We start from the raw sequence: 57,671 nt of genomic DNA on the forward strand, positions 1-57,671 counted from the left end.
CAGTTATTTCAGAATCGATGAATGAGACGTTACCAATCAAGGTTAATGCTTCAGTTACGTTTGCGACAGCTTCTAACTCAAGGCCGCGGTTACGAACTTCGCCAATTTGTGTTAGCTGACCTGCAACCTGACGCGCTAAGTTTTCTTTCGAGACTTCAAACGCTGCAATGTTGAAATAACCGTCGAAGCTACGCGGTTGGTATTTCAAGCCCACTTCGTATTGCTCGCCACGTTCTGGTTTCGCCGGGTCACCATTTTGATCAAGTTGAATGATTGGGTTAAACGACTGAGCATAGCTCGCATAAGGTGTAAAGCCACTATCCATCAGGTAAGCAACACCGAAGTTGGTTGTCCACTCTTCGTTATTGACCTTAGTTTTAGCGCCAGTAGTTGTGTTATGTGTCTTGTTTTGGGAATCATCGTAACGAACACCGATTTGTACCGCCCACTTATCCGCAATCATCATTTGGTCTTGTAAATAAAGGCCTAATTGATTATTTTTCGTTTTAGTGGTTTGACGATCTGATTCATCAAGTGGCGCAAACGTTGTTGGATTCAACAAAGCTACATTTGTGCTGTATGACGGGTCAAACACGTTAAAGATTGGGTTCGGTATATTTCCTACACCCGGCACAGGCAAAAGACTGTTTCCGTCACCAATGATTGGATCAGCAGCGTAATCTTTACTATCAATATCGATGCTCTGGTAATCAATACCAGTCAGCAAGGTGTGCTCGACTGAACCTGTCGTAAATTTATGGATCAAACGATTATCGATGTTAAATGCGTCGGATGTTCCTTCTTCAGTCGATGCTTGGCGGATAATAGAAGAACGTGTTGGATCGTAAGGTGCTAGAGCCGTATCACCAACATACTGCGAGTAATACATTTGACGTAAGTTAATGTCCATTTGGCTGTAGCGTGCGTTTTGCATGAAATAAGTACGATCATTGAAATGATGTTCAAATTCGTAGCCTAATGAGATTTGTTCACGCTCAAACGTTTCCCAATCCGTATTACCTAACGCAGTGCTGTCACTAATAGTGCCATTTGGATTCGACGTTAACGTTCCTTCCATTGGTAGGAACTGCAGGTACGGGTCGGAATCATCTTTCTGGTAGCTAGTTAGCAGTGTGATTTTTGTGTCGTCTGTGAATTTATAAGCCAGAGAAGGAGCGATAAAAATGCGTTCAGCCTCTACACCATCGACACGGCTGCCATTTTTACGACCAAGTGCTTGCAAGCGAAACGCCATTTTATCGTTAACTTCAGAGTTCACATCTAAACTAATTTGCTTGCGATCATCAGTACCGTATTCGATAGCAAACTGACCCGAGCCACCATCAAACTGTGGACGCTTACTGATTACGTTAATAACACCACCCGGAGGGGTTTGACCGTATAGCGCTGATCCTGGACCACGCAAGATTTCTACTCGTTCCAAGCCAAACGGGTCGATTTGCCAGCTGTAAAAACCCGATGAATACAAACGCGTACCATCTTGATACAAACCACTGTTAGCTTGCTTAAAGCCACGGATAACAAACCAATCTTGCTTATTATCTTCACCGAAGTAGTTCGCTTGAATACTCGGCGTGTACTGTAATGCATCTGCAATACTGATTGACGCTCGGTCGTCCATCTGTTCACGAGTCACAATCGAGATCGCACGTGGTGTCTCGCCTATCCCAACATCAGTTTTTGTAGCAGTACGACTACTTAATCCAACGTAACTAAAATCTGGACCTATTGAGCTGTCTTCAAGCTGCTGTCCAATAACAACAACGGTTTCATCTTCGTTGGCCTGAACCATTCCTGACGATACAACTAAAGCGACCGCAAGTGCTGTTGGGGTACGCATAAAGTGCCGATTCATATATTTCTCCTTCTATACGGCTATGAACCTATTGCAATAAAACACAAACAATCACTGTGATTTTTATTAATCAATTGTTTGTATTTGAGCCTGACTCGGCTCTAAAAAACTCAAGCGACAACACTTTCTAGTGCTTGGTGCGCTTGAGCTAAATTTCCTTTACTCAGCTCAATGAGATTGCCGGTATCCATTTTAAAAATTCGGTCTGCGGCATCAAAATAGACGTCATCATGAGTAATCGCGATAACAGTCACACCACGCTGTTTAAGTAGCGGAAGTAACTGGCGGTAAAAGAGTTTTCTGAATCTTGGGTCCTGATCAGCAGCCCATTCATCAAGTAGAATGCATCCACGCTTTTCGAGCACTGACATCATCAATGCCAGTCGTTTCCGCTGACCTTGCGAATATCTCACGTCGCTCAACTTACCTTGCTGATGTTCGACCTTGTGTGCCATTTCGAGTCGTATCATCCATTCATCAACATCTTGGTTTTCGATGTCTTGGCCTTCACCATCGACGATTTGATGAAACAGATGAAAATCGCTGAATACCGCCGAGAATTGATGGCGATAGTCTTGCCAACGCTCTTGAGTTACCTTATTGCCATCGACATAAACTTGGCCAGAATGCGGTCGGTAAAGCCCTGTTAGAAGGCGAGCAAAGGTCGATTTCCCGCTACCATTCCCACCAATAATAAAGATGTGTTCACCACGTTCGATCTTGAAGTCAATCGGACCAACACCAAATGAGTCGCCATCAGAATCTGAACGATATCGATAGCTGGCACCTACGAGTTCTAGTGAATTGAAGACTTTGGTTTGCGCTAACTTCGGATTGAGGCTTAGTTCGGTGCTCAAGTCTAACGACGACAATTTCTTCATCGATATGTTGGCGGTGATCAATGTTGGAATTGAACCGACTGCCGACATCAATGGCATTCTCATGAACAGCACAACTAGGGCGAACGCAGAAGCGACTTCCAGTGACGCCCACCCCAAACCCGTCGCAAGGTAAAAATTCAAACCGATTAACGCCAATACAACAGTGTTCGCCATGTTGGCTGCAAAACCATTTAAGATGTCTGCTTGTGTCACTTCTTTTCGATAGCCTTCCGCATTCGCCGAAAAAGTTTCATCAAAGTAACGTTTGGCCCTGAATGGATTTAACGAAAGCTCTTTACGACCATCAATCAAAGACTGGTAATCGTGATACAGCTTGTCGTCATATTCACGAACCTGTTTAACGTGTTTGGTGATGCGTGTAACGAGCATATAGCCAACAACACCCGTTAGAGAGAGCATTAACAAGCTGATGCCAAACAGTGGCATAGACAAAAAAGCCAAGTAAGCCAAAGCCACCGCTGTTAGCACTAAGCCATAAATCAACTCTGGTAAATGTACGAATGCGATAGTGATATTTCGAATATCGGTATTAAGTGAAGCAAGCACCCCTGCACTTCCTACTTTTTCAACTTGTTCGATATCGGTATTCAAGAGTTGAGAAACCAATTCACAACGCTTGTTGTAAACGAACTTATGACCCAATTTATGAAGTGCGACCTGTGCGAAAGTGGCAGTCACCAACAGACCAATTAACAACAAGGTGAACTGGAGTAAGGTGTTAGAAAGTGGATCACTACTCTCAAGTAACTTGTGTTGAATAAACGCAATTACCCCAACACTAAGAAATGCGCTCGCAATACTTAACAAGATCACAAGGGACAATGACTTTTTCTGTTTTTCAGCCAGTAATAGGATTAATCCCATCTCACATACCATTTAATTAATTATTATTGTGATTATCATTATCAATAAAGAAAAAGATAATCCCGTACAAACCAAGTTCGATAATATTGTTGTTTAGTCCTGGCCTCTAGAAGCTCACCCGTTCATTCAACAGACACCCGTCTCCAAGCGTTCAGTAGCCGCTATGAGTAACTACAGTGGCAACAGCGTCTGAGCTATAGCCTTCTTAAGCCCCACATCAGATACATGCCACCGATAATCGAAGCCACCAACCCTGCCGGGATCTCTTGTGGGTAAAGCCACTGTCTACCAAGCCAATCCGAGAACAACATCAGCGCCATACCAATTAACGAGGAACAGATCAGATGCTCTTTAGCACGGCTATAACCAAATAGTCTCGCCACATGTGGAGCCATCAAACCAATAAAGCTTAACGGGCCTACCACCAGTGTGGCGCTCACGGTTAAACATGCCACCAGCACCAACAATAGGATTCGAGATCGAGACACGTTCACGCCAAGTGACTGCGCGCTCGCCTGCCCTAGTGGTAAAACATCTAACCAACGAGCGCACACAAAACCGAGCGAGATAAATACAACCGAAGACAAAAGCAATGGCATTAACGTTACTTCAGTCACGTAATAAGTAGAGCCAGCTAACCACGCCAACACTTGATAGCTTCTCGGATCCCCCCCTGCCAACACGAAGCTTTGTACCGCATTCATCAGAGCCGTTATCGCGACGCCGGTAAGCAACACTCTTTCAGGTTGAAAGCCCGACTTCTGGTTAAGCACGACAATGATGCCCAAAGTGCAGACCGCGCCAATAAGGCCACCGATATAAAGCCCAACCACACTGCTTCCAAAGCCCGCAAAGATCGCAATAATCAAACCTAGTGCCGTACCAGAACTGATACCAATCACTTCTGGGCTCGCCATTGGGTTGCCACTCAAACGTTGAACGATCGTACCAGCGACTGCCAACATGCCGCCCGCCAGTGCCGCTGCCGTTAATCGAGGTAAACGCCATTCAAGCATTGCCCAGTCTTGAGTTTGAAATAACCAACGCCAACCTTCAGTTTGAACAGAGAACAAACTGAACACGACCAGCGACAGAACAATAAACAAGCTGGCCAATACCACTGAATGCTTGTTTAAGCGAGAAGCGACTTCCTTATGACGCGTTAATACCGTTTGTGTTTGTGATTGGCTTCTCATTGATAACTTTGGCAATAACCACAACAACAATGGAGCACCCAATGCAGCCGTTGCAGCCCCTGTCGGGACAAACATAGACATGATGCCCGGCAACTGTTGAATAAGCAGATCGGTAAGGCTTAACAACAAGCCACCTAACACCATTGATACCAATAATTTAGGAACTAAACGGTGAACACCCATCAAGCGAGCTAACGCAGGAGCCGCTAAACCGACAAACCCGATAACACCGACAGCACTAACAACCCAAGCCGTTAGCAATACTGCTAATCCGAGACAAACGACTCTTAACTTAGGTAATGAAACACCTAAGCTCTTAGCACCCTGCTCTGATAATTGGAGCAAACTCAAAGGTTGTACGAACAGAAACGCAGCAAGAGTTGCGATAACCAAACGCGGCGCTAAGTACTGAACATCTTCCCATCCGGTTTGAACCAATGAACCTGCGCCCCAAATAATTAAGCCATTCAGTTTGTCTTGGTTCATCATCAACAAGACAGTACTGACAGCACCAAAATAGAGGTTCACGACCAAGCCAGACACAATCACGACGGTTGGAGACAACGCGCGTCGCCAAGACAATACGAACACCAAACCAATCGTAGTTACGCCACCAACAAGTGCTACTAGCGAATAAGACCACTCTAAAAGCCAAGGGGCGTATAGCGTCGCCAACATAAGTGCAAAGCTCGAACCGCTCGCGACACCTAACGTAGACGGCGAAGCTAAAGGGTTTCTGAGCACCTGTTGCATCAAGACCCCCGCCACTGCGAGCGCTGCGCCAGATAACAATGTAGTGAATAACCTTGGCCACCAAGCCAAATGCAGTTTCACTGAGTCTGGAGAGGTAAAATCAACGCTCCACAAACTAGAAAATCGGCTCAGTCCGAACTGAGACACAGATAAGTGTTGGCCAATTAGAGCCAATGTAGAAAGCATTAACAGTGTCAAAACACCAAACGAGAGCGCTCTCATAACACGTCTCCTTGGTTCAACTCAGAAACAATGAACCTTGCAAAACGTGTTGCGGAAGGTATCGCCCCGAAGCTCCACACCGCTGGAACCTGTAACGCGGGGTAGCCCGACTCTTTCACTATGTATTGCCAAAACTGATTAGCTTTTAGGCTCTCTTCAGTCCCCGCTGGCATTGGAGAAATAATCACGATTTGACCTTTAACGCCAATAAGCTGATCGACACCAACCAAGCTGTAACCCCAAGCGTTGGTTTGCCCTTTCCATGCTGATTCAAGGCCAATCTTGTTTACTGAAGCTTTGTATAGGCTGTTATCCCCAAAGACACGAACGTGATTGGTGTCCATGAATTGCACCATCAACATTGCAGGAGCATTGTTTGGGAGCTGTAATCCTAAACGATCCATTTCAGCGTTCGCTTTCTGAATCAAAACTTCAGCTTGAGGTTGTTTTTCAGAGACCTCAGCTAACTTTCGAGTAACCGTTTCTAACGCTGACCAATCGACATCACCGCTTCGGTACAAACCAATGGTCGTGACAGGGGCAATTTTGCTTAGTTGAGTCTCCAACATTGAAAACATTGGAGAGAGTAATATTTTGTCGGGTTTGAGCTCATGAATACGTTCAAGGTTTGGTTGCGTTCGTAAGCCAACATCAGCAACGGTTGGGGGGATTTTCGGAGACTTTACCCAAGAGTTGTAATCGGGGATTTGAGCGGCGGCAACTGGGTTTACACCAAGTGCCAAAAGCGTTTCAGTATGAGTCCAATCAATCGAGACTAAGCGCGGACTTGGATCAGAACTAACATCAAGCATGTCCTTTTGAGCAACGGAAACAGGAGTAACTGCCAGTAAGCTCGAAATAACTACACTTGAGATAAGAGTACGAGTAACGTGCGAGCGATGTAATATTGATTGGAAAGAATGTTTAAGCATCATGCTGGCTCCAAATCACCAGGCATCGCGACTGGGTAACCCGCAGAATGTTGAGTAATGTGCATTGGCACACCATAGATATCTTTCAATATCGACTCTTTGAACACCTCATCAACCTCGCCTTCGACTAATAGCTCACCGCTATGAAGGGCAATAATGTGGTCGCAAAAACGCGCAGCCATGTTGATGTCGTGAATGACGATGATCACACCGATCTCTAACGTTTCACTCAGGCGCTTAATCAGTGTCAGCATTTCAATCTGATGCCCAATATCGAGCGCTGCTAAAGGCTCATCAAGCAACAGGTATTTGGTGCGTTGAGCTAACAACATCGCAAGCCACACACGTTGGCGTTCACCACCCGATAACGTATCCACCAGACGATCAGCGTATTGCGTTGTGTCGGTCAGTTGCATCGCCTCTTCAACATACTGCTTATCTTTACTTGAAAGTCGACCTAACAAGCCATGCCAAGGGTAGCGACCAAAGCTCACGAGATCTTTGCCAGATAGACTGTCGGTTGCCGGTAAATGTTGAGGTAAGTAAGCAATTTGCTGTGCGAAGTCCTTATCTGACCATTTAGCGACCGCTTTATCTTTCAGGAAAATATCGCCTGACGTAGCGCGTTGCTGCTTCGCTAACAGCTTTAATAAGGTCGATTTCCCCGAGCCGTTATGCCCAACCAAAGCGTAGATTTTCCCTTGCTCGAACGACACATTAAATGTCTTGAGCAATTGCTTATCTCCTACGCTAAAACCGAGTCCCTTTGCTTCGAGCATATCTTCAACCTTAAAACACATCATTCACTAAAAAATTAATGAAATACGAACATATTCATAAAATCATTAACAGACACGCTTTTATACACTTGCAAAAATTTAAATGCAAACGATTTTCATTTAGATTAAACTATATTCCATACGACCTTTTTCCCTATTTTTTAGAGGGTTAGAGACCACACTATGAATAATGGATGCTTATTGTTGATTATTCACCTTGTTGCAAAATGGTTAAGCCAATAAAGAACAGCACCTTTCACCCATTAACACTGGATCATCCGTTTATGGTCGATGAATTCAGTTTTAAAACAGACTTGGGCTTCAAAGATAAAGAGATTGATATCCCTATCGCGCAGTTTGATAAGCGGCACTTCAACGACAAGCTATTTGGTGTTACTAACATGCATTGCCCTATTGCGATCACTCACTCGGTCAGCAAAAGGAAAGCCGAATACTTTGCCGGGCGTTATTTGGTCGCAAGGCAGTTACAACAACTGGGCTTTGCACATCAAATGCTTGAGCCAAACATAGATCGAAGCCCAAGGTTGCCTTCAGGCGTTATGGGTTCGATCTCCCACAGTCAAGACTTGGCTTGTATTGCCGTTTTGCCCTCTCCTAATTCAAACAGAGAAAGCATTGGGGTTGATATTCAACACTTAATAACGAATGACGTTTGCCGTGACATCAAAGACATCGTGGCGAACGTCAATGAGATAGAGCTTATGGAGATGTTTGGAATGACTCGTTCAGAAGCTGTGACATTGTTATTTTCGGCTAAGGAAGCCATCTATAAAACATTGGCTCGATTTATGACTAACGGCTTGGATTTTGGCTCAGCGACACTAAGTGCGATAGATAAAGACACTGTTAAGTTTGAGATATCACCACAAGTCATTTTGCAAAATCGCGACATCATACGTGACAGTGTGATAGGAAGTTATTTGAGGACAGTAACCTGCCAATACAGGTACTTAGAACAAAAGCAATCGTACTTAACCGTGTGTTATTACCAACTCGATAACTAGCGGTTTTTCTGAATAATTCACTTAAATAGAAATACTCATCACATGATGATCGGGGTCAGTTTCTATATCGACGATTGACCAACCAAGAGAAAGGTACAAAGCTGGAATGTTGGTATAAGCGTAAAGATTAGACGTCGAATCCTTCGAGGATTGAGATTGAGATTGAGATTGAGATTGAGACCGATAATGATCTGGCATTTGCGCGACTGCACGCTTGATCAATTCACTCGCAATACCTTGACCACGCCACTGGGAATCCACATAAACAGCATTGATCCAAACCACATCTCTTACTTGATGAGGTTCTTGAAAATAGGAATACGCCAAACCGCCAATCACGACATTATCACGAAGCACTACGAGTACCGGTGGTAATTGAATATTGTCTGGGTTTGATTGCTCTGGATAGGCCAACTTCAACTTGAAATCAGACCATTCGCTTTGAAATAAGCCTTCTAACTCACTCCAATAAGGTGAGCTTTCATCGCAATTTCTAAAGATTACTTTCTGCATTTTTTCGTCCTTTGAAAGGGAGTCGTTCGACCATCCTAGTCTTACTTAATCTAATGTAGATAAAGCTACTCTTCGTCGTCGTAGTCGTCTGCTAGGTCTTGATTAATTTCTTCGCCACATCCTAGGCATTCACCTTGTAGCTCCGTAGGCATCACAATAATCAAACCACAATGCGGACATAAATCACCTTGTTGATACATCCTGTTATTCCTTCTAGTTCAACGACTATTGTTTAGGATACTTTTGCTTACCCGCTTCTAACCAGTCGTGAATCACTCGCCGAGCAGATTCTGATGGCGGTGCATTTCGTTTTCCACAGATTTGGTCGATCTCAAACGGAAATGCTTTGCTCGGAACACGGCGTAAACCTATGGTTAAACGTTGAGGTTTGAGCATGCGAAACACCACATAACGGTCGCTCATAATTCGGTTGTGATACACACCAATGCAATGCTTCTGCTCTATGCCTTCGTGTTCAAGATCGTAATAATCAGTGAGAGGATGAATGTCGTCATTGCCTAGCAAAGGAACTGGATAAGGGATGTCTTTATCCATTGGGCGATTCCCCTCTAAACGACGTAATTGGCGTTGCTCCGTCCAACGGTCATGCAGTTGCTCAAACATCGCGAATGAGTTCTGACTGGTAATAGCGCGCAGCGGATCATCCATCTCCAAATCTTGCCCTAGTAATATCGCATCTTGGAACATCGCCATCTTAGACGGTGCATTAAGCCGGCCTTCTTCCACCATTGCAATCCCGAGTCGGCTACCAGTTAGAAATGGATGAACTTGATCCAAACGCAGCGCTGTGTATCCGACTTTTGAGTAGTGCTTAAACTTAAGAACGCGCCTTTGTAATGGCTCGAGAATACGAACAATGTGGTCTAGCTCATCACCAACGTTGTAATGTAATTCTAACTTGTCGATGAATTTTAGTGTTGCTTTACTGCTGTCTAAGCCCAGTTGGGCGAGGATCTTCTTTTGCCCTAAGCGACTTAGTTCCAATGCTTTCTGATTATCGACACTGTATTTCATGCAAATCAGCGCCAAAATAACGGGCCTTAATTCAAGCAGTTGCGCCGCTTCATAAGTGTTCGCTGCAAGCCATAACATTTGATATTGATATTCTGGAAAGTCATCGGTGATTTCACGATAACGAGCAGGCAACGATTCTAACCAACGACCATTAACATCAAACTGTTCAACAAGATTGAGACTTAACCCAATACCACCATCGAGCTGGCGTCTGCCATCTTCAAACACATGAAAGCCCACGAGCTTTTGCGACCAATCTCGGATCTCAATATCGTAGTCGAATCCTAGTGTTCGAGTGGGAATAGTTAGTAGTGCTGTCATTGATGCCTCTTAGTTATTGGCGCATTGAACTGTCAAGCCTATCCAATAGCATAAGCGAGCGCTTCAACCACTATATCAACCTTTTGTAAATTTCTTATCAATCAAAGCGATATAAATACGATAGTGCTTAGAAGAACATTGAATGACGATTTTACGTAATATGAGACCTCTTCGATATCATTTGCGCCAACAAAAACTATGCTTGATACAGAACCCACAACAAAAGGCTTAAATTATGGAATACCGACATATTCTAGTCGCCGTCGAACTGTCTGACGACACCAAAGTACTTATTAATAGAGCGGCTTTCTTCGCCGATAAACTCGATGCGGGTATTTCGTTTGTTTATATCGACGGTACGCATGGAGAAATTTACCCGGAAATCTTTGATATTCAAGGGAATGAAGGCAATTTACCCATCAACGAAGATACAATTAACCACCTGAAAGAGTTTGAGACCTATGCCAAGCACACTATCAAGCACATTTTCGTGGGAACGGGCGATTTAAGCGATAAGCTCAAAAATGTCATTGAAGCAAATGGCGTTGACCTATTACTCTGCGGCCATCACCATGATTTTTGGCATAAGCTTATTTCCCATTCGAAACAGATCATCGACATCTCTCCTATCGATATTCTGGTCGTTCCTATGGAGTAGAGGCTTTAACGAAACTCCTAGAAACATTCTGTCGTGCCAACCTCTATCGGTATTATTGGTTGGCTTGGTACCCTCTTCAACATCTTCATCCTGACCGAAATCTGCTTTTACCCATTCAGAGTAGTCATTTGTGATCTTGTCAGCTTATCAACTCGTAAGCGTCTAATAATTAACAAATCGCCGAGTGTAGGTAATGAAAAATACTGGTCTCTATCTTTTTACAAACGACTTAAGAATCAACGACAACACGCTACTTTATCAAGCAAGCCAATTCGTCGATGAGCTCGTTTGTGTCGTTGTCGAACCGAATCTATCTCACTACTCTTCACTGTTCGCTCAAGAACAGAATTATGGCGCTCACCGCATAGCTTTCATTTCACAATCGATTAGCGATCTTAAGGCTAACCTGCGCGACCTAGAACAACCACTCATCGTCCTTACACAAGACCAAGATAAAGGCGATGGCGTTAAAAACTCGCTCAAAGAAATTATCTCTACTCTTAACGTCACTCACTTTTTTGCAAATGATCATTGTGGCTACGACGAGCAACAACTAGTGCAATCAACGCTGACTGACTGCCCGAACATAACTGCGATTCAATCTCATAACTCGACGCTGTTTCAGCTCGATGACTTCCCTTTTACGCTAGACAAGTTACCCCGCTCGTTTACCCAATTCAGAAAACTCATTGAACACTTGGCTGTAGATACACAAAGTTTGACCATAACGACGTTAGCACCAACACCAGTAGCAGTACCAGACCTCACAACAACGTCACACTATCACTCAAAGGCCGACCTTTTTAAGATTGGAAATTTGGCGAACGAGCAAATCTTCAAAGGCGGTGAAAGCTCGGGATTAGCCCATCTCGAACACTACTTTTCACACGATTACGCGGGCCACTATAAACAGACAAGAAATGCATTGGATGGCATTGAGAACTCGACCAAATTTTCACCGTGGTTAGCGTTAGGCTGTGTTTCACCGAAAACAATCTGCCGACACCTCAAACACTTTGAATCTGAACATGGGACAAATGACTCTACCTATTGGATCTATTTCGAGCTGTTGTGGCGAGAGTATTTTTATTGGAAAAGCATGTCGCTGAAGTCATCGCTGTTTACAAGATCATCCACAAACCCCGTTACTGCAGTAAATAACACTCAATCTGGAAGCCTTAATTTTGCCAAATGGAAGAGCGGTAACACCAACTATCCGATTGTCGATGCCTGTATGCGTCAATTAAACGCGACAGGCTACATGTCCAATCGTGGAAGGCAGTTAGCCGCAAGTTGTTTGATTTACGAGTTGGGAGTCGACTGGAGATACGGCGCAGCCTATTTCGAAAGCCAACTTGTCGACTATGACGTGGCATCTAACTGGGGTAACTGGGCGTATATTGCCGGGGCGCTCAACTCTCAAGCAAAAAGTCAGGCCAATAAGCAAGACTGTGCCAATCAAACGCAACTTAAATCACGCCATTTTGATTTAGCTAAGCAGACTGAAATGTACGACCCAAACCATGCTTTCATCGATCAATGGGCAGGCGGTCACTCAGACATAAAAAGCCTCACAAACCAGGACGCATTATGAACTTTAAAACGGTACGACTTGTATTAGGTGACCAACTCAACATTGAGCATTCATGGTTTCGACAGGTTGACGATCACGTTATTTACATCATCGCTGAGCTCAAACAAGAAACGGATTATGTTGCATCTCATATTCAAAAGGTTGCCGCGTTTTTCTGTGCTATGGGTTACTTCGCTGAAGAATTGAAACTGCAAGGCCATCAAGTCCTTCATTTGACCTTGGACGATACCATGCAATTTGAAAACCTAGATGCACTTCTAAAGCACTATGTACACGAATTCGGTGTAGAGAAATTCGAATATCAAAGGCCAGATGAATATCGCCTATTAGAACAACTGAACAAGCTCAAACTCACCAATGCCACCAAGGGTTGTTGTGATACGGAACACTTCCTCTTTCCGTTCGAGGAGATCGAACAACAGTTTCCGAAAGACAAACACATCATGATGGAACACTTCTATCGCCGAATGAGAAAGCGTTTCGACATTTTGCTAGAAGACGGAAAACCAGTTGGCGGCAAATGGAATTACGACGCGAGCAATCGAAAGAAACTCAAGAAGCAAGACATTGAAAACCTGCCCCAGCCGCTGATGTTTACTAATGACATAACAGACATTTTGCAGCGTATCGAACGCAACCAAGTGCAAACCATTGGTCAAGTTGGTAACCAGTTACTATGGCCAGTCAATCGCGCACAAGGCTTGTCTCTGCTCGCTCATTTCTGCCAAGTCTGCTTACCGTTATTTGGGCAGTTTCAAGATGCGATGACTACAGAGCACGACTCTAAATGGAGCTTGTATCATAGCCGTATTTCGTTTTCGTTGAACAGTAAACTGCTGGGTCCTAAAGAAGTGATTGATGCAGCACTGTCGGCCTACCAAGCATCCTGTCTTCGAGAGAGTTCACCAGCTAAACCAAGCATCGATATTGCACAGGTCGAAGGATTTGTACGCCAAATACTAGGGTGGCGTGAGTACATACGCGCCGTCTATTGGGCGAATATGCCTGCTTACGCCAGTAAAAACCATTATTCAGCAAGCAATAAGCTACCTCATTACTTTTGGGATGGGCAAACCAAGATGAACTGCATGAAGCATGCGATTGACCAGTCTCTTGAGTTTGCTTACGCGCACCACATCCAACGGTTAATGATCACTGGCAACTTCTGTTTAATCACAGGCATAGACCCTGACCAAGTCGACAGTTGGTACCTTGGTATATACGTCGATGCGATTGAGTGGGTTGAAATGCCAAATACGCGAGGTATGGCACTGTTTGCGGATGGCGGGATCGTCGGAACCAAACCATACTCTGCCAGCGGTTCTTACATCAATCGTATGAGTGACTACTGCAAAGGCTGTGACTACAAGATAAAGGAACGCAGCGGTGAGAGTTCTTGCCCATTCAATAGCTTGTACTGGCGCTTTATGAACCAGCACCGCGATGCGTTAAACCGCAGAACAACGAATCACAAACTTGGAGAATTTATAATGGTGGAGCAACTCAGATTACATATATTGGTGGTCGGTGGGAGTGGCGGTATCGGTTTCGCCGTGGTTAAACACCTATTATCTGAGCTCTCTCGGTTTGATTTTCTGGATGTACATGTCGACGCAACTTACCACTCTCAACAACCGGAACTAGAAAACAGTCGCTTGAGCTGGCACAAAGTCGACGCCACCGACGAAGCTGATATCAAACGCTTGAGTTCTGAGTTTGACCAACTTGATTGGTTGATAAACTGCGTGGGTATGCTCCACACTCCAGACCTTGGGCCGGAAAAGAACTTGTCGTCTATCGACCCTGAGTTTTTCCTCAAAAACATCTCTGTGAATACCCTGCCCAGCTTATTATTAGCAAAGCACTTCACGCCGATTCTTAGAACGAGTGACAATCCAAAATTTGCGGTGGTATCCGCAAAGGTAGGTAGCATTTCAGACAACCGATTAGGCGGCTGGTATAGCTATCGTGCTTCGAAAGCAGCCCTTAACATGTTCATCAAAACCATGTCGATTGAATGGCAGCGTACCCTCAAGACAGGCACCGTGTTGGCTCTGCACCCGGGCACAACAGACACAGCTCTGTCGAAGCCTTTTCAGACCAATGTCCCTGAGGGTAAGTTGTTTGAATCTAGCTATGTCGCCCATCAATTAGTCGATATCATTCGAACTGCCATACCTGACCAAAGTGGGCACTTCTACGCTTATGATGGTGAGCAACTAAGTTGGTAGTTAATACCTGTATCAGGAAATAAAAAACCCAACAGAGCCGAGGCTCTATTGGGTTGTTTCTTTTAAAAGAACGCATCAATTTTTTAAAGCGTTGTGACTGACATTTAACTAAAGATCAAAACTGATCATCACGATTACTCAGCCCAATTGAACTTGCTATCATCGACACCTTCTTTCTCTTCTTTCGCACGTTCACGTCGGTGTTGTTCTTCAACTCGCGCAGCGTCTATCTCTTGCATTATGGCTTCGATATCAGCCAAGTCGTCCGTTTCAGTAAACTCACCCGTCAGCTTGCTGTCTGGCTTTAAGTCGCCTTTCTCATACAGCGCCCACATTTCCTTGGCATACTCAGTTTTCGCCAATTCAGGAGCAAACTGAGCGTAGTAGTCACGGATGTTATTAATATCACGAGCCAACATCCACTCAGCGTTGTTGTTCGCCGAAGCGTCAACTGCTTGCGGTAAATCGATAATTACTGGGCCGTACTCATCCACCAATACGTTGAACTCAGACAAGTCACCATGGATCAAACCAACACACAGCATTTTAACCACGTAAGTCATCATTACTGCGTGATCTTCGATCGCTTGCTCTGCTGACATCACGACATCGTTCAAACGTGGCGCAACATAACCATCATCGTCTGTTACCAGCTCCATAAGCAACACGCCATCAAAGCAACCATAAGGGACAGGCACACGAACGCCCGCTTCTGCCAGTTTATATAAGGCATCCACTTCAGCACTTTGCCAAACCTTTTCTTGTTGCTCACGACCAAATCCAGAGCCTTTTTCCATTGCTCTAGCACGGCGGCTGTTTCGGACTTTTCGTCCTTCACGATACGCCGTCGCTTTTTTGAAGCTGCGTTGGCTAATTTCCTTATATACCTTGGCACAACGGATCGTATCGCCGCAGCGCACAATGTACACCGATGCTTCTTTGCCACTCATGAGTTGGCTTGTCACCTCGTCGACTAAACCATCGTCAACTAAAGGCTGTATTCTTTTAGGTATCTTCATGCCGTCTTTATACATCACTTATCTTACAGATAGAAATATTAACTTTAGAAATGAATGACGAAACGATTAAAGGATCATCAAAATGATGACAAAGGAAGGAAATATTGGAGTTAACGGGTTTAGATCATGAGGATTGACCTGATCTATTCAGATTATGGGACTAAGACTTATTACGACGACAACGTTCAGAACAGTAGATCACGTCATCCCAACAGCGCTGCCACTTTTTACGCCATGCAAAAGGCTTTTGGCAAACAGGACATGTCTTGGTCGGTAAATGTGATTTCTTGTGCATGGCAGTTTCCTTCTTGAAGAGTCCACTTCGTGCGTTTACTAGAGATTCCCTATTACGTTCGTTCCTTACGTTAAGGAGTGACGGCGTAGTGATTGATGACAACTCCCGACTCCGTCATCCTCGAGAAGGAGGAACGACTGAGTCGGGGGAGCTGCTTCATCTAGCTCTGTTTCTATTTCTGCACTGATGAATATGACTAGAACCTAAGCGACAACTTTGTACTGTTTCTCCATTTCACTCACGCCAAGTCCGGAGTGTTTCGTCACTTTAAGCTGAACGGGTACTCGCTCTTTAAGTGCTTCAACGTGACTAATGACACCGATCATCTTGCCAGACGCATTCAGGTTATCGAGCGCGTTAAGTGCAATGTCCAATGTGTCGCTATCTAACGTGCCGAAACCTTCATCCAAGAACAAAGAATCAATACTGGTTTTGTAGCTAACAAGATCAGAAAGCGCTAATGCCAACGCCAAGCTCACTAAGAAGCTTTCGCCACCGGACAAAGTCTTAGTGTCACGCATAACATCGCCCTGCCATGTGTCGAGCACTTGCAGTTCCAGGCCATCATCAGCTTTACGTTTTAGCTCATAACGCCCATGTAAACGCTGTAGCTGCTTGTTTGCCAAATACACCAAGTTTTCCAATGTGAGACCTTGAGCAAACTTACGGAATTTATCGCCGTTCTTAGAACCGATAAGTGAGTTAAGACGTGATATATCATCAAACTCGACCTGCTGCTCGTCGATCTGTTTGAACAGATCTTGTTGATTACTGCGGTTCTGGCTATCCGTTTCAAGATTGGCAGAAATCGCACCGATCTTTGTCGCATGGCTTTGTTGTGCGTTTTGACACTCAGTAGTCGCTTCTTCAACTTGCTGTTGGTTTTGCTCTTGCCATGTTTTAGCATTTGCGTGGTTTTGTAGCTCCACTTGCGTCGCTCTGGCTGTACTCAACCTTACTTGCGCACTGACAATCGCTTCGTCTAAAGACTTCTTCAGGCTTTGCAGTTGAGTACGAACTTCTTCGTCTAACAACGCTGCTTCAAAATTAGCCTCATCTTCGAATGGGCTAGTTTTCAGTGCTTCTAACCAAGCATTCGACGCTTGTGTGAGGCTTGACTGCTTGCTGGCTAACTCGTCCGAGAAACCAGTGTGTTTGGTTTGCTCGGTTCGATGCTCAAGTTCGCAACGGTTAAGCACTAACTGCGCGGCATCAAATGCGTTTACCGCGTCAGTGACTTTTTGCTTCATCGCATTGCTGGTGGCTTGAATGTCTTTGTCACCAAACAACTCTGCCCTTTCAGCACTAATACGAGTCAGCTCTGAAACTAGAGACTCACTCTCTTGCGTCAGTGTCGCGATCTCTTTCTCTGCGCTACTTAGCTTGTCATCTAAGGTTTTCAATTCGGCATTTTGAGTAATCAGTTGCTTCTCAATATCAGCCTGTTGCTGTTTAGTTTGCTGCCATGTGCTTGATGCTTGCGATTTCGCAGTAAACCAATCATCAATATGCTCAAGTTCAGGCGCTTCAATAGCCGTTTGAACAATGCTCTCTTTTAAAGAGCTCCATTGTTGATCTTTCGCTTGAGTTATCTGAGTCACTTGTTCGTTTGTAACTTGGTTTTGCTTATTCAAATCCGCTAGGCGTTGCTCGGCCAGCTCGAGATTCGATTGCGCCTTGTCAGCCATAACACTTACAGACAGGCGTTGTTTCTCAGCTTCGGCGTAATGCGCTTTAGCATCAGCCAACGCTTTGAGTTGCTGCGATCTCTGACTTAGTTGAAGCTCACACTGCTGAACAAAGGTCGTCACCGTAACTTCATTACCTAGATCGTTAAACGTAAGTAGAGCCAGTTCAGGAGTCGTACCAACGAAATCCGATAAGCCCTGTTGAAGCTTGCCAACAACGCCTTGCCAATTTAATTGAGCTTGTTGAGTATCGGCATGTGCACGTTGAATATCATCGTTGAGCGCAGTAATCATCGGAGCAAGAGAATCCAACTGCTGACGATGCTCTTGACCGTCTTTCTTGATGATCGCTAACTCATGCTTTTCACGCTCTTGTTGAGCAACCAAGTTTGCAATGTCTTGCGACTGTTCAATCGAATGGTCAGTTGAACCACACAATGGACACTCAGATCCAGATTCTAAAGCTGCTCGGTATTTCGCTAGTTCGCCTTCTTGATCAATCAAACGCGTTAATCGCTCAAGCGAAGTCTCTTTCTCTTTATATCGCTCAACTAACACTTCACGTTCTTTCGAAAGCTTGTCGACCAACTGAGTGTTACTTTGATGCGTTTGTGTTTTAACGTTCAGCTGCTGTTGAGCATTTAGAAAACCACGATTGATCTCAAGTAATGAATGCGTATTGCGATTCCAGAACTCCAACAGATCTTTTTGTGCATTCAACACTTGCTCACTGGTGTTTCCTTGCAAGGCTTCCCACTGTTGCTTTGCACTACTCTCTAACACGACCAATTCAGCTAAAGTTTTATCTTGCGTGGCTTTAGCTTCTTGCGCAGATTTAATGATCGTTTGCTGTGCATCAACCGCAGACAAAGCTTGCTTCGCTGAGTTTAGTTGTTCTGAATGCTGACGCTCAAGGGTACGAACTTGCTCTACCTTTGCTTGCCATTGACCTAGGTATTTTTCCAGATGTTGATCAGCTTGATGCGTATTTAGGTACTCAGCGCTCAGTTGATCTTGTTGCTTTAGTGCATCTATTTTTTGGACCAAAACGACCTGTTGATTGCGCTGCTGCGTATGTTGCTCGTTTAGCGTATTCGCTGCATTACAGGCCGCGGTTTGCTTATCTTTGAGTACGGCAATTTGGTTATCTAGAGGGCGAACCTGTTCAATGATCTTCTCTTGATCTTGTTGTTCGGTTTTTATCTTCTGAACAGCATCACTGCTTTGAGTCAGTTTAGTTTGCGCGTCTTGCTTCTCTACATCACGAACGGCAAGTAACTTGGTGCTGTTATCTAGGTTAGCTTGAGTGGTGTTTACCTCTTGTTCGCAACGCTTTAAATCTTTGTGCATTGGGCGCAGCTTTTCAGCCGGCTCACTGTTTGCCAAACGCTCTAGTGAAGGTTGGTTACGGTCTAGTTCATCTTGAGTGGTTTTAAGATCGTGCTCACTGGTCGCAATAGTTTGCTCAGCTTTAGTCACGTCTTTCCACCAGCTTAGGTGCGCTTGCCACTCTTTTAATTGCTCCGCTAAACGCTTCTGATCGGCTTCTAACGTTTCACGCTCTGCGGTCAGCGCTTGGATTTGCTCTTCAGACAGTAAACTCACCCCTTCGGCTTTCGCTTTAAGGTGATTAAGCGACTCTTCACTCGACTTAAAATGATCGTAGATACGCTCTGAAATCAGGCTATAAACTTCGGTTCCCGTCAGCTCTTCAAGTAGCTCTGCGCGGTCATTCGCATTGGCATTTAAGAACGCCGCAAACTCACCCTGAGACAACATGATGGATTTGGTGAAACGAGAGAAATCGAGACCTGTTACCTGCTCCACCAACTTGGTCTTCTTGGTCAGCATGGTTTCTAAGACTTTGTCGGTGTCAGCATCGGCAAATTCACAGGTTGGCGTTTGTAATGCGCCATCGTGTTTTCCACGCGCTCGCTTTTGATGGAAATTAGAGCGGTACGTTTTGCCCTGTACTTCAAACTCCAGCTCAGCGAAACACTCACCCGTGCCACGCGTCATTAATTCGTTATTGCCTTTAGCAATGCTCTTTAAGCGCGGCGTGCGGTGGAACAATGCCAAACAAATCGCATCAAGAATGGTGGTTTTACCCGCCCCAGTTGGACCTGTAATAGCAAACAGACCATTTTCTGCAAACGGCGATTGGGTAAAATCGAGTTTCCAACGCCCTTTCAAAGAGTTCAGGTTTTCAAATTCTAGGCTTAAAATCTTCATACTGGTTACTCTTCTGCTTTGTTTGGCGCTTGAGCGCTTTCAGACACTTCGACCATCACTTGTTTAAACTTGACCGTCATGCGCTCTAAACGCGCTTTTTCAGAATCGGTTTCAAACTCTTCTAAGGCAATACGCTTGCTAAACACATCCATCGGGCTCAGTTCAGATAAGGTTTCTGCTGACTCTTGCTCTAATGCTTGATTACGACGTTCTCTTGCGCGGCGCAATTGAAGCACTTCCACATTCAAACCTTCGGTTAGTGCGCGCATACGTTCTTGAAGATCCGATAAGTAATCTTGCGCTTGCACTTCTATCGATAACCACACGCTTTGGTCGCTATCTAAACCTATGTATTGGTTCAGCTGAGATTCGATCTCGCTTAAGTCGCCTTTGATTTCAGCTAGAGGCTGGAAGGTTGGAACTGGCAATTGAGAAATGGTGCGCACGCCCTCAACAAACTCAACCACACATACCTGCTTTTGAGATTTAAGTTCATCAAAGCTTAATGGGATTGGTGAGCCGCAGTAACGAATGTATTCACGCTTTGCCACGACTTGTGGGCGGTGGATATGACCAAGTGCAATATAGTCTGCGTCTGGGAAGCCATCAGCGGCAAAACCATCAAGGTTGCCGACATAAATGTCACGCACCGAATCCGATTGTTGAACCCCCATCGCCGTTAAATGACCTGTAGCGATGATCGGCATGTGTTCGCTGTTTTCAAACGTCGCACGTTTTTTTACAGCGGCATCATAAACACTTTGGTAGTGCTGTTTGATTGCATCGCCGAGTTGTTTTTGGCGCTCAACGCCTGTGACACCCGCCTGGCTGGTCAACACATCGCGAGGGCGAATAAAAGGAATGGCACAAACCAGCGCTTCTACATCGCCGTTCTTGCCTTTTAGTTCGACAACCTGAGTCGCATGATCTTCATTGGTATTAGGAATTACGTCTGCGCCCATGTATTTGAGCAGCTGTTGTGTCTCTTTAAGCACAGACACCGAATCGTGATTTCCACCTAACAACACCAATTGACAGCCGATCTTGTTCGAATCGACCACAAACTTGTTATACATCTCACGAGCGTAACTCGGCGGTGTACTGGTATCGAAAATGTCGCCAGCAACAATGATCGCGTCGATATTGTGCTCAGTAACTTGCTCAAGTAACCATTGTAAAAACCGTTCATGTTCATTCTTACGGCTTTTATTGTAGAAGTTTTGGCCAAGGTGCCAATCGGACGTGTGAAGAATCTTCATTGCTGCTCACTGGAAGTCTGTAATACCTTTAATCTACCAAAATAGTCGACATAATTCCCTTTTATAAGCTTGTGAAAACCAACTAATTTCAGGCTTTAGACCAACTCTGCCGATAGCGTGACCAATCGTTATTTTTGACATAAAAAACCGCTCAACGTTAGAGCGGTTATAGGTATCCATAGGTTTAGCTTGGAGTTATTTAACAGAAGCCATTAGAAATTGTACGAAGCACCAAGAGTTACCGAGCTAAACGCTACATCACGGCTTGCCAGTCTATTGCCATTAGCGCCGAAGAATTCGATATTTACTGCGTCTGCTTGTGAGATTAAACGTAATGTTAGGTTTTCTACTGGCGTGTATTCAACACCAACGCCAAAATGGAAACCAGCACCAGAATCGTCATCAATGCTAGACCCCTTAGAGTTGAGATCAACATAGCTCAAGCCCGCCAGTACAAAAGGACGAATAGAATTATCGAACGTATAACCTAGGTTTGCAGCAACAGAAAGCGATGTTGGTGAAAGCACCTTAGTTCCATATGATTCATAGTCAGCATAGTCTGTGTAACCGAGCTCGATACCTACGATACGGTTAAACTGATAACCACCATAAAGGCTGTACCCCACGCTTTCAGCATCTAAACTGCCTGCGCCGTCAGTGTCTGAGTCTTGATACACACCAAGGCCTGCGCCAATGTATGGACCACCCTCAATACCAGCAGCAAATGTAGGAAGTGAAACCAAGCCAACTAGGCCTAATAGAAATGTTGATTTAAGCATGAAAATACCTTTTTTTTGTCTGTCCTACAGCAACGTTGGCCAACAGCCAATAGTTTCCGACACTATTTTATCTGTTGCGTTACTGTTTAAAATAAATTAAATAACTAGCTCTCAGTGAATAATAAAACACTGTTCATTTACAGAGCGAATGAGAAAGTACCACAAGATTTTCAGGTCATCAAACGAACAATCATAGATATTTAATCAAGTCTTATTTATGAGACACGGGTATTTTCTGCAGCGTAACGAGTACTAAAATACGTATAAATTTGATAGTAATCCGGAGCACCATCAAGATTAAAATTATTATAATCATATTGTTAGCGTGCTATTTAAATTTTTACCAACTATCAAAAACAACCTGAATTTTCACTCCTAAATATAAAAACTCATCCTGTTTATCTCTTTTTCCAATAAAAGATATAAAGAGAAGAATGAGTTTTATTTTTGGAGGGTATTTATTTAGAACGACCTGCTATTAAAATATATTTCAATTTAATCCATATTATTAACGAGATTCAGCAAGGCTAGCTAAGTAATTATTCGTTAAATAGAAGCTGCTGAACTTCTCAATAAAGTCCGCAGGAACAGTTTTTTCGAAGGTATTATTGTCTTTTCTTCCCTACGAGCGGCTAAACGATCAAAGATAATGCAATGGATGCCATGATCACGCCAACGACAAATTCCAACACCTTCCACGCTTTCGGGTTCTTAAACATTGGAGCTAAGAAGCGAGCGCCATATCCAAGTGAAAAGAAGAATACGAACGACGCCGACACGGCACCAGCGCCAAACAACATTTGGTTAGGTTGATATTGGGTTGAGATAGAACCCAACAATACGACTGTATCCAAATACACATGTGGATTAAGCCAAGTAAACGCCAAACACATCGCAATCGCTTTAGTTAGCGAGTCTTTAGTTTCTGCAGTGGCTTCTAATGCGTGGTTTTCAGTAAATGCTGAACGGAAGCTTAAGAATGAATAAACACCCAAAAATATAGCCCCACCATAACGGGCGAACTGTTCAATTTGTGGGAACTGCTTAACGATTGCACCAAAGCCTGTCACGCCAAAACTAATGAGTAAGGCATCAGAAATGGCACACACAGCGCAAACTGCCAATACGTGTTGATTCTTAAGCCCTTGCTTTAAAACAAACGCATTTTGAGAGCCAATCGCAAGAATCAGCGAAAGGCCAAGGGAGAAACCTGCGAAGTAAGTCGTCATCTAAGGTTAGCCCCTTAACGCAACTCAATAGTCATGAACTGGCTGTGTGGGTCCAACACATAATCAGCAAAGGGATCGCAGTATCCAAAGCCAAACTTTTCATACAGGTTACGCGCGGCCTTAAAGTAGTCTTCTGAGCCCGTCTCTAAACTGATGGTTTTATACTGACGGACGGCTGCGGTATCTAAAACATGTTGTAAAAGTTGGCTAGCAACACCTGACTTTCGTGCAAACTGCGAGGTTCTCATTGATTTGAGTTCAGCGTGTTGGGTATTTAGCTCTTTAATGGCGACACACCCAAGCAGTTGGCTGTCTTTCCAAGCGCTGAAAAAGGTAATCTCTGGTGACTTGAGCCCATCTAGATCCAGTGCATGGACGCTTTCGGCTGGCGAAGTTGCGTACATATCGGCAAGGTGCTCTTCAAGCAATTCAATGACTTCTCCACCCGATAAGTCATCAAGCTTAATTTCTATTGAAGCACTGCTTTCCAATGTTGTTCCATTTTCGATTGAATCCTGTGCATTTGTTTCTGGCTTCATTGTCTCAACTCTCCTTGTTTGGTGCGCTTATTTTGCTTGAGTGATTTGGCTTTAATTACTGGCCTACTTTCCTGAATTGTTTCCTTTTCAAGAACTCGGTTTGAATCAGTAAAATTACTGATTCATCATGAAATTATAAATGTCACACTGGGTTTACCTAGATACCATATTTTTCCTATCTAGTCTCGTCATAAAAGCGTGCCGCAAAGCCCGTATGGTCGCAGCAGCGAGGGAGCAACACCTGTTTCAGTTAACGAATAAGTAGTCAGGCCGATATGAGTATTCAACTAGATTTAACCACCACTATGCCCTGTCAAAACTTCGACTCGGCACAAGGGCGGATGACACTTCAAAACCATCGAATTATTGATATCGACAACGAGATCGCTCAAATCTTTGGTTATCTAAACCGCGATGAGTTATTACACAATGTTGAATTTGTGTATGCCTTAGTTCCTGACAATTACCAAAACCTAGCCAAAAAACGCTACCTAGAGGCAATAAAAGGAAAGTTTAATAAGGGGAAATTGTACACGGACATTCCAGCTAATGGTCGCAATATCTCCATATTTTGTTTATCACATGTCATTGAACTGAATAACAAACCTGCGCTTGAAGTACACGTCATTGACATCACATCAATGTTAGAGGCGCAGCGTAAACGCCACGAAACAGATCTCATGTATCGAAAATTACTCGGTACATCGAAACAAGGTATTTTGATCCACCGAAACTTCAAACCTTTGATGGTTAATCAAGCTTGGGTTGAGCAACAAGGTGCCGAATCTATCGAGCAAGTACTTGCGATGGACTCAATCATTTCAATCATTCCTAAAGAACAGCATTCAAATGCCATCAGGCGATGCGAGAGCATTCTCAATGGCAATACACCCAATTTCAGTTCTGTAGTATCCAACCATTGCTTTGATGGCAGCTATAAATACTTCAATATTTATGACAACGTGATTAACTGGGAAGGTGAAGACGCCATTCAAGTGATTCTCGAAGAAGTCACAGACAAGGTCTTGTTAGAAAAAGAGCTGCTGCACCGCGCTATGTATGATGACTTAACGCAGGTACTAAATCGTCGCGCCATTTATGATTGGATAAAGAAGCCAGTGAATCAGCAAATTGAAATGTCTTGTATGCTGATTGATATCGATGACTTTAAATTAATAAACGATCAGTTTGGTCACAGTGTTGGTGATGCTGTCATTAAATACTTAGCCGATTCCATTAAGACTCACGTTGAATTACTCAATGGCGTAGTTGGACGCTGGGGCGGAGAGGAGTTTATTGTGTTCATTCCCAACGCGAAACCTGAGCATACCCAAGTCATAGGCGAACGTATCTGCCGTGCTTTTAATAGGCATACTTTTGTTGGATTCAATCGCCGTCAATTTACATCGAGCGTCAGTATTGGCATCACCAACCGATGTATGTGTCACTCACCCAACAACATTAACACGCTAATTCGGGTGACAGATGATGCACTTTATCGTTCAAAAACAAGTGGGAAAAACCAGGTTTCTATCAATGATGATGTGGTTTGCCAGGAAGCTCTTGCTTAATCCCAGCTCTTTACTCTCTTTCGTGATCCAGAGGTATTTCAAACATGCGTCAAATAAGCCGCTTAACCTCACGAATTGAAGCCAGCCAACAGATAATGAAAGTACAGCGACCAAGAATTAAAGCGCCTATATTGAACGATATTTGATTGCGATTTCTCAATTTCGGTATATGATGCGCCACCCTAATTTTTCAGCTTATGCTGCAGGCAAATATGTCCGCCAACGCACTCTATACCGACCTATCCGGTTACTATGATTTAATGTGTGTAGATATTGACTACCAAGCGCAAAGTAACTGCGTACGTAGACTCCATCAAATCTTTGGAAATGAAGGAAAAACACACCTCGACTTAGCTTGTGGCACTGGCCCACACGTTCGTCATTTTATTGATTTTGGTTACCAAAGCGGTGGCCTAGACCTTAACAAGCCGATGTTAGATATCGCAGAAGTTCGCTGCCCGGAAGCCAAGTTCTCAGTACAAAACATGAGTAACTTTGAGGTCACTGAACCACTCGATCTTATCACTTGCTTCCTGTATTCCATCCATTACAACGATGGCCTTGAGAAGCTTAAAGAGTGTATTGAAAGTGTGCATCGCGCATTGAAGCCTGAAGGTATTTTCTGTTTTAACGTGGTGGATAAAGACAAGATCAGCAACGACCTGTTTGTTAGACACACAACAAACCAAGACAAAGACGATTTCACGTTCCGTTCTGGTTGGTATTACTCTGGTCAGGGTGATAAGCAAGCGCTAAAGCTTAGTATCGAGAAGACGACTGCTGGTGAAACTCAAGTGTGGAATGATGAACACCCGATGGTAGCATTCTCGTTTAAGGAGTTAATCGAGATATTGAAGCCCTACTTCGAGGTTAATATCTTCGAGCACGATTACGATAAGCTGATTCCTTGGGATACTCAGTCCGGTAATGCGCTGATCACATGTGTCAAAATCTAGATAAATAGATAAGATAAATACACAGCAAGTTAAGCCAACGCTATAGATCAAAAAAGAACCCACACTCGCCGTTCTCCTTTTAGAGCATCAGCCAGTGTGGGTTCTTTTGTATCAAGTTATCTGTTGCTAAACTTTCGGTTGCTGAACTATCGGTTACCGAACTCTAGATTAGAAGTCCGCAGTCATACCGACGTAGTAAGTACGTGGCTCTTCAACATAACCTAAATATTCTAGCTCGTCAGATACTGACTCGTCCGTTAGGTTCGAAATACCTGCACGCAGTCGTACTGAATCATTCACGTTGTACACTGTGCCGATGTTCAATGTTGTGTATGCGTCTTGAGTTAGGTCGCTTTCGATCTGACGCTCACCACGGTAACGCGCACTGAGGAATGTACTTAAGTCGTAAGTCGGATTCCAGCTTAGCTTAACGAAACCAGAATGCTTATAACGCTCAAGTAGCTCTTCACCTGTCGACTTGTCTTCAGTGTCTAAGTAAGTGTAGTTACCTGAGACGCCCCAATCGTCAGAAATTTGGAACTGACCGGCAAATTCAACACCTTGAATGACGGCTTCTGCTACGTTTTCGTATGTTTTAGCGCCTAGTTGACCTGTAGGGGAACCATCAGAGTTTTCACACTGACGAGCACTTTCGTTCCAATCACCACCTTCTGGGCAGTAACCTTCCGTTCTATCGATAAGATCATTGATTTCGTTGCGGAATATTGCAGCTTCTACATTCCAACGTGGTTGTGTGTAAACGGCTGCCAACTCATAGTTTAAGCTTGTTTCAGGTTTCAAGTCTTCATTTCCCACCAAAGCACATCCGCCTTTACAGCTTGAAACTTGGTAGTCAGGTTGGTTCTGAGTCAATGTCGGCGCTTTGAAAGCTTTACCCACACCACCCTTGATGATCAGGTCATTCGTTGTTTGGTGAACCAAATACACACGTGGACTAAACTCTTCACCGTACTGTTCATGCTTATCTAAACGACCACCAATGGTTGCCGTTAGTTGATCCGTCATTAACCATTGGTCTTGTACAAACAATGCACCTTGATAGGCTTCAGATGAACCACTCACTAGGTTCTCTTTGTTCGTCAGCTCGCTCAGTTGGTAATCCATACCAAATGTCAGCGTATGACTTTCACCAAGATAAGTAGTTGCAGACGCTTCAACAATTTGAGTCAACTCTTCGATGTCGCTACTGAAATTATTTCCTAGATCGGCTGCATCATTGTCCGTCACATTCTCACGAGAATAACGTACCTGAGTATCACCCCAGTTCCAGAAGCCGCTGTGTGTGATAGCTTGACTATGACGAACAACCTGCGTATCAGATTCAATCACTGAACTTGAGCTCTCAGCTGCTGACGAACGTTCATCATCACTGTAACCAAAATCAAAGTCGATGGTTTGGTTGTCTGTTGCATGCCAAGACAAGCTAGCTAATAGACTAAGTGTGTCACGGTTTTCAAGTGCCGTTACATCTTCACGGTCATAACCAGAGCTATGCGTACCAGAGTATGGTTGCCATGCGTTACGACTCGTTTGGTTAACCGATACACGAGCAAACAATTCGTCTTCAATTAACGCACCTGATGTCGTTAAACCGACTGAATACTCTTGACCACCGTTGCCATCCATCGGTGAAGAATTGTCCATGCTCACTGTAGAACTCCAGTCGTTCTCAGGTGCTTTGGTGATGATGTTGATTGTACCGCCCATACCATCTGAACCGTAAAGTGCAGACATTGGGCCACGGATGATTTCAACACGTTCAATTGAATCAGCAGGAATAGTTGATAGGTCGAAGTCGTTACCACGGATGATGGCACTCGCCGAGCTTAAACGACGGCCATTCACCATGATAAGTGTGTAATCTGAATCCATACCACGAATAGAGATCATCTGACGGCCAGCACGTGTGCTATCAAAATCAGACTCAACACTCGTTGATTCTGCAACGATGTCAGCCAAGGTAATACCTGGGCTGTCTTCGATATCTTGAGCGGTGATAACCGACATTGAAGCTGGCGCTTGTTTTAGCGCCATCTCGGTACGAGTAGCGGTAATAACCATTTGCTCATCTGTTGCTTGCGCTTCTTCTTGCGCTAACACATTAGCTGAAAGTGACGTACAAATAACAGCGACTGCGATCGAAAGGGGTTTGCGAATCAAAAGAGATCTCTCAGACATGATATTCATTCTTATATGTGATTAGTAATGATAATGGTTTGCATTAAACAACCCACTACCATTCTTATCAATTAAAGTTTCATACCAAAAATCGATTCTCGCTATTCACCATTCAAATAACAAAAGAGATCCATATTCATTTCATTAGACGTGCACAAATCTCATTCACCTTGCAGATGAATTATGTATAGAGCTCTTTGAATATATTGCGAACCCAGCGACACATAGGGTCGTTATGAAAGCGCTTGTGCCAGTATAGGTAGACGTCTTCAGATGGGTGGCGCAATGCTTTAGGCACGCGTTTACAAACAAGATCTCGCTGCTTAGCGGCTTGTTGAGCAAAAGGGGTTGGTAAATGAAAGATGATGTCGGTTGTTTCAGCCATATCCGGTGCAACGTTAAAATTAGAAAGCTGAATTGGAATGGACAACTGGCGTTGCTTATCAATTAAGCCAAGATCTTTAAATCGACTTTCGATCGAGAGCTTCTTGTCCCCTTGCAGTGAGATTTGACCAAGTTGGCTATTCAACAAATCATCAACGGTGATCTCTTTGTCCGCCAGAGGATGGTTTTTACTCATCAACAAGCGATAATCGCGGCTAATCACGAACATTCGATACAAGTTTTGCTCAGAGCTCAATGGCTCATGGGTCGACAACACAAAGTGCGCATCACCGGATAACAGAGGCTCAAAGTGGCGTTTAGGGATCGAGTCGATATCAACAGTCATGTTCGGCGCTTGTTGGCGTATCTCCGCAACTACCTTCGGTAGCAAGTGCGCGACATTAGGCACTAAACCAAAGAAGCGAACCGTACTGCCACTGCTTTGCGGTTCGAATACATCGCCGTGTACCAACTTTTCTAAACGTGTAAGAACCGAGTTGAGGTCTTGCTTAATGGCCTCTGCTTTTGGCGTTAACTCATAGCCATAAGCCGCTCGCACCAATAGATCATCATTGAAAACAGTACGCAGTTTTTGCAGAGATCGGCTCACCGTAGGTTGGCTCATATCCAGCGCCAATGCCGTGTTGGAAACGTGCTTCTCTTCAAGCAGGTGTTTAAGAATGACGAGTAGATTGAGGTCGACTTGAGCAAGATTCATTATGCAAATATTAATCGTGTATAAAATCCAATGTGCGCATAGTGCTACTTCCTAACAAGGAATACAATTGATAATCACTCTTGTTTTGATCTATCGCAAGATGCAGAGCAGAATTTCAGGTTAAGCCGATTTAAAAGCTCTAAGTGAGAAAGCTTTGAACATAAAAAAAGAGAGGTCAAATAACCTCTCTTTAATAATCTACAGTTTTAGCTTAACTTGTTTCTATCACCAAAGGCTTACAAGCTTAAAGCTTTGTCCAAGCGTCTTGCCAGTATTGGCTATCGGCTGGCGCATAAGCCGGGCTTGCACACCATGCTGTGTATGGCCAAGGTTTACATTCGTATAGGCCGTTATCGCTGCCGACTACGATGTCACCTGCTGCGTAGTTTTTACCCGCTTCATATGGAGGGTAATCACCTGGAGGAGGTGTTGTACCGCCACCGTCTTTCACCGTGAACGAATCGTTGACCATCACCATTTCACCGTCAGTTGCTTTACCAACAACTTCAAGTGCATATTGACCTTCCGCTACATCGTACAAGTCGATGGTAATAGCGCGACTGTCCGTTAGGTTAACCTTAGTTTGCTCAACCACAGTACCTGCACTGTTGATCACCATAGCGGCAACGTCTAACGCTTCATTTGATGTTAGCGTCAGTTCTAAACGTACGTTGCCGTTGTCTGGCGCATATTCTGACTGAAGGCCTGAAACTGAAAGCTCTAAGTCATCGCCCGGATCTGGGTTACCACCACATGAAGAGTCTGAAACCTTTCTCCAAACGCCCCACTCACCTGTCGTTCCTGGTTCTTCGCCGCGAGTGTACCAACCCGCTCCCCACGTTGAACCGTCATGAGAGACTTGATCACCTTCAACATAAACGGTGTCGGCATCCCATGCAGCAGTACAGTTAGAACCATCCGTCACAGACACTTTACGGTCAGCGGTTACAGTTTGGTTCGCGCTGTCTGTTACGCTATACACAAGCGTGTAGTTGCCGATTTCATTTACATCGACACTGCCAGTGTGTGTGATAGTGCTTGTCAGGTCGCCATCTTCAGCATCATTCGCCGTTACGCCTGCCATAGCATCAAATGCAGTTCCCAACACAACAGTTGTGTCAGACACACCATTAAATACTGGCTTCTGGCTGTAAACCTCTACCGTTCTCGCTTTAGTGGTTTCGTTGTTATCGCTGTCTTTCACTCGGTAAGTTAGAACGTAAGTGCCAATCACACTGGTTTCCACGTAACCTTCAACATCGATTGATGACGTTAGATCACCGTCTTCTTTATCGGTTGCCGTTACGCCTTCCATTGGGTCAAACGTTGTGCCGTGAAGAACACGGGCATTTTCGACACCTTTAAGAACTGGCTCACCCTCTACTGGTGGTGGCGTCACTTGACCGTGGACAAACGGGCCGTAATCTTTAATAAACTGTTCGTTGTATTGTTGACCGTTTTTGTTAGTACCCATGTCCCAGTTGATAGACCAAGTCATTACACCACGCAGCGGTTGGCCTTGAGTTGTTAAGGTCTCGAACGCGTCGTATAAATCTTGAGGATCTTGCACAAAGCCGGTTGCTGCAGCATCAATGCTAGAAGGAATACCAAACACCAGCTTGTCATGTGGAATTTTGTGGAAGCCACGCGTTCCGTTGATAAGCGAATCAGAGATGTAGTAGATGAATTCTTCTTTTAATGCATCGTTGTTTTGAGCAATCCAGCCCACGCCGTCAACCCAGATACCGTCGCCACCTTGGTTGTAGAATTGTGGGTTAATCCAGTCGTAATAACCTTCTAGATTATCGATATATGGAACGTACTTACCGCCTGTCGTTAGATACGGGAACTCAGGCGCCATAGTAATAAGGAAGCTTTTACCTTCGGCACGGTAGTGGTCTTTCACTAGCTTAAGAGCATCAGGAATCACGGTTTGGTTGTTTGCTGCGGTTACAGCTGCTTGTTCAAGGTCGATATCTAGGCCATCGAAACCGTAACGCTCAGTAAGACGGATAATCTCATCAGCAAAGGCTCTTTCATCACCAGTTTCTAGCTCTACGTGTGCATCAGCACCACCTAGCGCTATCAGTACAGAACGGCCTTGTTTGTTGAGTTCAGAAATTTGGTCAATAAATTGTTCTTCTGAAAGCCCAATGGTTGGGTCCAGTTTAAAAGTTGGGATTCGACCATCAGCCACATCGTAAACCTTCATGAATGACACATTCACGATGTTATACATTGGGTTTACTTCATCCAGCGTCACGCATGGCGCATTACCACCTTGGTAGCCGCCACCGTCACACCAGTTGTGCCAATACCCGACCACGACACCAGAATCTGGATTCGTCATATCTGAACCATTCGCATAAACAGCGCCAGACATTGCGGCCATGCCGACCGATACAGCTAATTGTAGAGCTTTACGTTTCAACATTAGTCCCACTTCCTTACTTAACAGCTGTGCCAATCACAACCGAATCAATTCATTGTAATCATGAATATTTATAGAGAAGTAATGGAATTTATAGGAAAAGATGACCTTTGATTTAACTTGTGATTTTAAGTCACAGATTGAATATTAGAATCAATATGATTTTGACTTTTCATTCAAACTGAAATGCTAAAAACTGTTATTTTCGGTCGAATGCATTTACCATGCGAATATTTAATCAACATTAATTCACCAAGGTAATTAACCAAAAATATAAAAAATCACCAATAGGAAAAAATGGACTTTAAATCGGCAAAAATCATCCCAAACACGCCGTAATTACTGACCTCAGACAAGATAGCATTGCGAGTGACATCATTAAAATAGCCTGGATATAGCCATCATACATGTGCTAGCGATACGCACGTATAACGGAATATAGGAGTAAGAATTTGTGGAATTTTGAATCTATACGTCGAAAATCTTTCAGTTATCCCTCAGCACCAGATGAATAATATGCATCCAATAGTGAAATAAAATTCACCTTATCAAGTTCATTAAGTTGATTAATTCCAGCCGCTGCTTTTCTTCCTCCGCCAGTTACAAAGCTAGAGCAAATTTCGTCTGCACCCGTTCTGTTTGATAATGGTGCCCGTAAACTTACCGTGTAAGACTCGCCCTCTTGGTTTTTCGTTAATACTGCTTGCGCTCGGTTTGGATCTTGATTAACGATTTCATTACCAAATACGCCACTGATGCGCCTTGCCCAAGCCTCACCTGGTAGTTCAAACACACGTGCGACTTCACTTTCATAAACAGGAGCAAGGTTTGATAACTGCTGGCGATCATTTTGATAAGCAGCTCGTAGTCGATAAAACACAGAGTCTTTATCATCCAAAAGATCAAACGGGTTCGGGTATTGATAAAGGGTTTTGTAGAGCTCAGCTGGCGTGAAATGCAAATCACTGAGTGACGAACCGTAACCATTGTAGTTAACCAAGGTACCTAGCTCTTCTAAAAACTCGGTTTGAGATTCATCGAATCCATTTTCATCCGCTAGCCGCGCGGCCACTGTTTTTAGATTGTCGCCAAAGGCAGCTGCGATTGCCCAAGCCACATGCGCACCATTCAGCTTCTGGTTAATAAGCAAGCTCGTGCAGCTCTCTGGCGCGGTATCAATCAGAGTATCTAAATGATCAGAAGTTGGGACATCCCCTGTTCGGTGGTGATCGCAATAAAATACCTTGATGTTGGCGTCTAGCAGTGAGTGCAATGCTTGCAGGTTTTTCTCCATCGATACATCTAAAACGGTAACGGAAGAAACATCACCTTGCTTACCCGGCTCCATAGTTTGAGTAATAACTTGAGAGACCAACTTAATATCACGCTTTACACCAGTAATGAGCACGCTCTCTCTTGGCTCACTTAATCGCAGCTGTAACAACGCGATTATGCCATCTGCGTCTCCGTTGAATACGTCGTAGTGCATGTTGTTCCTCTTCCTATAGATTTAAACGTTTGCCAGAAACGCGCCAATTCGTTTGCGTGTTCGATAGTCTGTCATTATTTTAGTTATATTTCACAGATACTTAAGTCTATTTTGGAATGCCTTATTCTCATTAGATTGAAAAGATAAAGACATTAATAATATTGTATGACTTATATCACAGTAAAAGGACCTGAAAAGATTATAAAATAAGCGCCTCCCACTTAATGATAAAGAGACGAATGAACACTACCACCACTCTTGTTTATGACACTTTGAAAAGCCTTGCTGCTCACGCTCCTGAGCAACATGCCGAGATTCGCCAGCGTTTATATGAGCAGTTGAGCCTGCCATTTAACAAGCAGCTCTCGTTATACGCTAATGTGCTTGGTCCTATCAGCTCAGGTAAGTTAGCGGGATGCGACAATATTGATAAAGCGGTTGAGCTGGCACTGGATGTGCTGGAAGGCCGAAATAAATAATTCCCCTTTAAATACGTAATATAACGGCCCAGATCTTCCCCCAGATCGGGCCGTTTTTTTATTCTTGTCATTTATCTAGTTGAATTTTTGAAACAAAAAAGGCGCAGATGATCCACGCCTTTTGTTTTAGTAAGTTCTATGTTGTTTATGAAGTCTTGAATTGTGCGACCGCTTGGTCCATGTCGTTTGCTTGTTCTGCTACCTTATCCACTTCAACTAAACAATGCTGCGCCGAAGCGTTATTGTCGTTCGAAATAGTATTCAGTTCGGTGATTGAGTCGCTCACTTGCGCCATTACTGCGCCCTGCTCTTCAATCGCTGAGGCAATACGTTCTGAATTACCTTGGATGCTTTCCATATCGCTCAAGATAAGTTGCAAGCTCGCATCCAGCTCTTCCGAATCTTTAAGTGTTAGTTGGCCTTGTTGATTACACTCGCCAATTTCTGTCATCGACGCCTGCATCTGGCTTTGAATCGCACTAACCACTGAGGTTATTTCTGTGGTCGATTGGTGTGTTCTGCTTGCTAGTGCGCGTACTTCATCGGCAACCACCGCGAAGCCACGACCTTGTTCACCCGCACGTGCCGCTTCAATCGCTGCGTTCAATGCCAGCAAGTTAGTTTGTTCTGCAATGCCTTGGATGATGTTTACTGCATCGCCGATTTGATCAACATGATGGTTCAGTGAGCTGATCGAATCTTGGCTGCTTGAAAGACGTTCAGACAACCGGGTGATGTTGCTGATGGTTTCAACCACCACTTCACGTCCTTTATCGGCATTCACTTTCGCTTGATGTACACCTTCAGCCGCAACCGATGTGCTTTCAGAGATCTCGCCAATGGTGAGTACCATCTCTTGAACTGACGTTGTCATTGTAGAGGTGTGATTTGCTTGAACTTCAAACTGTTTGATTACTGACTCTAGCTCATCATGCATGTTCGATGTGCTTTGTGTCAGTTGCAATGATTTAGATTGAGAGGCAGCGATAAGACCTTCCAGTTGATCAAGCAATTGGTTGAAGTATTGGCCTAGCGTGCTGAGTTCGTCTTTACCATCTAGGTGAGAACGAATAGACACGTCGTTTGAATTTACGATATTGCGGATAACCGAAAGCAGTGACTCAATTTTGCTAATGATGGAACGGACGATTAACCAGCTGAACAAAATGATCGACACAAGCAATGTGACGCAAAGAATGTTGTTGATCAGCGATAGTTTGTCCATCTCTTGCTGCGTTTGTTGGTCTAGCACCGCCGAGAACTCTTTAAACTGAGTCTCGATAACGTGTGAACCAGAACGCGCTTCGCCTAGCAGGCCTTCGTTATGCTTCAAACCGATCACGCGCTTCTGCTCAACCACTTGGCGAGCCGCGTCGATCAAAGCAGCTGAACTACTCATATTCGAAGTTATAGAAAGAACACTCGGGTCAAACTCCCCCTTCTCAATTAAGTCATTGAACAGGTAAAGCTCAATTTTTTGTTCAGCACTGGCTGTCGCGCTGATGTTATCGAGTAAAACATGAAACTCGCCTAGCATGCCTTTGTCACGTGCTAGACCATAGATTTCGCTCGCTTTGACTAGGTTAACAAAGCTGGTGTGGTAGGTTTCGATGTCTTCACGTAGGTGTGTGCTGTTGGCTAAACCTAAATCACTGAGCACTGTATCTAGCTCAGATTCAGACGCTAAGAATTTGTTGTAGTTTACGTCGAACTTGTCGAGGTATTTCATATCGCTACGCAGTAAAAAATCTTTCTCGTTACGGCGAAGGTTGAGCAATCGCACTTCGAGCTCTTTGGTGATTTGTTTGGCTTCACTCATTTTAGCGGTGGTGTCTGCAAATTGTGATGTGGTAAACAGCAGTGAAATCATGCCGAAGATGGAGAACATCCCCAACGAATAGAGCTTTTTCTTTATATTCATATACTTGGCTCGTCTTTACTAAATTAACTATGAGTATCTAAATAAATCGCATCAAAGAATGGATAACCCACTTTCGCGACCTGATTATTGTTATGTTTTTTATATCGATAATGAGCGTCTAAAACTGTGGCTTCTAAGTCCACTAGCTATGACGTTCTCAATTGCATTTAAACAGCAAATGAATCAGCCAACTAAAGTTAACTTTATCAATAACACAAATTTATTACATGTACATTAGTTGAATGATAAAAGTGAGAGACAGCTATTTGACGGAGTGTGAGGACTTGAACACCTTGCTATGTAAGGCTCTGAATTAAAACGCTTTGGGTGATTATTGACCTATCGGTTGTAGGTGACACTTTTTTGGCTCATCAGAGGAGCACGAGCGAAGAGCAATATTGGAGATTTTGACTAGATTTTCAAACGGTGAATCCATCGATTGGTGATTGTACAATCGAGCGTAAACAGCAATGAAAATGAACCTACTCAATTCGAGTCAGGTCCATTTTTAGATTTCTAGTCAATCGCTTTATAGCGAATAAGCGAGTGTTTGAACTTAAGGCTGACTAAAACGCTTTCACCATCTTGGTTAGGCACTTCAACAACACCGCTCTTTCGTCTTCTTCGATGTCTTGCGTCAGCTCATTAACCAAATTCAAGTGGAGTTGGTTATGGTGAACGTGGATCTTCTGACCTTCATCAGTCAATGCCACCACAATTGCACGACGGTCCGTTGGGTGTTCATGGCGCTCAATCAATTCAGCTTTAACCAACTTTTCGATTTGAACGGTAAGCGTACCCGTGGTGATACCCAACTTTTCAGCGAGCTCTTTCATTCTTAACGCGCCATGCATACCAAGTACTTCAATGGTGTGTACTTGAGCCAGGGAATAACCCGTCTCTTTGACAACAGACTGCTCCCACGAAGACATTTTATCGTAGAACTCGGTCAGTATTTGGTTAAGCTGTTCTATATTTCGCATGGTCGTTTGAATGCACTTCAAGAGTAAGATGGTTAATCTTATCAAACTTGGCGAGCATTTGTTTATATTCAGAGACGGTTTTATTACTGTTTGATTCAAGAGTAATCGCTGCTGAATAATGATGCCCACTCACCTTCCACATATGGAAATCCGTGACCGACGCATATGGCGTTAAGGCTTCTGTCACTGAGTCACGATAATTTTGGTCGATATTCTCATCCAGCAGGATTGGACTGGTTTGTTTCATAAGGTTCATCGTCCATTTGGCAATCACTACTGCACCCACCATACCCATAGCTGCATCTAACCAGTTCCAACCGTAAAACTTACCAAACAACAGTGCGACGATCGCCAGCAGAGACGTCAATGTATCGGCCAAGACGTGCATGTAGGCCGCACGCAAGTTGTGATCGTGATGATGTCCTTTGTGAGCTGCGTGTTCTTGATGTTCATCATGTTGATGGCTATGGTCGTGGCTATGCCCCTTATGTTCAGAATGAGAGTGTTCATGTCCATGCTCGTGTCCGTGATCATGATGGTGATCCCCTAGCAAAAACATACTCACGACATTCACTGTCAAACCAATACACGCAACGATAATCGCTTCGTTAAACTGAATCGCTTGTGGGTTGAGCAAGCGATGTACTGACTCCACCAGCATCAACAACGCCACAATACCCAATGCTATCGCGCTGGTGTACCCGCCTAACACGCTGACTTTGCCCGTACCGAAAGAGAAACGTTCACTGTCAGCATGCTTCTTGGCGTAACGGTATGCGAACAAGGTAATACCAAACGCTGCTGCATGCGTTCCCATGTGCCAACCATCAGCAAGTAGCGCCATAGAACCGTAAATGGTACCGGCAACGATCTCGACAACCATGGTGATAATAGTTAACAAGAGAACGTAGAAAGTACGCTTTTCACCTTGCTGATTGTGTGAAGAGAAGTTGTGTTGATGACGTGTTGGAAAACTCAAAATAGTGTCCTTATCTCATGATTATACTGGCTGGCAATTCGTAACCAATCCATACCTTGATCATCAAGTAGTTTGATAATCAAATCAATTACTGGAAATTTAGTTTGATTCTCAAACATTGTCAATGAGGAGTTTTGTTTAGCTAATAAATGATATCGAGAATTAATTGCTTCTACACTCTAGGATCAATTGAGATTAGCTAAATGACTAGCACAAAAAAGCCCACACTGGGTGGGCTTTGTTCTAGGCTACTTGGCCGTTAATACTTAGTTTTGGTTTTAGCTTTTATCCACGATGTACTCTAACTTGTGGAAGTTTGCTTGGCTTTCACCATCTGTGTATTGATTATATACGCCAGCTTTAAAATAGCTGGTTAAGCCACTCCAGTAATCGATGTTATGGCTCACTTTCTGTTCGCCGTTCACGTTAATGACGAGTTTTTCATCCCCAACAATCACGTCAAAATCTGTTGGCTTCGATTCAACTGGACCAAGGTGGTAATGCTTGTAGGCGTTGCTTGCGCTACACGCTTCTTTACCTATGTTGTCTTTACCGCGCTCACCTTTGCAAATTAGATTATTAGCTTTAACAATCGCCCAGTAATGCCCTTTCAAACCGTCCGATTCTTCTTTCCAAACCACACGTAACAATGGGTGTGGGATACCTTTTTCACCAGTCTTCACCCAACTGCTGTTATGAACCTGAATGTAAGTGATTTCGTTTTGTTTCGAAGTAGAATTTACCATCGATGCTTCTGGTTTTACTGGTTCAATCGACGAATTTAAACGGTAAAAAGTATCTGGCAGATCACTACGAAAGTTTTCAAGCACGCGCACTTCATTGCGTCTATGGTCATTGGCCATTTTGAAAACCAAGGCTTCACTTTCTTTGTCAACAAAGAAAGATTCGTTGACCATGCCTGTAAAGTTACTGTCTTCAGCAATCTGAAATTGATTGCCCTTCTTACCATTTGGATCAGAAATTTGTAGCTTTGATGCCGATAGAATATTTGAGAATTGAGAGTAGTCGGCAGGAACACCGCGGTCTTCAGAGGGTTTATTCATATCAACAGATGCTGTTGCCGCACTAGATACTAGTAATACACTTGCGAAAGCAATAGCTCGAGAACGCTTTATAGTCATTTATTGTTTCTCCATTGTAAGGTGGAAACAGCATAAATTATTTGTATTATAATATTCTTTAATGGCGTTTAATTTTGTGATGTTCACTCCAACGCACCGAGTCAAAACTCCATATCCATCACATTTATAGGGCTATAAGATATGCGTTCATTTACGCCAAGTTGTGTTATCTCTTGGTGACAATATTTTATTGTAACCTACTGTCACTCCGCGTTCTTATCGTCTTTGCGTTGTAACAGAGTAATCTCTTCATTCACCCAGCCTAATAGCTGCTTGGTCGCTTTAGACAAGACTTGGTTCTGCCTAACAATATAACCAAGACTGGTGCTAGAGAAGTTCTTCAATGGTGTTACTTTCGAATTTAGGTGATGTTTGGTTGATACCGCAAATTCAGGAACAATCGCCACACCAAATCCCGCTTCCGCCCAGTCGATTTGAGCGTCGACACTCCCTACTTCCATCACCCTATAACTAGGTAGATTAAGGCTCGGTAAACCTTCATCAATAAAATCACGCGTTCTTGTATCGTGGCCAAGTAGAATTAAGGTGAGTTCAGAATCATCTTCTGAGCCTTTAACCTCATTTTTTATCTTTCTATCTAGCCCTTGAGAATAAAACCCTTCGCCTAACGCACACCAGGAAAGCTCCTGAAGCTTAGTGAAATACAATGACTCGTTGTGCTGCTCTTTGGCGATAACAAAACCAATATCCGCCTGAGCATTCTTAACTAGGCTCGATGCTTGAGATGACGTGGTATTCAGCAACGTGAGATCGATACCCGGATACTGCGCTTTGAACTTCTGGAACGGGCGAATCAACAAGAATCGAGAAATAATGTCACTTACAGCAATGGTTAACGTCCCTATTTTAAGGTCGTTAATGGCGTTAAGATCGGCCTGACACATTTGCAATTCCAATAACGTTCTTTGGCTTGTCTCTAATAGCCTTTCACCCGCTTGAGTCAATTGGAATGGGCTTCTCTCAATCAACTTAATACGTGTGGTTTGCTCTAACTGCTTTAGGTGCAAACTCACATTGGGTTGTGTCATGTGAAGCGCGTTCGCCGCTTTACCGAAATGTTTGTATTTCGCTAACGTCACAAACGTCTTCAACAAATTAATATCAAGCATCATCTTTCCTCCGATATCCCTACATATTATATGAGATCCTTATCAAGATAATAAAGATAATTAATTTCTCTTATCCACCTTGTAGGCCTAACATGATTTCTCAATCAGTTAGGAGAAAAGTTATGCCATCTATTGTTGTTGTAGGCGCAAACTGGGGTGATGAAGGCAAAGGCCGCATCGTCGATTTTTTAGCAGATCAAGCCTCTGCTAGCATTCGCTTTCAAGGCGGAAACAATGCCGGTCATACCGTAGTAAACGACTTCGGTACGTTCAAACTGCATCAACTGCCTAGTGGTATTTTCAATCCTGATTGTACGGCGGTTCTTGGCCCTGGCATGGTGATAAGCCCTGCTGCGCTAACTCAAGAGATTGCAGAAGTTCAAGAGGCTGGCATCAAAGTTAAAATGGCGATCTCAGATCGTGCGACACTATGTCTCCCTTTACACGCTCTTGAAGATACACTTGAAGAAGAACGTTTAGGCGATGGCGCTTACGGCTCAACACGTCAAGGTATTGCACCAGCGTACGGCGATCGCGTAATGAAAAAAGGCATTCTTGTGGGTTGGCTGAATCAGCCTGAGATTTTAGAGCAGCGTATTCAGTTCCTGCTTGATTGGAAAATGCCTCAACTTAAAGCGCTATACCCTCAATGTGACTTCACTCAAACCGCTTCTGAAATGACAGAGTGGCTACTTGAAGTGACTAAAGCTTGGCGTCCGTTCATTTGCAACGTGACTGAGCCGCTTAAAGCACTTCAATCACAAGACGCAAACTTACTATTTGAAGCTCAATTAGGTGCAGGTCGTGACCTTGTCTACGGTGAATACCCATGGACGACCTCTTCTAATGTAACTGCAGCTTACGCAGGTATCGGTAGTGGCTTACCTGCCCTTCGTCCTGAGCGCGTTATTGCCGTTGCTAAATCATTCAGTTCATCAGTGGGTACTGGCACGCTTGTTACGGCAATGGAAGAGCAAGACAGCTTCCGCGAAAGCTCTAACGAATACGGCGCTACAACGGGTCGCCCACGTGATATGGGCTACTTTGACGCAGTAGCAACTCGCAACGGTGTTGACCTGCAAGCCGCGACTGAGATCGCACTGACTAAGATTGATTGCTTGTCTGGTTTATCTGAACTTAAGATCTGTACGGCTTACTCAGGTGAACACACAGAGAACCCAATTTGGCCGCAAACTGCCGAGCTAAAACCTGTTTATGAAGATATGGCAGGTTGGGATGAAGACATCACGGGTTGCCGCACCTTTGAGAGCCTTCCTCAAGCGGCACAAGATTACGTGACTCGTATCGAAGAGTTGATGGGTGTCCCAATTGTGATGGTATCGGTAGGTCCAGAGCGCGAGCAAATGATCATTCGAGGTTAGTTTAGAAGACTACTACACCCACATCTACATCTAAGCCCACACTAGGTGGGCTTTTGCTTGTTCATAAAGAACGAATTTGGTGCCGTTCATGGAGTCTGACATCAAGAGAACGGTAACCTTTTTAGAATTTCCTTTTCTTCTTCAATACGCTTGATTTTCTTTAAGGTTAAGGATTTCTCTTTGCTCGGAGTCAATGGTGATTCATTGGGAGCCTTATCCAGCTTTCTAATGTTGTTCTTCCAATGCCGGTTTCTTTGTAGGTAAGTCCCTTGTCGAGCACTAGCTGAGCGCACTCAAGCTTAAATTCTGGGTTAAAAGTGCATCTTTCACGCTTAGTTATAATGTCACCTGATTAAGAGATGGCCCTACATCACCTCTTAATCAGGTGGCCAAATTCACTATACCACTTCACTACGACGGATATAGGTGTAATGCGGGCAACTTAACGGTACGTGGATAGCTAAATCACTGAATCGACGTGGTCTACCGCGCTTATTCTGTTTGCTTTGCGTCCACCCGCTTATCACCCCTTCATCAATCCAAAAGGCCAGAAAACCACGGTTAATGCGTATTTGGTTATTTTGTAAAGAGGTTTAGGCATAAGACTACAGTAGACAGTAAATATAACTGAACAGATCGCAGGTTATAGATATTCAAACACAATAACAGCCCCAGCACTAACCGACCCCACCGTAATACTTGATGAAGTCTGAACATAACGAGCTTCAAAAGGGATTACATGTAACGTCTCCGGTAATGATTCATCACCGACCAAATAGAACTTATTATTGCTGCCAAAACTTATAAGATTTCCACCGTATAATAACTGAACTCCTACTCCAGTTGCTGTAGATGCTCCATCAAGAGATAAGTTAGGCCCTACGTTAGCTAAATAATTTGAATCCCCAACATATGCATAGACAGAAGCGCCAGCTTGACAATCTAGACTTAGAGTAAACGATTTCGAACCAGTAGTACTGCCAACTCCTGAGAATTGCGGTTTAGATACATTGGGAAGGCTGACCATGGTATCTACAGATCCAGGAGCAATATTACACGTGGAAGGGGTAACAAGCACATCAAAACTATAATTGATAGGCTGCTCATAGTAGATAGGCAAGGTTCCCGTGCTTCCCGAAAGCCGGGATGTCCCAAGTGTTCCTGACACGCTATACATCCCTGGAAGCACTACATCTTTAACAAAAAATTGTACTTTATAGCTGAAACCGTACCAACCTTCATTATCAGAATGCGATCGTAGAAGGATCTCGGTGGCACTTGAAACTTCATGCCACTGAGACGCACCAGGTGAATTTCTATAACCATCCCCAACAGTGAGCTTATAAAATATATTCGGATGGTTCGTAGTGAATACCGGAGCCGGTATTCCCAGAGAAGAACTCGGAGTACCAAACGGAAAAAACCAATGTGAACTGCCACCCGGATCGTCGCAATCAGAAAAAATGTATGTTAAGTTCGTTCCCTGGGCTGGTATCGTTTCAGCTGATTCTCTATAAGTATTTAGTGAAGTATCTCCTGATGAAAAACTGTCCATCGACACCGATACGCTACTATAACCACCATCATAAACCTCAACTGAGTTGCAGCCAGCAAGCGTGTGGCCAGAATATAGTACATATACACTAAGCCCGATACCTTCAAAAAATATATATATAAATGCTAATTTCTTTTTTAAGGACATTCTATAACCTCCATAAACCAATGCTCTTGTATTGACGCACTACTATTTAAAATTCTACTACCATCTATTCATTTGTATTATTATCAATACTTAAAAGATGAAATAATAATTTCTACACGCCGGTTCAACGCACGGTTTCCGGCGTTCGATTGTCGACAAGAGGTAAGCTCTCCCTCCCCCATGCCTTTTGCCGTAATTCGCTCACGTTCGATACCTCTCTCTTCCAACTGCTCAGAGACACTCTGAGCTCGATTCAACGACAACGTCTCGTTATACAAATCCAAGCCCCAAGAATCAGTATGGCCAACCACTTCAACGTGCGCGTTCACATGCTGTTTCAAAAGCTTCGTGATCTCTTTGATTGCGTCACTACTCTCTTTTGTCTCAATCATTTGATCGCTATTAAACTCAAAACTTACTTCCTTCAATAGCATTTCAAATATTTTGACGGGTTTATCAACCACCTTAGGGCCGATTTCCTCGACGATCTTTTAGCGAGGTTGCTCTTTGCCTTTAAAGTGATATGTAATACCCGCGAGTAACGCATGGTTGTCATAATGGTCGAGGTCACTATCCCCGATATTGTGCGTTTATTTGTAACCCGCATTCAAGTAAGCGTGACGATTGCAACGGTAATTAATACCCAGCTCTCCCACAGGTGAGAAGCCACTGTATTTATCATCGACAGCAATCGAGTCAACAGTTTGGTTTGATTCTATTGTCCAATATGCCGCACCGACTCGGGTATACACACTAGTGTCTCTCTGAAAATACCAATCATAACGCACCGCGGATTCGAACAACCCAGTATCTGAATCGTGCTCAGTGACACCCGTATCACCTAAATAAACATACCTAATATCCCAACTCCAATTTTCTGTAAATTGAGAGCCAATCATGGCACCCAAACCACCTTGCTCTGACATAAGACTGGCGCTCGGGCTCGCATAGTCAGCATGAGCACCGATAAAGGAGTGTGGGTAAACCTCCCCACCCTCTGAGCTCGATGCCGCAAAGCAGTCGTATGAAACCAACACAACCACTACGAGTTGGATATAAAATAACGTTTTAAGTTGACTTATTTTCCCTTTCACTCTGAACAACCTTGAAAGAAATGTTTCATCCCGGAAACTATAATTTATTTTCATGCGACCACTCGTTGACATTTCGCTTGTAAAATCTTTAAACCATTAGATTTATTACTGTTTATCTCATATTGAACGACACATTGATTAGTGTCGTCACGCCCCCAAGAGACGAATAACTGGCCTTGATACGTCGACACCCTCGCGTATATTTGGCTCCCCTGACCCACATTACCCACCACAGTACCGTCGGCATCAGTAACCTCCGCGCCAAAAGGGAGATTCTCACCATCAAACTTGGTGTTGATGACCAAAGGAATGCCCAACTTAGAATTGAACTTCAACAACACAATCGCATTCTCATACGGCACCACGCGCTGTGAGGTTTGGTCTAATTCAATGTCAATGGGCGCATTTTCTAAACTGATACTGACGTTGTTTTCACTGTACGGATTCAAATTCGCAACTACGGCATAACCATTACTGTCGATAACTGCACCTTGGTTGCCCGACACAATCGCGCCTTCAGCTCCCTTAGCTTCAATCAGGCCCATGGTTACGCCGCTAGAAGGGCTTAGCGTCACCCCGCCAGAATGACCAAGGATTGTCCCAGACAAACCAAAGCCTTGGTTGTTGTAATCGTCGCCTTTGCTCACGTTCGCAGAAACCGTTGCGGCAGAGCCGACATAACGAGCATTTACGTCAAGTGCAACGTCACCGCTCGCGTTGTTTCGAGTGGCAGCGATACCATAACTGGCTTGATTTCGGTCCCCAACGGATTGCGTCACACCGACTTGTTGACTCCCTCCGCCTTCACCATCGCTGTAATAGTTCGCTCTAACATTCAAAGGGGTTCGACCATAAGACTGCCCAATTGGCAGAAACAGATTCAATGCATAACTGGTTTGAATTTGACCTTGAGCGTCTTCATTTCGACTGATGTTCGCCCCCCAACTCAAGCTATTCACATTATTCGAATAACCCAGTTGGAATTGATTTTTGTAGTCGTCTTCATTCCAATAGTTTTCCAGCGTACCCGAGAAATACACTTGCCCCCACGAGTCGTAAATCTGTTGACTTACCGTTAAATTGAAACGGTTTTTTGAGGTCAACAAGTCATCTGTCCCTTGTCCTCGTTCAATGTCATCACGTGCCGCCATCGCTGTAGCGTAATCCAAATAGCCTTCAGTGGAAAAACGATAAGCCCCTAAAGAAAAGTTACTTCCCGTCGACACCAGGTTTTTACTATATTTCACTTCAAAGCTTTGACCACTTGGGTCGTCATACCCTTGCTGAAGTTGAGTCTTCGACTGCGTCACACCGACAGAGAAGGCGCCAAAAACAGTCCCGATACCAACGCCGCCTTGCAGCGCAAAGTAGTCTTGGTTAGCACGAACCCCGCTGTAAGCGGTGATAGAGTTCGTTAATCCTTTCTCGTAGGTTGCCTCTAACAAGGCCGGGCTCGACAATAAATAATCGTTTTGATATTGCCCAACCACCAGTGAGTAACGGTGTGACCCTACACGGAGTAACTGGGTCAGAGAATCATAAGGTACCGATAAGTTTTGCTCTGTCCCGTCCGCTTCTTGAATAACAACATCCAGATACCCACCAAAACCCATTGGGTATAAATCGTCAATCAAGAACTCGCCTGGGCTAACCGTCGTCTCATAGATTATCTGGTCATTTTGAGCCACAGTGACTCTCGCGCTGGTTCTTGCAACCCCACGAATTTGCGGCGCATAGCCTCTCTGAGACTCAGGCAACATCAACGGCTCATTCATGAGTTGCGCACCAACAATAGGAAGTGAGTCAAAAAGCTGTCCAACACTGTTCGCTTTACCAATGATGGCTTTGCCTTTGATTTCAGGAATGGCCCTTTGTAAATAGGCACTCACCGTGTTGTAGGTCGTTTCATTAGAAGACGACCAGTTAACGGTGCCATTATGACGTAGGTACCAAGAGCCTACATTCACACCGTTAGACAAATATGCATTGATGGACTGGTGACCACTACTTGAAGAGTTGAAACCGGTAATATTGTAAGAGCTGAACGCTGCATTGACGCCGGTATCCCAGTGTTTAGGGTCCGTTGCACCGCGAGCTTCACGCGCCAGGTAGATTTGTGGGACGCTGATGTTTAAGCGCGATTCACTCAAGTCATAGCCGACAGATGAGGCAGGAAGGTACGTTTCAAGGTCAACACAATCGCCAGCCTGAGAGCGCTCATACAAAAAAGATTCCGGCAGTGTGGCTTCTTCAAAATGAACATAATCCAACATCGCTTTTGTCACGCACACCACCGAGGTATTTTTCTCGTCCGTGCTGACCGTAACCTTGGTATTTATCACATAGCGTTCATTGATATACAGGCTTGAAATATACTCGCCCGGCTGGATGAAGTCTGCTTGTGAAAATCGCCCTATGTCGACGTTATCAATTCTCAGAAATGATTCATCGAATTCAATCTCATCATCAGCCAAAGCAAAATTACCGAACACCGCTAAGTTGGCTTGGGTTATCAATATAGCAAGAGGAGTATTGACTCTCTTTCTTAGGTTATATAATGATATTTCATTGATGTTGTTCACTGTATAACTCCTTAAAGAAAGTAAAACTAATGGGTTTATTTAGGCTTTGATTTATAAACGTTGAGAGCACCGTAATCGTCGATATAGGAAATGGTTATTTCACTGCCCTTTGGGATATTTTTTAAGTTATCAAAATAAAACCCTTTCGTGCTTTTCGGTGAAATCATCGTTCCTTCGGTCGAATACCCCCCCCCGTCAACGTTCACAGACACATTCGTTATCGAAATATGATATCCCGTTGGGTTATCTATCTTTAACCCACTGGTAACTGGATTGAATATCAATTGATTTACCGCATCACTTGAACTACCTTTTAATGCCGAAGGCCGATAAAATAGTTTTATCCGAGTTCGAAAAGCCATTTTTAAGTGATTATCTTCACTGTTTTTTTTACTTTTAGAAGGCACAGCCAAGACGTTGAGCCAAAATACAGACTCTACCTCTTTGCTTAATTCACCTTCGGTATAAAAAATCCGAACACTTTGTCCTTTCCCCGCGTTAATTCGATTAATCGGTGGGGTAATAACAAAAGGCACCTGTATCGAGGACGGTGTTTCGTTATCGTTCCCCGTATCAATCCAGCTTTGAACAAGAAAAGGTTTTTCATCCGTATTGGTTAATCTGACGGATGTTTCACGTTTTCCTTCATTATAAATAACCCTTGTTGTATTAATCACCACACCGGCTTGTGCGCCGAATATAATACAACCCAACAACAAAACTGTGACGGTTCTCATGCAGTCTAAATAATACATTATGACCTCTAAAAAATTATTTATAATGAACGTTATCCATCCTGTAGGAAATATAGAAACGCGACGGTTCCTATATTTCCAATAGAGCATTACTTGTAGTTCATCGAATACACAACAGAGCTACTCACAGTACCTGCTGTAGATTGACCCGTCGCATAGTACTCAACACTGTAGTTCAGCGTTGCAGTACCTGTACCAGAAGTACCTGCAATAGTCTGGTAATAGTTATCAGTAAGTTGAGACGAATCACCGACAGTGATTACAGATTGGTTGCCATCGAGAATTTGCAATTGGACATTGGTTGCCACACCTGAGTTGTTCAAACGACCTGTCGCAAAGTCAACATTTGGCCCCGATTCAAAAAAGGCAGTAACCTGTGTATCTGCTGGGCTTGTCGACATCGTACAACCAGATAGTTCAATAGAGAAAGTCGTTCGACCAGCGGTATCAGCCGCATTAGCTAAATTCGCTGCATCGACAGTAGGCAATGTAATGATAGAGTCACCCCCTTGACCATCAACAGAGACAGTACAAGTCGATGCCGTCACCAGACCATTGAATGTAATCTGACCTTGACTTGCCTGCGCAGAGTTTAGGACAAAGAATGGTAACAACACAGTCACCAACAATTGAGTTTTATTTTGATATTTCATATATATTCCTTACGTAGATAGCCTGTAAATCTCAAATTTAAAGTATCTATATTATTGGTAGCTTACCAACATCATTGGTATTGCTATTGGTATTGGTAAACAATGTTTAGCGCCATTACCAGTAAGCAAGGCACCTTAAACACTCGACAAAAACGATCAAGTGAATTGTTTTATTTTTAATATTAATTAAAATTGTGAAATTTTGTTTTCACATCTTTCTTTGCTTAATTTAGTTCCATCAATTTAAGCAACAAAGCCCGCGGGTACACAAAACCATGGGGTGTTACCCGTGGATGAATGACAACTCCGCATGGGGTTGTAACTGTAAGGGCGTTGTTGATCAAATCAGCTTGAAGAACAACAGTGCCATATATGACTATCCGTTAGTTTCTAACGGGCATACCTAGTCCTATGACTTTGTTTATAGATTTAACATTCGCCATGATTTCACCCACTTGAGCGTTGTAACATCTCAGGCTCAGTTTGCCGCTTGTTAGTCCTTTATATCGAGACATTGCAGTCTCAGATATTGAGCGATAGTGATAACCAGATTCAGCTTTCCATTCCGCTATCGTCCCGCTTTTCAGAGCTGTTACTGCTTCATTTCTAGGATGCTCATCTTCCCAAAGCGCAGCATTCTTTCGAGGCGGTATCAACGGACTACAGCCTTTGTTTTTCAAAGTCTCATGACAACTTTTTGTGTCATATGCTCCATCAGCAGATACGGTATGGATCTTTCTACGTAACGGGTTGAGCAACGTGGGTAGCACTTCGCTATCGCCAACATTTACAAGACTGACTTCCGCACTAATGGCCTCATGAGTTTCTACATCAACAGCTAAGTGCAGTTTGCGCCAAGTTCTGCGTTTTTCGGCGCCGTGCTTTTTCACTTTCCATTCACCCTCGCCAAAAACTTTGAGACCAGTCGAGTCAATGGCTATATGGCGAATAGCTCCTTTGGATCTATTGCGATATTTGACCTGAACTGTCTTCGAGCGTTTGCTAATACAGGTATAGTCAGGGGACCTCAGTGGAACATCCAATAGCTCAAAGATAGAATCAATAAAGCCTTGAAGAGCACGTAATGGCAGAGAGAAGATCCCCTTAATCATCAAGGCAGTTTCGATCGCTGTATCAGAATACTGGAAACCTCTACCACGCTTACCATGATGGGTTGTACATCGCCATGCATCTATGGCTGAATCATCTATCCAGAACGTAACCGAGCCACGCTTGCACAGAGCCTTATTGTATTCCGCCCAGTTAGTTATCTTCTTTTCCGATTTACCCATGTCACCACCGTTCTAATCACCATAAAAGATCAGATCACAGGACTTGGAAAAGGTTCAGCTGATTTAAGCAACAACGCCAACTGTAAGTACCTCGTGCATGCATATAGATAGGGATTTCTTAAATGATTTTTTAATTATCTATCCTTTAGATTTAATCATTCCCAAACATTCGGTAAAGGGAATTTTGATTATTAATGTACTGTCTTTTAATAGCACCCAATACATGTAGGGATACAAACAGAACAACCCAATTGACAGAAACATGGTGGGTCATAGATGCTAATGTAAACAACCATTCGTTCTTTTCACCTAATGTAAAAACTTGTTGACCGAAGAAACTAAATCCTCGACCGCTTGATACGCTCATCATCAGACCTGAAACTGGCATGAGCACAGTAAAAAGTAGCAAAAGGAACTGTGTAAATTTAGCTAATAGATCTTGCCAGTCTGAGTGATCCGTACGAGATATAGGCCCTTCTTTTAAACGCCATGCGATGCGCATTAATGCTATTAGTAGGAGTATAGCCCCCAAAGATTGATGGCGTGAAATCAACAGCCCTTTCGCTTCTCCCCTTGGCAGATCAACCATATAGAACCCAATAACGAAGGTGGCTAGAAATAGTACTGCTGTTAGCCAATGTAGGATGATTGTTTGCCAAGTAAGATTTTTGTCTATACCATTCATCTTCTTATCCTTCTTTCCTGTTATATTTTCTGATTGTCTTTATAAATTTAAAATTCAAATTTTCGTCCCATGTGAACAATGTTTACATCTGCATATCCGAGCCTAACAGATTCAAACTTCTGGCTTATCATGTTTGCTTGGAGCTCGTCTTTAGCTAAAATAGAAATAAGGTAGGTAGGCCTTTTAGACCTTTTACTTTCAAACTCGTGAATATTAATAAAAGCAGAACTCACTGTACCAACCTGATTTAATGCGATAATTTCTTGAAGGTCTATTCCAAGTACGCGATCAATTTCCATGAGCTCAATGTCATCTTTCCAGGTAAATGTAAGTCCATAATTGTTATTTAACGGTGTATTATCTAACCATTTTTCGCCTAAAACGACGATATTATCTAACTTCATTTCTCCACTCTTCACCATAGGTAGAGAGGAAATCATCTCCTTTGCTTCTTCAGAATTGTCACTTTGAAGCACCAATCTGAATGTTCTAACCTTATATTGACCAATATCATCTGTTTTTATATACATGTCTTTAATTTTGCCATTTTCGTGCATCTTTCGTAACAAATCCCTCTGCTCAGATGCTAAATGACTAATACGGTCAGCATCATTTTCTTTTATTTTCAAAGAAATACCAAAACTTTCGGCATGTGCGTAACCAAATCCCAAAAATACACTAAGAATTATGGATAAAATTTTTGAAGATGTTTTCATTTTATCTCTCACTATAAATATGACATGATTTAAAATTATTTTTCTCTTATACAACCAATTATTTCAACTAGTTAATCTTTGTTTAAGTAGTCTATAAATAAAATTCCTTCTAAGTGATCGCATTCGTGTTGAATAGAGGCCGACAACATCCCCTTGGTATCCATAACCATTTTATTTCCAACAAGGTCTGTATAGTTGACACGGATTCTATTAAGTCTTGTTAATCTCGTTCCTATTTCACCTAAAGACAAACAGCCTTCATAACTCAACTGTATTGACCCATCGATAGACTCATAACTTGGATTGATAAATGCGGTAGATTTGTTTTTTTCAGGGTCCAAGTCGATTACGAATAGACATATATTTTCTCCAACCTGAGGAGCGGCCAAGCCAACAGCATAATTGCTTTCCATTGTTTCCATGAGATCTTCAACCAAGTTAGTAACTTGGTTATTGATTTCTCCAATTGGTTTTGAAATGGCTCTTAGCCTAGAGTCTTCCATTGATATGATATCTAAAATAGCCATAACACTTTCTTCTTTAGTTAAATAAAAAGCCTTGTAGTAATGGAGTTTCTACCTGAAAATCGCGCATTGCTTGGAGCTCTTTTTTTGTCTCGATTTTTTCGAAAATTATTATTGGCTGAGATACCAATCCCGATACAAACTTAACAAAAAGGCCTTTATCTACTTGGGTTGTTATATCCACCTTTAAAAAATCGACACAATTCATGCACTTTACCAATAGAGTTCGCCAAGTTATTTCATCAATAATATAATCATCGACAGCAATCTTTAACCCTTTTTCCTTCAGATAGAACAAGTTTTTTAATATTGCATGGAACCTAAGTTCCTCAAATTCCCTTTCAGTTAACTCTATGCATAGATTAATACCACTTTGGTTAAGATATCGATGTACAAGAGCAATATCTTTACATATATCCAAGTCCTCTAACTGCCAAGGCTCTACATTTATAAAAAGAACCTGACCTGGCTTGAATCCTGTGCTTTTGTTTTCCCTCTGAAATCTAACCAAGGTTTTCAATTGATTTCTTAGTAATAGATTAATAGTTGTTCGAGATTTAGGTGTTAGTGAAAGAAAATCCAACCCTAGATCTTTATAATTAGCTGTTAGTATTTCAAACCCAAATGTAGAACCTTGTTTTGTTACTATTCTCTCCAATTTAACTCTCGCTAACGGAATTTTTTTCATTCATTTCCTACTCCAAAGATCGGCTTTCTTAAAATAAGAAAGCAGTTAAGAAATTTAAGTTGGGTCCCAATTGAAATCGATCGCTACAGTACATTTTTGAAATCAAATCATCGAAATAATAAATAACTATAAAGAATTCATGTTGTTCTACTATATTTGTATTGTTACCAATTAAAGTCAATACCAATTTAGGGGTATAACATGGGGAAGAAAGGTCAGTAATTCCGACTCCCCGGCAAATAATACAGGCCTAGTCATTCACTAAGGTTATATTATTTCATTTTTATGTCAGTTTAATTTTAAATTTATGACACTTTAGTTTTATGTGCGCAGCGTTCACAGTGATTAGAAAATTAGAACTTGGGTAAATTTTTAGATATAATTAAAAGATGTCAGATAAATGATTAATGATTTAAGCACACTTCAACCCCAAGTAGTAAATATATTCTCTGAGATGGCAATTTGTATTGCATGAATAGCTAATCAATACGACTTTGTTGCGTAATTAAATTTAGAGATAGAGCTACCCTGTTATTTGTTTCAGTAAGTTCGGGAGTACTTCTCCATCTGTAACCGTTGATAAACTTAGCTCGACGGCAATGATCTCATGAGTGTTGGTATCGACGGCAATATGAAGCTTTCGCCAGACTCTACGTTTGCCATCCGTACCGTGTTTTTTGACTTTCCATTCACCTTCGCCATAAACCTTAAGGCCAGTAACATCAATGTCTAGGTGCTGTATCGCTCCTCTCGTTTTAGTCTTAAATGAGACCTCAACTTGCTTGGCTCCACGACTGGTGCAAGTGTAATGCGGACAACTTAATGGAACATGGGCTAACCTAAATACCGAGTCGATAAATCCTTGCAGCGCTCTCAGTGGCATAGAAAAAACTCGTTTTACCATGAGCGCTGTCGTGATAGCTAAGTCACTGAATCGACGTGGCCTCCCGCGCTTATTCTGTTTGCTTTGCGCCCACCCGCCTCTTCATCCATCCAAAAGGTCAGAGAACCGCGGTTAATGAGTGATTGGTTGTATTGCTTCCAGTTGGTTGTTTTGTAACGAGGTTTAGGCATAGGGCTACGAGAGGGAGTGGACGTAGCTGATCAGATCGTAGGTTCTTGATTTAGTTCCATTGAATTACGCAACAAAGCTCCAGTAAATGCCGAAAATCGGCTTAAGTCAGTGTCCGGAATTTGTTGACAACTACATAATCATCATTCAGATAACCAGAGCACTTTAGGGCTAGGCTCAACCCCTTTCTCTTTGAGAATTATATTATTCATAAGGGTGCTGGTTTTGTTGAGTAATTCAGCTTCGTGGTAGAACAGTCCCGTTTCATGTGTTTTTAATCAACGTGACAAATTCCATACATACCACTTCAAAAAACGGTTATTCAGCCCTTTTATTATCGTCATGTAAACCACATATCTGGGCTTTGCAATACCTTAATCTCTCAGCAACATCAGGGCGGGTTACCCCTTTTCTTCTCTGCGTCCACCTTCCTATTACGCCTATTACTTCTACAACTACCCGCTCCCTTTCCTTCAAAACTGAACAAAAAAAGCAAATTACTATAGCTCACTCATAAAAACATAAAATATAACACCGATTAATATTGTAAATTTTGCTTAATTATAAAAACAAACCAGTGACTCCCTCTTTGCTCGCGCAAATTATCACGAACAAATACCACTACGCCCTGCCTCTCTGTCGTCAAGAATCGTTGTTCAAGCAAGCTGCAAAACAATGAGTCAGTGGGTACTGCGTTGCGAAGAAGATATGGCCGGCCTAGCAACTCTGTTCCATGAAGACGCCATTTTTATCTTGAATAGTCAGGGTGACTTTGCGAAAGGCCCGAAAGCTCTCATAAGATCTAATTGGTAAATAGTTGGCGGTCCCAAAGGAACCGCACTTGAAGTGATGAGATATATAGATGGAGGTTGGTTTATATGTTATTGACAACCCAAATGGATTTTAACTAAGTACAAAACCGTAGCTATTGAGAATCATAAAGTATTGATAGTTAGTGCTGTGACCAAGAATACGAACATTCCTATTGTTCTCAATTTGAAAGCTTCAGATATTAAAGGTCTAGGTAACTCACTAGACCTTTATTCTCTAAATAGAACTAACTACAGCGACTAACAATACTAAATGAACTATCTATAACTCTCCCATTAAACGTTTGTACGCCACGTCATCTTCATACATCTTGTGAAATACTTTATATTTCGCGTCATAGAACCGCTTAATCTTCTCAGTTTGTGGCATTACGCTCTTACTGATGCGACTCATGGCATTCATAGCGTCTGGGATATCACTGTAGAAATCAGCGGCGACAGAGCCGAGCATTGCAGAGCCCAGCAATACGGCTTCGCTTTCTTCAGGCAGCAAAATCATACAGCCAGTGGCGTTAGCATGTTCCTGTAAGAAGACACTATTCTTAGTACCACCACCGCAAGCCATAATGGTATCAATCTCGTATCCAGCTTCGTTCACCACTTCAATGATATGACGTGTACCTAAAGCAATACCTTGTAACGTTGCAAGATATTGCATCGCCATATCATCAATGGTTTTCGACATTTTAAGGCCAGTAATAGTGCCAGTTAAATGAGGATTAGCACGTGGCGAACGGTTGCCATGGAAGTAAGGCAACACATGGATATCTTTCGTCAAAAAAGCTATATCTTCTTTGCTACCAGCAAGTTCTGACAAACGGTTATTAAGCAATTGATAGATGGTTTGACCCAATTTATCAGCCTGCTCTTTAGCTCTGTCATAGATTGGATGTGAAGTAATAATGTGGTCAATCAAAGCACCCGTTGCTGATTGCCCACCCTCATTAAGCCAGTAACCAGGTATCATTGCACCGTAGTATGCCCCCCAAACCCCATCGATAAAACGTGCCGTTTTTGATGCCGCCATATGGCAAGAAGAGGTTCCACCAATCAAAGCCAAACGTTTATTGAAATCCGCTTTTTCACCCGTCATCCCCGCAGCACCTAATACTCCTATACCACCAGCGTGTGCATCGATGATTGAGGTACCAACGGCTGTTCCGGCCACCAGGCCGAGATCATCCGCCGCATGAACCGTTAGGCCATCCCCGACAAGCTGACCCATTGGTAAAATACGATCGCCAATTGATTGCGCGTTATCTTCAAGTAAGTCTTCTAAACCTATCAGTTCAAAGAAACTCTTATCCCACTTACTTTCGTGACCAAGGTAAGTCCATTTACATACAGTTGAACAAAGGGATCGACTAGCATCAAAAGTAGCTTTCCAAGTCAGAAAATCTGGTAAGTCAAAGAAATAGCCTGCTTTAGACCATGTATTGTGCATATTTTGTTTTAGCCATAATAGCTTTGGTGTTTGCATTTCTGGCGAAATACGGTTGCCAACATATGCCAACACTGGGTGTTCAGTAGTGTTGATGCGGTCAGCTTGCGTGATAGCACGGTGGTCCATCCACATCACAATATTTTGTTCACTACGACCTGTTGGGCTAACGGTTAAAGGTTCGCCTTTGTTGTCCAATACAACAAGTGAGCATGTAGCATCAAAACCAATACCTTTTACTTGAATAGGATCGATATTCGCTTGTGAAACGGCGTCTTTTACTGCCAAACACACGCACTGCCAAATGTTTTCTGAAGATTGCTCAACGAAGTCTGCTTGCGGCTTAAACATTTGGGTATCGCGCTTCGCTTCACCGACTTTACGCCCATGAGCATCGAATACACCTGCTCGTGCACTACCACTGCCTACGTCAACACCGATAAAATAAATACTCATATCCTTCCCCGTTAAGCCTTATTTTTTTGTAAGAAGATAAATAGAATCAAGATGCCGCCCCACAGCGCCATAGTGAGATAACTGCTCACTCCCAGTAAATTAAGACCACTTTCTAACGTTTGCAGTACAATCAGTGCTAAGCCAATACCAATAATTCGTCCAAAACCACCATCTGGATTGATGCCACCGAGCACTGAGGCCAAAATCGCAATTAATAAATAAGACTCTCCATAACCAGCTTTAGCTGAGTTGAATTTTGCCATCATTACAATTGCAGCCGCCCAACATAGAATTGAAGAGAGCGCATATACATACAATGTGGCTTTTTGAGTATTGATGCCTGAGAATCTTGTTGCTTTCTCGTTAGAGCCCATCAAGTAAATCGTGCGACCAAGACTTGTATGCTCAAGTAAAGCCCACAAACCCGTCGCAAAACCGACAAACAAGATAAGTGGCATAGGGATGCCCATTAACGAGCCATTACCTAGAACCAATAGTGCTTCAGGGAATCCTGAGATTACGCTGCCACCTGAGATAAGGACATTAAGGCCATTGATCAACGTCATCATACCCAAAGTAGCAAGAATTGGAGAAACTCCAACATAAGCGATTAATGCTCCATTAAGAAGGCCAATTACTACTGCTGTAATCAGACCACCCGCCAGTGCTAATACCAACATCGCAGAACTATCTGGTGCTTGGGTTATGATGCTCGCCATAACTAAGCCACATGCATTAGTAGTAGCGATGATCGATAGGTTAATACCACCAGTCAACATACATACTGCCATTGCCAATGCGAGTAAACCCAATAGCGGCATTTGCGATGACATCGATTGTAAGTTGCCGATTGAGAAAAATGCTTGACCGCTGGTAAATCCCATCACCACCAAAATACCAACTAAAATAACCAACAAGTAACGAATGTTCTTATCCGTTGGCAGCTTTAAACTATTTAGAACCTGTTCCATTATGCCCCCTGCGCAGCTTGTTTCTTCTCATTAATCGCGGTTATACTGATACTGCAAACAATAATCAAACCCGTCACAACGGTGTGCCAGTAAGAAGGCACGCTTAATAGTGTTAAACCGTTTTTCACTACCGCTAACAAAATCACACCTAAAATCACACCGAATAAGGTTCCTTTGCCTCCCGTCATACTCGTTCCACCAAGTACTACAGCCGCAAGCACAGTAAGCTCAAAACCCATTAAAGAGTTTGGCGCCACCGATTGAGTAATTTGTGTTTGAACTACTGACGCAATACCCGCTAGCGCCCCCATGTAACCATACACAAACAAATTGATGCCAAAAAGGTTTATACCTATACGGCTCGCGGCATCAGCATTACCACCCACAGCGTATATTTGAAGGCCTAAACGCGTTTTCGACATTAAAAACGACGTTAACGCAATCATGGCAATTAACGTCAGAATTGGCAGTGACAAGCCATAGTCATAACCATCGCTTCCAGTGA

The 57,671-nt window shown here is 43.3% G+C and carries 47 protein-coding genes and 5 pseudogenes (2 of these 52 cut by a window edge); 11 read left to right on the plus strand and 41 right to left on the minus strand.

Going from position 1 to position 57,671, the window contains the following annotated elements:
* The 5 genes from OQJ75_RS04960 to OQJ75_RS04980 form a co-directional block, all read right to left on the minus strand.
* Positions 1-1,861, minus strand: the 5' portion of a protein-coding gene (locus OQJ75_RS04960) for a TonB-dependent siderophore receptor (RefSeq protein WP_265971633.1). The gene continues 341 nt to the left of window position 1, outside the view; only the first 1,861 of its 2,202 coding nucleotides appear in the window; the start codon lies at positions 1,859-1,861; the stop codon falls past the left edge of the window.
* Positions 1,862-1,986: 125 nt separating this feature from the next.
* Complete coding sequence (locus tag OQJ75_RS04965) at positions 1,987-3,642, minus strand: multidrug ABC transporter permease/ATP-binding protein (protein WP_265971442.1); 1,656 nt, start codon at positions 3,640-3,642, stop codon at positions 1,987-1,989.
* A 194-nt stretch (positions 3,643-3,836) separates the two neighbouring features.
* On the minus strand, positions 3,837-5,813 hold the full coding sequence (gene fhuB, locus OQJ75_RS04970; protein WP_265971440.1) for a Fe(3+)-hydroxamate ABC transporter permease FhuB: 1,977 nt from the start codon (positions 5,811-5,813) through the stop codon (positions 3,837-3,839).
* Entirely contained in the window at positions 5,810-6,748 is a 939-nt protein-coding gene (locus tag OQJ75_RS04975; RefSeq protein ID WP_265971438.1) for an ABC transporter substrate-binding protein, read from the minus strand. The genes fhuB and OQJ75_RS04975 overlap by 4 nt, the downstream gene beginning before the upstream one ends.
* Positions 6,745-7,524 (minus strand): ABC transporter ATP-binding protein, encoded by a 780-nt coding sequence (locus OQJ75_RS04980; protein WP_265971436.1) that lies wholly within the window; start codon positions 7,522-7,524, stop codon positions 6,745-6,747. The genes OQJ75_RS04975 and OQJ75_RS04980 overlap by 4 nt, the downstream gene beginning before the upstream one ends.
* A 194-nt stretch (positions 7,525-7,718) precedes the next feature.
* Between OQJ75_RS04980 and OQJ75_RS04985 the strand changes: the two genes are divergently transcribed.
* Complete coding sequence (locus tag OQJ75_RS04985; protein ID WP_265971435.1) at positions 7,719-8,549, plus strand: 4'-phosphopantetheinyl transferase family protein; 831 nt, start codon at positions 7,719-7,721, stop codon at positions 8,547-8,549.
* A gap of 21 nt (positions 8,550-8,570) precedes the next feature.
* On the opposite strand, the gene OQJ75_RS04990 is transcribed toward OQJ75_RS04985, so the two are convergent.
* From OQJ75_RS04990 to OQJ75_RS05000, 3 genes are all read right to left on the minus strand, one after another.
* Positions 8,571-9,062, minus strand: a complete 492-nt coding sequence (locus OQJ75_RS04990; RefSeq protein WP_265971434.1) for a GNAT family N-acetyltransferase — start codon at positions 9,060-9,062, stop codon at positions 8,571-8,573.
* Positions 9,063-9,127: 65 nt separating this feature from the next.
* Positions 9,128-9,262 (minus strand): hypothetical protein, encoded by a 135-nt coding sequence (locus OQJ75_RS04995; RefSeq protein WP_265971433.1) that lies wholly within the window; start codon positions 9,260-9,262, stop codon positions 9,128-9,130.
* Positions 9,263-9,287: 25 nt separating this feature from the next.
* Positions 9,288-10,418: a PcfJ domain-containing protein gene (locus OQJ75_RS05000; RefSeq protein WP_265971431.1), complete on the minus strand. Its 1,131-nt coding sequence runs from the start codon at positions 10,416-10,418 to the stop codon at positions 9,288-9,290.
* Between the two features lie 235 nt (positions 10,419-10,653).
* Between OQJ75_RS05000 and OQJ75_RS05005 the strand changes: the two genes are divergently transcribed.
* From OQJ75_RS05005 to OQJ75_RS05020, 4 genes and pseudogenes are all read left to right on the plus strand, one after another.
* Complete coding sequence (locus tag OQJ75_RS05005) at positions 10,654-11,076, plus strand: universal stress protein (RefSeq protein ID WP_265971430.1); 423 nt, start codon at positions 10,654-10,656, stop codon at positions 11,074-11,076.
* Between the two features lie 193 nt (positions 11,077-11,269).
* The gene (locus tag OQJ75_RS05010) at positions 11,270-12,670 is read left to right on the plus strand and encodes a DASH family cryptochrome (protein WP_265971429.1); all 1,401 of its coding nucleotides are present in this window, start codon (positions 11,270-11,272) and stop codon (positions 12,668-12,670) included.
* A pseudogene (locus OQJ75_RS05015) lies at positions 12,667-14,127 on the plus strand (cryptochrome/photolyase family protein); the annotation flags it as partial. The gene OQJ75_RS05010 and the pseudogene OQJ75_RS05015, both read left to right, overlap by 4 nt.
* Positions 14,128-14,193: 66 nt before the next feature.
* Positions 14,194-14,901 (plus strand): annotated as a pseudogene (locus OQJ75_RS05020) (SDR family oxidoreductase); the annotation flags it as partial.
* Positions 14,902-15,035: 134 nt separating this feature from the next.
* Here OQJ75_RS05020 and OQJ75_RS05025 read toward each other — a convergent pair.
* The 8 genes and pseudogenes from OQJ75_RS05025 to OQJ75_RS05060 all read right to left on the minus strand — a co-directional run bounded on the left by OQJ75_RS05025 (position 15,036) and on the right by OQJ75_RS05060 (position 23,941).
* Positions 15,036-15,920 (minus strand): PA4780 family RIO1-like protein kinase, encoded by an 885-nt coding sequence (locus OQJ75_RS05025; RefSeq protein ID WP_282570621.1) that lies wholly within the window; start codon positions 15,918-15,920, stop codon positions 15,036-15,038.
* 160 nt (positions 15,921-16,080) lie between these two features.
* Entirely contained in the window at positions 16,081-16,215 is a 135-nt protein-coding gene (locus tag OQJ75_RS05030) for a DUF2256 domain-containing protein (protein WP_081090094.1), read from the minus strand.
* Between the two features lie 203 nt (positions 16,216-16,418).
* Positions 16,419-20,135 carry an AAA family ATPase gene (locus OQJ75_RS05035; protein ID WP_265971427.1) on the minus strand — a complete coding sequence of 1,239 codons (3,717 nt, stop codon included), beginning with the start codon at positions 20,133-20,135 and terminating at the stop codon, positions 16,419-16,421.
* A gap of 5 nt (positions 20,136-20,140) precedes the next feature.
* A complete protein-coding gene (gene sbcD / locus OQJ75_RS05040; protein WP_265971425.1) occupies positions 20,141-21,394 on the minus strand; it encodes an exonuclease subunit SbcD in 1,254 nt (417 codons plus the stop codon).
* A gap of 212 nt (positions 21,395-21,606) precedes the next feature.
* Positions 21,607-22,173 (minus strand): porin family protein, encoded by a 567-nt coding sequence (locus tag OQJ75_RS05045; RefSeq protein ID WP_265971424.1) that lies wholly within the window; start codon positions 22,171-22,173, stop codon positions 21,607-21,609.
* Between the two features lie 508 nt (positions 22,174-22,681).
* Positions 22,682-22,771, minus strand: a pseudogene (locus tag OQJ75_RS05050) (glutathione S-transferase family protein); the annotation flags it as partial.
* A gap of 34 nt (positions 22,772-22,805) precedes the next feature.
* Positions 22,806-23,402 carry a LysE/ArgO family amino acid transporter gene (locus OQJ75_RS05055; RefSeq protein ID WP_265971422.1) on the minus strand — a complete coding sequence of 199 codons (597 nt, stop codon included), beginning with the start codon at positions 23,400-23,402 and terminating at the stop codon, positions 22,806-22,808.
* 14 nt (positions 23,403-23,416) lie between these two features.
* Positions 23,417-23,941: a GNAT family N-acetyltransferase gene (locus OQJ75_RS05060; RefSeq protein ID WP_265971421.1), complete on the minus strand. Its 525-nt coding sequence runs from the start codon at positions 23,939-23,941 to the stop codon at positions 23,417-23,419.
* 275 nt (positions 23,942-24,216) lie between these two features.
* On the opposite strand from OQJ75_RS05060, the gene OQJ75_RS05065 reads away from it, so the two are divergent.
* Positions 24,217-25,512 (plus strand): GGDEF domain-containing protein, encoded by a 1,296-nt coding sequence (locus OQJ75_RS05065; protein ID WP_265971420.1) that lies wholly within the window; start codon positions 24,217-24,219, stop codon positions 25,510-25,512.
* Between the two features lie 212 nt (positions 25,513-25,724).
* Entirely contained in the window at positions 25,725-26,468 is a 744-nt protein-coding gene (locus tag OQJ75_RS05070; RefSeq protein WP_029235856.1) for a class I SAM-dependent DNA methyltransferase, read from the plus strand.
* A gap of 168 nt (positions 26,469-26,636) precedes the next feature.
* On the opposite strand, the gene OQJ75_RS05075 is transcribed toward OQJ75_RS05070, so the two are convergent.
* The 4 genes from OQJ75_RS05075 to OQJ75_RS05090 all read right to left on the minus strand — a co-directional run bounded on the left by OQJ75_RS05075 (position 26,637) and on the right by OQJ75_RS05090 (position 33,689).
* Positions 26,637-28,667: a TonB-dependent receptor domain-containing protein gene (locus tag OQJ75_RS05075; RefSeq protein WP_265971416.1), complete on the minus strand. Its 2,031-nt coding sequence runs from the start codon at positions 28,665-28,667 to the stop codon at positions 26,637-26,639.
* 181 nt (positions 28,668-28,848) lie between these two features.
* Positions 28,849-29,769 carry a LysR family transcriptional regulator gene (locus OQJ75_RS05080; RefSeq protein ID WP_265971415.1) on the minus strand — a complete coding sequence of 307 codons (921 nt, stop codon included), beginning with the start codon at positions 29,767-29,769 and terminating at the stop codon, positions 28,849-28,851.
* 244 nt (positions 29,770-30,013) lie between these two features.
* Positions 30,014-32,203: an immunoglobulin-like domain-containing protein gene (locus OQJ75_RS05085; RefSeq protein ID WP_265971414.1), complete on the minus strand. Its 2,190-nt coding sequence runs from the start codon at positions 32,201-32,203 to the stop codon at positions 30,014-30,016.
* Between the two features lie 487 nt (positions 32,204-32,690).
* Positions 32,691-33,689: a DHH family phosphoesterase gene (locus OQJ75_RS05090; RefSeq protein ID WP_265971412.1), complete on the minus strand. Its 999-nt coding sequence runs from the start codon at positions 33,687-33,689 to the stop codon at positions 32,691-32,693.
* Between the two features lie 239 nt (positions 33,690-33,928).
* Here OQJ75_RS05090 and OQJ75_RS05095 point away from each other — a divergent pair, with 239 nt between their 5' ends.
* A complete protein-coding gene (locus OQJ75_RS05095) occupies positions 33,929-34,168 on the plus strand; it encodes a PAS factor family protein (protein WP_004733935.1) in 240 nt (79 codons plus the stop codon).
* 145 nt (positions 34,169-34,313) lie between these two features.
* On the opposite strand, the gene OQJ75_RS05100 is transcribed toward OQJ75_RS05095, so the two are convergent.
* The 5 genes from OQJ75_RS05100 to OQJ75_RS05120 all read right to left on the minus strand — a co-directional run bounded on the left by OQJ75_RS05100 (position 34,314) and on the right by OQJ75_RS05120 (position 40,326).
* Entirely contained in the window at positions 34,314-36,038 is a 1,725-nt protein-coding gene (locus OQJ75_RS05100; protein ID WP_265971629.1) for a methyl-accepting chemotaxis protein, read from the minus strand.
* Between the two features lie 617 nt (positions 36,039-36,655).
* On the minus strand, positions 36,656-37,072 hold the full coding sequence (locus tag OQJ75_RS05105) for a MarR family winged helix-turn-helix transcriptional regulator (protein ID WP_017629832.1): 417 nt from the start codon (positions 37,070-37,072) through the stop codon (positions 36,656-36,658).
* The gene (gene dmeF, locus OQJ75_RS05110; RefSeq protein ID WP_265971409.1) at positions 37,050-38,051 is read right to left on the minus strand and encodes a CDF family Co(II)/Ni(II) efflux transporter DmeF; all 1,002 of its coding nucleotides are present in this window, start codon (positions 38,049-38,051) and stop codon (positions 37,050-37,052) included. The genes OQJ75_RS05105 and dmeF overlap by 23 nt, the downstream gene beginning before the upstream one ends.
* Before the next feature lie 278 nt (positions 38,052-38,329).
* Positions 38,330-39,193 (minus strand): polysaccharide lyase family 7 protein, encoded by an 864-nt coding sequence (locus tag OQJ75_RS05115; RefSeq protein ID WP_265971408.1) that lies wholly within the window; start codon positions 39,191-39,193, stop codon positions 38,330-38,332.
* Positions 39,194-39,396: 203 nt separating this feature from the next.
* Positions 39,397-40,326 carry a LysR family transcriptional regulator gene (locus OQJ75_RS05120; protein ID WP_265971407.1) on the minus strand — a complete coding sequence of 310 codons (930 nt, stop codon included), beginning with the start codon at positions 40,324-40,326 and terminating at the stop codon, positions 39,397-39,399.
* Positions 40,327-40,445: 119 nt separating this feature from the next.
* Between OQJ75_RS05120 and OQJ75_RS05125 the strand changes: the two genes are divergently transcribed.
* Complete coding sequence (locus tag OQJ75_RS05125) at positions 40,446-41,705, plus strand: adenylosuccinate synthase (RefSeq protein WP_010441165.1); 1,260 nt, start codon at positions 40,446-40,448, stop codon at positions 41,703-41,705.
* 413 nt (positions 41,706-42,118) lie between these two features.
* Here OQJ75_RS05125 and OQJ75_RS05130 read toward each other — a convergent pair.
* From OQJ75_RS05130 to OQJ75_RS05190, 13 genes and pseudogenes are all read right to left on the minus strand, one after another.
* Positions 42,119-42,277, minus strand: a pseudogene (locus OQJ75_RS05130) (transposase); the annotation flags it as partial.
* 71 nt (positions 42,278-42,348) lie between these two features.
* Complete coding sequence (locus OQJ75_RS05135) at positions 42,349-43,407, minus strand: fimbrial protein (protein ID WP_265971401.1); 1,059 nt, start codon at positions 43,405-43,407, stop codon at positions 42,349-42,351.
* A gap of 83 nt (positions 43,408-43,490) precedes the next feature.
* Positions 43,491-43,841, minus strand: a complete 351-nt coding sequence (locus tag OQJ75_RS05140; RefSeq protein ID WP_265971628.1) for an OmpA family protein — start codon at positions 43,839-43,841, stop codon at positions 43,491-43,493.
* 156 nt (positions 43,842-43,997) lie between these two features.
* Positions 43,998-44,501, minus strand: coding sequence for an outer membrane beta-barrel protein (locus tag OQJ75_RS05145; RefSeq protein ID WP_265971399.1), 504 nt, complete (start codon positions 44,499-44,501; stop codon positions 43,998-44,000).
* A gap of 50 nt (positions 44,502-44,551) precedes the next feature.
* Positions 44,552-47,083: a fimbria/pilus outer membrane usher protein gene (locus OQJ75_RS05150; RefSeq protein WP_265971398.1), complete on the minus strand. Its 2,532-nt coding sequence runs from the start codon at positions 47,081-47,083 to the stop codon at positions 44,552-44,554.
* Between the two features lie 35 nt (positions 47,084-47,118).
* Positions 47,119-47,838: a molecular chaperone gene (locus tag OQJ75_RS05155; protein ID WP_265971397.1), complete on the minus strand. Its 720-nt coding sequence runs from the start codon at positions 47,836-47,838 to the stop codon at positions 47,119-47,121.
* 89 nt (positions 47,839-47,927) lie between these two features.
* Positions 47,928-48,491: a fimbrial protein gene (locus OQJ75_RS05160; RefSeq protein WP_265971396.1), complete on the minus strand. Its 564-nt coding sequence runs from the start codon at positions 48,489-48,491 to the stop codon at positions 47,928-47,930.
* Between the two features lie 383 nt (positions 48,492-48,874).
* Complete coding sequence (locus OQJ75_RS05165) at positions 48,875-49,783, minus strand: IS5 family transposase (protein ID WP_265971395.1); 909 nt, start codon at positions 49,781-49,783, stop codon at positions 48,875-48,877.
* A gap of 151 nt (positions 49,784-49,934) precedes the next feature.
* Entirely contained in the window at positions 49,935-50,468 is a 534-nt protein-coding gene (locus OQJ75_RS05170; RefSeq protein WP_265971393.1) for a cytochrome b, read from the minus strand.
* Positions 50,469-50,515: 47 nt separating this feature from the next.
* Positions 50,516-51,184 (minus strand): hypothetical protein, encoded by a 669-nt coding sequence (locus OQJ75_RS05175; protein WP_265971392.1) that lies wholly within the window; start codon positions 51,182-51,184, stop codon positions 50,516-50,518.
* Between the two features lie 71 nt (positions 51,185-51,255).
* On the minus strand, positions 51,256-51,711 hold the full coding sequence (def, locus tag OQJ75_RS05180; protein WP_265971391.1) for a peptide deformylase: 456 nt from the start codon (positions 51,709-51,711) through the stop codon (positions 51,256-51,258).
* A 13-nt stretch (positions 51,712-51,724) separates the two neighbouring features.
* Positions 51,725-52,396, minus strand: coding sequence for an EAL domain-containing protein (locus tag OQJ75_RS05185; RefSeq protein ID WP_265971390.1), 672 nt, complete (start codon positions 52,394-52,396; stop codon positions 51,725-51,727).
* A gap of 535 nt (positions 52,397-52,931) precedes the next feature.
* Positions 52,932-53,470, minus strand: a pseudogene (locus tag OQJ75_RS05190) (IS5 family transposase); the annotation flags it as partial.
* 575 nt (positions 53,471-54,045) lie between these two features.
* Here OQJ75_RS05190 and OQJ75_RS05195 point away from each other — a divergent pair.
* Both OQJ75_RS05195 and OQJ75_RS22565 read left to right on the plus strand, forming a co-directional pair.
* Positions 54,046-54,147: an IS66 family transposase gene (locus tag OQJ75_RS05195; protein WP_416340668.1), complete on the plus strand. Its 102-nt coding sequence runs from the start codon at positions 54,046-54,048 to the stop codon at positions 54,145-54,147.
* Positions 54,144-54,281 (plus strand): hypothetical protein, encoded by a 138-nt coding sequence (locus OQJ75_RS22565; protein ID WP_265971641.1) that lies wholly within the window; start codon positions 54,144-54,146, stop codon positions 54,279-54,281. Before OQJ75_RS05195 ends, OQJ75_RS22565 begins: the two co-directional genes overlap by 4 nt.
* Before the next feature lie 279 nt (positions 54,282-54,560).
* Here the strand turns inward: OQJ75_RS22565 and OQJ75_RS05205 are convergent, their stop codons facing one another.
* The 3 genes in view from OQJ75_RS05205 to OQJ75_RS05215 are tightly spaced (at most 11 nt apart) and all read right to left on the minus strand, a layout consistent with a single transcriptional unit that may run on beyond the window.
* Complete coding sequence (locus tag OQJ75_RS05205) at positions 54,561-56,195, minus strand: FGGY-family carbohydrate kinase (RefSeq protein ID WP_265971389.1); 1,635 nt, start codon at positions 56,193-56,195, stop codon at positions 54,561-54,563.
* A gap of 11 nt (positions 56,196-56,206) precedes the next feature.
* Entirely contained in the window at positions 56,207-57,166 is a 960-nt protein-coding gene (locus OQJ75_RS05210; protein WP_265971388.1) for an ABC transporter permease, read from the minus strand.
* A protein-coding gene (locus tag OQJ75_RS05215; protein WP_265971387.1) for an ABC transporter permease crosses the window boundary here: on the minus strand, positions 57,166-57,671 show its 3' portion. It continues 493 nt past the right edge of the window; the window shows 506 of its 999 coding nt (coding positions 494-999); its start codon lies beyond the right edge, outside the window; the stop codon is at positions 57,166-57,168. Before OQJ75_RS05215 ends, OQJ75_RS05210 begins: the two co-directional genes overlap by 1 nt.

Origin of the sequence: Vibrio sp. 14G-20 (assembly GCF_026241515.1) — a bacterium.
Classification (GTDB): Bacteria; Pseudomonadota; Gammaproteobacteria; order Enterobacterales; family Vibrionaceae; genus Vibrio.

What these genes read in the sequence shown, in the direction of transcription:
- OQJ75_RS04965 (WP_265971442.1), bottom strand. Translation starts at nt 3,642, where the DNA reads ATGGGATTAATCCTATTACTGGCTGAAAAACAGAAAAAGTCATTGTCC.
- fhuB (WP_265971440.1), bottom strand. Translation starts at nt 5,813, where the DNA reads ATGAGAGCGCTCTCGTTTGGTGTTTTGACACTGTTAATGCTTTCTACA.
- OQJ75_RS04975 (WP_265971438.1), bottom strand. Translation starts at nt 6,748, where the DNA reads ATGATGCTTAAACATTCTTTCCAATCAATATTACATCGCTCGCACGTT.
- OQJ75_RS04980 (WP_265971436.1), bottom strand. Translation starts at nt 7,524, where the DNA reads ATGCTCGAAGCAAAGGGACTCGGTTTTAGCGTAGGAGATAAGCAATTG.
- OQJ75_RS04985 (WP_265971435.1), top strand. Translation starts at nt 7,719, where the DNA reads ATGCTTATTGTTGATTATTCACCTTGTTGCAAAATGGTTAAGCCAATA.
- OQJ75_RS04990 (WP_265971434.1), bottom strand. Translation starts at nt 9,062, where the DNA reads ATGCAGAAAGTAATCTTTAGAAATTGCGATGAAAGCTCACCTTATTGG.
- OQJ75_RS04995 (WP_265971433.1), bottom strand. Translation starts at nt 9,262, where the DNA reads ATGTATCAACAAGGTGATTTATGTCCGCATTGTGGTTTGATTATTGTG.
- OQJ75_RS05000 (WP_265971431.1), bottom strand. Translation starts at nt 10,418, where the DNA reads ATGACAGCACTACTAACTATTCCCACTCGAACACTAGGATTCGACTAC.
- OQJ75_RS05005 (WP_265971430.1), top strand. Translation starts at nt 10,654, where the DNA reads ATGGAATACCGACATATTCTAGTCGCCGTCGAACTGTCTGACGACACC.
- OQJ75_RS05010 (WP_265971429.1), top strand. Translation starts at nt 11,270, where the DNA reads ATGAAAAATACTGGTCTCTATCTTTTTACAAACGACTTAAGAATCAAC.
- OQJ75_RS05025 (WP_282570621.1), bottom strand. Translation starts at nt 15,920, where the DNA reads ATGAAGATACCTAAAAGAATACAGCCTTTAGTTGACGATGGTTTAGTC.
- OQJ75_RS05030 (WP_081090094.1), bottom strand. Translation starts at nt 16,215, where the DNA reads ATGCACAAGAAATCACATTTACCGACCAAGACATGTCCTGTTTGCCAA.
- OQJ75_RS05035 (WP_265971427.1), bottom strand. Translation starts at nt 20,135, where the DNA reads ATGAAGATTTTAAGCCTAGAATTTGAAAACCTGAACTCTTTGAAAGGG.
- sbcD (WP_265971425.1), bottom strand. Translation starts at nt 21,394, where the DNA reads ATGAAGATTCTTCACACGTCCGATTGGCACCTTGGCCAAAACTTCTAC.
- OQJ75_RS05045 (WP_265971424.1), bottom strand. Translation starts at nt 22,173, where the DNA reads ATGCTTAAATCAACATTTCTATTAGGCCTAGTTGGCTTGGTTTCACTT.
- OQJ75_RS05055 (WP_265971422.1), bottom strand. Translation starts at nt 23,402, where the DNA reads ATGACGACTTACTTCGCAGGTTTCTCCCTTGGCCTTTCGCTGATTCTT.
- OQJ75_RS05060 (WP_265971421.1), bottom strand. Translation starts at nt 23,941, where the DNA reads ATGAAGCCAGAAACAAATGCACAGGATTCAATCGAAAATGGAACAACA.
- OQJ75_RS05065 (WP_265971420.1), top strand. Translation starts at nt 24,217, where the DNA reads ATGAGTATTCAACTAGATTTAACCACCACTATGCCCTGTCAAAACTTC.
- OQJ75_RS05070 (WP_029235856.1), top strand. Translation starts at nt 25,725, where the DNA reads ATGTCCGCCAACGCACTCTATACCGACCTATCCGGTTACTATGATTTA.
- OQJ75_RS05075 (WP_265971416.1), bottom strand. Translation starts at nt 28,667, where the DNA reads ATGTCTGAGAGATCTCTTTTGATTCGCAAACCCCTTTCGATCGCAGTC.
- OQJ75_RS05080 (WP_265971415.1), bottom strand. Translation starts at nt 29,769, where the DNA reads ATGAATCTTGCTCAAGTCGACCTCAATCTACTCGTCATTCTTAAACAC.
- OQJ75_RS05085 (WP_265971414.1), bottom strand. Translation starts at nt 32,203, where the DNA reads ATGTTGAAACGTAAAGCTCTACAATTAGCTGTATCGGTCGGCATGGCC.
- OQJ75_RS05090 (WP_265971412.1), bottom strand. Translation starts at nt 33,689, where the DNA reads ATGCACTACGACGTATTCAACGGAGACGCAGATGGCATAATCGCGTTG.
- OQJ75_RS05095 (WP_004733935.1), top strand. Translation starts at nt 33,929, where the DNA reads ATGAACACTACCACCACTCTTGTTTATGACACTTTGAAAAGCCTTGCT.
- OQJ75_RS05100 (WP_265971629.1), bottom strand. Translation starts at nt 36,038, where the DNA reads ATGATTTCACTGCTGTTTACCACATCACAATTTGCAGACACCACCGCT.
- OQJ75_RS05105 (WP_017629832.1), bottom strand. Translation starts at nt 37,072, where the DNA reads ATGCGAAATATAGAACAGCTTAACCAAATACTGACCGAGTTCTACGAT.
- OQJ75_RS05115 (WP_265971408.1), bottom strand. Translation starts at nt 39,193, where the DNA reads ATGACTATAAAGCGTTCTCGAGCTATTGCTTTCGCAAGTGTATTACTA.
- OQJ75_RS05120 (WP_265971407.1), bottom strand. Translation starts at nt 40,326, where the DNA reads ATGATGCTTGATATTAATTTGTTGAAGACGTTTGTGACGTTAGCGAAA.
- OQJ75_RS05125 (WP_010441165.1), top strand. Translation starts at nt 40,446, where the DNA reads ATGCCATCTATTGTTGTTGTAGGCGCAAACTGGGGTGATGAAGGCAAA.
- OQJ75_RS05135 (WP_265971401.1), bottom strand. Translation starts at nt 43,407, where the DNA reads ATGTCCTTAAAAAAGAAATTAGCATTTATATATATATTTTTTGAAGGT.
- OQJ75_RS05140 (WP_265971628.1), bottom strand. Translation starts at nt 43,841, where the DNA reads ATGCTATTGAAGGAAGTAAGTTTTGAGTTTAATAGCGATCAAATGATT.
- OQJ75_RS05155 (WP_265971397.1), bottom strand. Translation starts at nt 47,838, where the DNA reads ATGTATTATTTAGACTGCATGAGAACCGTCACAGTTTTGTTGTTGGGT.
- OQJ75_RS05160 (WP_265971396.1), bottom strand. Translation starts at nt 48,491, where the DNA reads ATGAAATATCAAAATAAAACTCAATTGTTGGTGACTGTGTTGTTACCA.
- OQJ75_RS05165 (WP_265971395.1), bottom strand. Translation starts at nt 49,783, where the DNA reads ATGGGTAAATCGGAAAAGAAGATAACTAACTGGGCGGAATACAATAAG.
- OQJ75_RS05170 (WP_265971393.1), bottom strand. Translation starts at nt 50,468, where the DNA reads ATGAATGGTATAGACAAAAATCTTACTTGGCAAACAATCATCCTACAT.
- OQJ75_RS05175 (WP_265971392.1), bottom strand. Translation starts at nt 51,184, where the DNA reads ATGAAAACATCTTCAAAAATTTTATCCATAATTCTTAGTGTATTTTTG.
- def (WP_265971391.1), bottom strand. Translation starts at nt 51,711, where the DNA reads ATGGCTATTTTAGATATCATATCAATGGAAGACTCTAGGCTAAGAGCC.
- OQJ75_RS05185 (WP_265971390.1), bottom strand. Translation starts at nt 52,396, where the DNA reads ATGAAAAAAATTCCGTTAGCGAGAGTTAAATTGGAGAGAATAGTAACA.
- OQJ75_RS22565 (WP_265971641.1), top strand. Translation starts at nt 54,144, where the DNA reads ATGAGTCAGTGGGTACTGCGTTGCGAAGAAGATATGGCCGGCCTAGCA.
- OQJ75_RS05205 (WP_265971389.1), bottom strand. Translation starts at nt 56,195, where the DNA reads ATGAGTATTTATTTTATCGGTGTTGACGTAGGCAGTGGTAGTGCACGA.
- OQJ75_RS05210 (WP_265971388.1), bottom strand. Translation starts at nt 57,166, where the DNA reads ATGGAACAGGTTCTAAATAGTTTAAAGCTGCCAACGGATAAGAACATT.